Below are 43,130 nucleotides of genomic sequence, written 5' to 3'. Positions count from 1 at the left end.
GTGAAGATCCACAACTACCGGATGGTCAAGATCCTGGACTGACACCGGCGCTTGCGGCCTGCTGTTGAACTGCAGGCCGCCGGCCCGGTCAGATCAGCAGATCAAACATGTGCATCAGGGGCAGCTGCCGCGCGCGCTTGCCAGTGAGGTCAAACAGAGCATTTGCCAGCGCAGGCGCCGCTGGCGGGGTGCCCGGCTCGCCGGCACCGCCCATATGGGCCTGAGTCTCCAGCACTTGGACTTCGGTTTCCGGCATCGTGTGCATGCGCAGGGCGTCATAGTCCGGGAAGTTGCCCTGTTCAGCCGCACCGTCCGAGAAGGTGATCTCGCCAAAACAGGCCGCCGACAGCCCGTAGGCCATGCCGCCGAACATCTGCGCCTTGACGATCTCAGGGTCGACAGCCTGGCCCATATCGCAGGCAATCCAGGCCTTGGCGATGCGGATGGAGCCCTCTTCCTCCACCACTTCGATAACCTCGGCCACCGGCGTGCCGAAGCTGTAGCACATGGCGACGCCGCGGCCGGTGCCCTCCGGCGTTTGACCGGTCCAGCCGGACATCTCCTTGACCGCCTCCAGCACGCCGGCGGCAGGCGCCCATTCCTGCCGTGCAAGGCCCAGACGGAAGTCCATCGGGTCGGTGCTGGCCGCATGGGCCATCTCGTCGATGAAGCTTTCGACAAAGAAGGCGTTGAAGCTGTTGCCGACCGAGCGCCAGAAACCGATCGGGATCTGCACATCCGACAGGTGGCCCGCCATACGGAAGTTCGGGATTGCATAGGGCGGGTTGAAGAAGCCCTCCACATGCACCTTGTCGGGGCCGGAAGGGGTAAAGCCCGCCAGCCGCTGCATGGCCTGATGGGTGGGGGAGGCTGCGGCCACCTTGCCGTCGAGCAGTACTGCCTGGCCGTCCTTCACCGCGCCGCGCATCCGGGCCATGGCTCCGGGGCGGTACATGTCGTGGCGCATGTCCTCCTCGCGGCTCCAGGTGAGCTGCACCGGCACCCCGGGCATTGCCTTTGCCACACGGGTTGCCAGCACTGCATAATCGAACTCCACCCGGCGCCCGAAGCCGCCGCCCAGGTAAGTCGTGCGGATGTCCGCCTGTTCGCTCTCGAGGCCTGCCTCAGCTGCGCATTTTGACTGGGTGAAAGTTGGCATCTGATTACCGCACCAGACGGTCAGCTTGTCCCTTTCCAGCAGCGCCGTGGCGTTCATCGGTTCCATGGTGGCATGGGCCAGATAGGGAACCTGGTACTCTGCTGTGAGTTCGGTTGCGCCTTCGGGCCTCTGATCCGCATTGCCATCGTCGCGCATGACGGAGTTAGGCTCATCATCAAAGGCTTCGGCGATGCGGGCAAAGACCTGATCGGTTTCCGGCGGATAGGGGGCGTCTTCCCATTCCACTTCGATCGCTTCAACCGCCTGCATGGCCAGCCAGGTGTTGCTGGCGACCACGGCGACACCGGCGCCCATATCGATCACTTTCTCCACCCCGGGCATGGCGCTGGCGGCTGAGGCGTCAAAGCCTTTCATGCCGCTGCCTTGGCGCGGGTTCATCCGCAGCGCGGCAAACTTCATCCCCGGCAAGCGCACGTCGATGCCGAATTCTGCGGTGCCGGTGGCCTTTTCCACCATGTCCAGGCGCGGCTGGGATTTACCGATCAGCCGCCACGCGCTCTTGCGGCGCAGATCTGCTTCGACCGGTTCCAGTTTTGCCGCTTCCATGGCCAAATCGGCGTATGGGATTGCGGTGCCGTCCGGTGCTATCACTGCGCCATTGGCGGTGCTGAACTGGCTGCGGCTTAGCCCGAGCCGTTCTGCCGCAGCCTGTTTCAGCGTCTCGCGGGCCGAGGCGCCGGCAAGCCGCATCCGCTTGAACCCGTCCTTCATCGAGGTGGAGCCGCCGGTGCCATGCAGGCTCAGCACCTTGCCAAGATGCCCCAGCGCCTCGCCGATGGAGTGTTTGAAATTGCTGGTGTCGTAGCCTTTGCCCGGCAGCGCATCCGCCATGAAGGCCGAGTTGTAATAGGCCTTGGCAGCAGGCCCGTGCAGGACGCGCACCTGATCCAGCTCGACATCCAGTTCTTCGGCGATCAGTGCTGCCCAGCTGGTCTTCACCCCCTGTCCCATTTCGGCGCGCGGCGCAAACAGGGTGACGCCGTTCTGGTCGATCAGAACGAAAGGATTGAGCGCGGCCTCGCCTTCGCCCGGTTTCAGCGGGTTGGGCGCCGGGCGGCTGACGTAATAGGCGCCAAAGGCCACGCCGCCCACGATGGCGGCAGAACCGATCAGAAACGTGCGGCGGGCGATTTTTGCAATGCTGGCCATGGGTTATGCCTCCTGCAGCGCTTGCGCCGCGGCATGGATTGCGGTGCGGATCCGGGGGTAGGTGCCGCAGCGGCAGAGGTTGCCCTGCATCGCCTCGTCAATCTCGGCATCGGAGGGGGCGGAGTTCTCTGCCAGCAGGCTCGCCGCCTGCATGATCTGGCCGGACTGGCAATAGCCGCATTGGGCCACCTGATGATCGACCCAGGCCTTTTGGATGGCTGCCATGGCTTCCGGCGTGCCGATGCCCTCGATGGTGGTCACGTCTCCCCAGACATCCGACAGCGCCACCTGGCAGGAGCGCACCGCTTCGCCATCGATGTGCACGGTGCAGGCGCCGCAGGCCGCGACGCCGCAGCCGAATTTGGTGCCCGTGAGGCCCACTTCATCGCGCAGCACCCACAACAGGGGCACCTCGTCCGGCAGCTCTACCTGATGGTTCTTTCCGTTGATGCGTAGCGTGGTGGACATGGCTGTGCCTTCCTGGGCTGTGGCGTTGTGACAAAAATAGGCAAATGTGTCAGAGTGTCAATTGACATTTTTTACAACAGGTGTCAGAAGCGGTTTTATGAACATGGCAGGCATAGATCCGAAGCAGCAGGCGGTCCTCACCGCCGCCTGGACGGCGTTTTCCACATATGGATTCCGCAAGACCTCGATGGATGACATTGCCAAGGGGGCGGGCATGTCGCGGCCCGCGGTCTATCTGCATTTCAAGAACAAGGAGGCGATCCTCCGCGCTCTTGTGCAGGGCTATTATGCCCGGGCGCAGGCGGAGATCGCAGCAGCATTGGCTGCGGATGCGGATCTGAAGAGCAAATTGGCAGCGGCATTTGCCGGGCATGGCGGCGAAGCAATGGAAGCCATGATGTCCTCGCCGCACGGGATGGAGCTGCTGGAAACCTCAGTGAGCGTCGCGGGAGAGAGTATCGAGGAAGGCGAAGCTGCATTGAGTTCGCTTTATGCCAACTGGCTGACGGCTGAAGCAGAGGCGGGCCGTGTGAGCCTGCCGGCGCCGCCTGCGGACATGGCGCGGGTGATCTGCGCCTGCCTCAAGGGGATCAAGAAATCGGCTGCTGGATATGCTGCCTACCGGACTGACGTCTCCAGCTATGCCGCCCTGTGTGCTCAGGCTTTGGAGCCCTGACAATCCGGGGGCGGCCTGGTGCCAGGCCCGCCGCGCCCAAGGCGCGGCGCCGGGCCCAACGGGAAGAAAGGGGCTCCGCCCCTTGATGACGGGCGGGAGCCTTTGCTTCTTTTACTGCTGGCTCAGAGTTCGGTGCGCAAATGCCAAAGCTCTGGGAACAGCTCCACCTCCAGCATCCGTTTCAGATAGCTGACGCCGCCGGTGCCGCCGGTGCCGCGCTTGAAGCCGATCACGCGCTCCACCGTGGTGACATGGTTGAACCGCCAGCGGCGGAAGTAGTCTTCGAAATCCACCAGTTTTTCAGCCAGCTCATAGAGCTCCCAATGCTTCTCGGTATCGCGGTAGACTTGGGTCCAGGCCTCGGTCACTGCGGGGTGCGGCTGATAGGCCTCGCTCACATCCCGGTTCAAGACCCCTTCCGGCAGCGCAACGCTTTGCGACAGCACCTGCAGCGCCACGTCATAAAGCGAGGGCTGCGCCAGCTCCGCTTCCAAGAGTGCCAGGACGTCGGGCCGGTGCGCGTGGGGCCGCAGCATTGCCTTGTTGCGGTTACCCAGCATGAATTCGATCTGCCGGTACTGATGCGACTGAAAGCCAGAGCTCTGCCCCAATTCATCGCGAAAAGCGGTGTAGTCCGACGGTGTCATCGTGCGCAGCACGTCCCAGGCGGAGTTCAGCTGCTCGAAAATCCGCGCGACGCGTGCCAGCATCTTGAACGCCTGATGCGCCTTGCCGCTCTGCAGCCGCTCGCGGGCGGCGGTCAGTTCATGAATGGCCAGCCGCATCCACAGCTCGGAGGTCTGATGCTGGATGATGAACAGCATCTCGTCATGAGTATTGGTCCATGTCTTCTGGGCATTCAGCAGCATGTCCAGCGACAGGTAGTCGCCATAGGACATGCGCCCGTCAAAGGACATCTGGGCGCCTTCATCGGCGGGGTCATAGGGTTGGGTCATCGGATCATTCCTTTTCCTGAGTATATCACGGCTTAGGGAAAGGAATGGTTTCTCCGGTTCAGGGTGCCGCATTGGGCCAGGCGGCGCCACAGCGCAACCCAGCCCGCCGGGCGGCAGAGCGGCACATGGTATGAGGAGCGCAGGCGCATCAGGTGACGGCGTGGCGCGTTTTGTATTCGGCGCGGTCCCACAGAGCATTGGCCATGACATCTTCCATGATCGCCACAGCCGCGCGTACATCGCTTTCGTCGATGTAAAGCGGGGTGAAGCCGAACCGCATGATGTCCGGGGCCCGGAAGTCGCCGATCACGCCGCGGTCGATCAGAGCCTGCATGGCGGCATAGCCTTCACGGAACTTGAACGACACTTGGCTGCCGCGCAAAGCGGCGTCGCGCGGGGAGGCCAGTTTCAGCCCCACGCAGCGGTCCTCCACCTCGGCGATGAACAGATCGCACAGCTCCATGGATTTGGCGCGCACGGCATCCATATCCGCCATGTCCCAGATATCCATCGCGGCCTCCAGCGAGGTGAGCTGGATCACCGGCGGGGTGCCGACGCGCATCCGGTCGATGCCGTGGCCAGGGCGGTAGTCAAGGTCGAAGGCAAAAGGCGCCTCGTGGCCCAGCCAGCCGGAGAGCGCCGGGCGGGCAGTCTCCGCATGGCGCGGCGCGACATAGATGAAAGCGGGCGCGCCGGGGCCGCCGTTAAGGTACTTGTAGCTGCAGCCGACTGCAAAATCGGCTTCGCAGCCCGCCAGATCCACCGGCACCGCGCCGGCGGAATGCGCCAGGTCCCAAACCGTCAGCACGCCCATGGCATGCGCCTTGGCGGTCAGCGCCTTCATGTCGTGCTTGCGGCCCGACCGGTAATCCACCTCGGTGATCATTAGCACCGCGATTTCGTCGGTGATGTTCTCTTCGACCGATTCCGGGTCCACCACCCGCAGCTCGTAATCCGGCCCCAGCGATTTCAGCAGCCCGTCCGCGATGTAAAGGTCAGAGGGGAAGTTGCCATTGTCCGACAGCACCACCTTGCGGCCCGGGTTCAGCTCCAGTGCCGAGGCCACCGCCTGGTACACCTTGATCGACAGGGTGTCGCCCATGATCACATGGCCCGGCTCGGCGCCGATCAGGCGGCCGACGCGGTCGCCCAGGTCCTTCGACTTCTGCATCCAGCCAGCCTTGTTCCAGCCGGTGATCAGCATCTGGCCCCATTCGTCCTGCATCATCTTCCCGACGCGTTCGGTGGCAGCGCGGGGCAGGGGGCCCAGCGAGTTGCCGTCCAGATAGATCACCCCTTCGGGCAGGTCGAACATCGCCTTGGTTGCGGCAAAATCGGTCATCGGAGCCTCGCGTCTGATGGGTATTTCAAGCTTAAAGCTTTTAGGTTTGCTATATGATCTGAACCGTTGTGTCCAGTGGCGGCCGGGTTCAGTCCTGCCGGGACGCGGGCTGAGGATCGGGGATGCCGAACTCGGCGCGCTTCTTCTTGGACAGCTTTGCAGTCACCATTTGGTAGGAGAGAGTGATCTGTTCCTTCAGCTCTGCGTCCGACAGCCCGTTGTCATCAAACTGCTGCAGCCACTTAATGCCGCGTGAGGCCAGGTATGGCGCGGGGCGGACGCCGGGGCGTTCCTGCAGGACCTCATAGGCGATTTCGCCTGCCTTGAAGGTAAAGGCGTCCTGGCCATCGGCCCAGCCGCAGACCGCAAAGAGCTTTCCGCCTGCTTTCCAGACGTCGGAATTGCCCCATTGCACCACATGCTCAGCCGCCGGGAAAGTGCCGCAGAAGGTATTGAATTCCTTTCGGTTCATCAGGTTTGCCCTCCAGCGATTTCAATGCATTGGCCGTTCACGGAACCGGACCCGGGGCCGCAAAGCCATAGGGCTGCGGCGGCGACCTCGGCAGGCTCGATCAGCCGCTTGTGCCGGTTTGCGTTGACCATCACATCCAGCGCCTCCACCGCGCTGAGCCCGGCGCGCTGGGCAATCGAGGTGATGTTGCGCTCGACAATCGGCGTGTCCACATAACCGGGGCAAAGCGCATTAAAGGTGAACGGAGTGCCCAGGTAATCCTCGCTGAGCGCGCGGGTCAGGCCGACCAGCCCGTGTTTGCTCGCGGTATAGCAGGCGCCCCCTTTGAGGCCCCGCAGCCCGGCAATCGAGGACACCGTGATCACCCGGCCCCAATCGGTTTGCCGCATCGACTTGAAGGATTCCCGGATAGTCAGAAAAGCGCCGTCCAGGTTGGTCGCCATCATGTCCCGCCAGAACGCCATCGTGGTCTTGTGCAGTGCTGCTCCCTCGGCGATGCCTGCATTGGCAACGCAGATCTGGATGGGCCCGCGGGCCTCTACGGCAGCGTCCGCCTTGGCGGCCACATCGTCTTCGTCGCGCACATCCATGACCAGCGGGTGCAAGCCGTCCGTTGCAACGTCCTCCAGCACCTCCTGCCTGCGTCCGGTGATGGTGACTTGGGCGCCTTCAGCAGCCAGGGCCTGAGCAATCGTCAGCCCGATGCCGGTGCCGCCGCCTGTGACCAGCGCGTGTTTGCCTTGCAAGCTCATGACCTCGCCTCCCTGTTTGCGGATCAGCCTATCCGTGCAGAAGCCTCTGGCAACCCCGCCGTGCCGTCACGCCGCGCATTGAGGCGTTTACAGTTATATTCGCATGTGTGAATGTTGCGGCAGATGATCAGGGAGAGATGTGATGAAAACCCTTGCCGCCTTTGCCTTGCTGCTGCCATTCGCCGCCTTCGCCAGCGAGGACATTGCCGACCAGTACCCGCAATCCGAGCTTTACTCCAAGCCGGTGGAAGTCATTCCCAACGTCTTTTCAGCCATAGGTGCAACGGCGCCGCCGACCTATCAAAACGCGGGCCATAACAATAACTTGTCCTTTGTAGTGACCTCCGAAGGCGTGGTGGTGGTGAACTCCGGCGCGTCGGATGCACTGGCCAAAGCTCTGCATGAGGAAATCAAGAAGGTGACCGATCAGCCGGTGGTGCTGGTGATCAACGAAAACGGCCAGGGCCACGCGATGCTGGGCAATGGCTACTGGCGCGATCAGGGGGTGGATGTGCTGGCCCATGCCGAGGCCATTGCCGAGACGCAGGAAAACAGCGACATGATCCTGCAGCGCATGCGCGGCTACAACAAGGACCGCGCCGGTGAGACGCGTGTCGAGCATGCAAACATGTCGTTTGAGGACCGCTATGATCTGAGCTTAGGCGGGGTGGAGATGCAGGTGCTGCACCTTGGCCCCGCGCATGATCCTGGCGACATCCAGGTCTGGATCCCCGCGTGGGACCTACTGATTGCCGGCGACATCGCCTTTCACGAGCGGATGCTGCCGGTCTTCCCGCACACCTGCACCAAATGCTGGATTGAGACCTGGCAGGAGAAGCTGGAACCCCTCGATCCCGCCTATGTAATCCCCGGCCACGGCCATCCGACCAATTTGCCGCAGGTGCGGCGCTACACGCTCGACTATCTGACCGACCTGCGCGGCAAGATCGGTGCCCATATCGAGGCGGGCGGAGACCTTGCAAACGCATATTATGTTGACCAGGAGCGCTGGAAAGGCCTCGACACATTCGAGGAGCTGGCAACAAAGAACGCAGGCCGCGTTTTTGAGGAAATGGAGTGGGAATAAGCCCCTGCACCCTCAGTACACATAAATATACTTAGGCATTCGGGGGATTTTGTGCAGGATCATGCCGCAAGTCGGGACAGATTCGCCGTTAATGCGGCATCAGGGGCAATTTGTCCTTAATTTTCAGTCCTGGTTGAAGAGGTCTGGACGGCCTGGCTGGATGAGGAAAGACTGCCCGCGATGTGCGTGATTTCAGGACATAATCTGCAAAAGGGCAGGGCGTGATGCGGTGGCTGGATGTGCCGCCCGCCTGGCTGGCGGGCTGTGTTCTGATTGCCTGGCTGCAGGCAAAACATGCTGCATTCGGGCTGTCCTTCGGTGGCGCCTGGGCGGATTTCCTGGGCGGCATTCTGCTGGGCGGCGGCCTGCTGCTGGCACTGCTCGCGATTACCGAGATGCGGCGGCAAAAGACCACCGTGATCCCGCATCAGACCCCCAGCCGGCTGGTGCAAACGGGGATCTTCAGCCGCTCGCGCAATCCGATCTATCTGGGCGACGTGCTGATCCTCGCGGGCCTCATACTGTGGTTCGACGCGGTGCTGTCGCTGCCGCTGATCCCGGTCTTCCTTTGGGTGCTGGAAAAGCGGTTTGTGATCCCGGAAGAGGACCGGATGCGGCGCACGTTCCGGGCCGACTGGGCGCGTTACGAGAAGAAGGTGCGCCGCTGGATGTGATGTCAATGCGGCGTTGCGGCGTAAAATTGCGGCGATGCGGCAAAATCCTTGCGCAATAATGTTGCGCGTTGTAATGGAAATTATTGTGATCCGTACCTGGGCACTGCTGGCACGGGCAAGACGAGGGGGACCTACAGGGTGAAAATAGGAACACCAAAAGAAACATTTGCAGGTGAGAACCGGGTCGGGATGACACCGGATTCCGCCAAGCAGCTGCAGAAACTGGGCTACGATTGCGCGATCGAGACCGGGGCCGGCGCGGCGGCAGGCTTTTCCGATGCGGCCTATGAGGCAGCTGGGGTTGAGATCATCAAGACCCCGGCAGCGCTGTGGAAGGCCTCGGATATCGTCGCCAAGGTGCGGCAGCCGGATGCGACCGAGCTGAAGCGGCTCACCAAGGGCAAGACGCTGATCTCCTTCTTTAACCCGGCAGGGAATGAAGAAGGCATGGAGCTGGCCAAATCCAAGGGCGCCAATGTGATCGCCATGGAAATGGTGCCGCGCATTTCGCGGGCGCAGAAAATGGATGCGCTCAGCTCGATGGCCAATATCGCGGGTTACCGCGCCGTCATCGAGGCAGGCAACAACTTCGGCCGCTTCTTCACCGGCCAGATTACGGCGGCGGGCAAGGTGCCCCCGGCCAAGGTTTTGGTGGTGGGTGCAGGCGTGGCGGGTCTTGCCGCCATCGGCACCTCGACCTCCTTGGGTGCGGTCACCTACGCCTTCGACGTGCGTCCGGAAGTGGCTGAGCAGGTCGAGTCGATGGGCGCCGAATTCGTCTATCTGGATTTTGAGGAAGAGCAGCAGGATGGCGCGGCCACCGGCGGCTATGCCTCGGTCTCCTCTCCGGAATTCCGCGAAGCACAGCTGGCCAAGTTCCGCGAGCTGGCGCCGGAGATGGACATCGTCATCACCACCGCGCTGATCCCCAACCGCGACGCCCCCAAGCTGTGGCTCGCCGACATGATCGCGGCAATGAAGCCGGGTTCGGTGATTGTCGACCTCGCTGCCGAGCGCGGCGGCAATGCCGAAGGCACCGTGGCGGATGAGAAGGTCGTCACCGAGAACGGCGTCACCATCATCGGCTACACCGACTTCCCCAGCCGCATGGCGGCGCAGTCGTCGTCGCTTTATGCCACCAACATCCGCCACATGATGGCTGACCTCACGCCGGAGAAAGACGGTCAGGTCAACCACGACATGGAAGACGACGTGATCCGCGGCGCCACCGTGGCGTTTGAGGGCGAAATCACCTTCCCGCCGCCGCCGCCGAAAGTGCAGGCGATTGCGGCCAAGCCGAAGGAAACGGTGCCGGAACTGACCCCGGAAGAGAAACGGGCGCAGGAAATCGAAGCCTTCAAGGCGCAGACCAAGAGCCAGGTCTCGATGCTGGTGGGCGGCGGCGCGCTGCTCTTGCTGGTGGGCCTCTTTGCGCCCGCCAGCTTCATGCAGCATTTCATCGTCTTTGCGCTGTCTTGCTTTGTCGGCTTCCAGGTGATCTGGGGCGTTGCGCACAGCTTGCATACCCCGCTGATGGCGGTCACCAATGCGATCTCCTCGATCATCATCCTGGGCGCGCTGATGCAGATCGGCTCCGGCTCCTTCCTGGTGATCCTCTTGGCGGCGCTTTCGGTCTTCATGGCCGGGATCAACATCTTCGGCGGCTTCCTCGTCACCCGGCGCATGCTCGCCATGTTCCAGAAATCCTAAAGCGGGGACGGACTTATGATTGGTTTCACCACCGCCGCCTATGTTGTTGCGGCTGTTCTCTTCATCCTGTCCCTCGGCGGGCTGTCCAACCAGGAAAGCGCCAAGCGCGCAGTCTGGTACGGCATTGCCGGCATGGGGCTGGCGGTTTTTGCCACCCTGATCGGCCCCGGCTCCGGCCTGTGGCTGCTGTCGCTGATCCTGATCGCCGGCGGCGGCATCATCGGCACCTATGTCGCCAAGAAGGTCCAGATGACCGAGATGCCGCAGCTGGTTGCCGCGATGCACTCGCTGGTCGGCCTGGCCGCAGTCTTCGTGGGCTTCATCGCCCATTTCGAGATCGGCAACGTGGCGGCGGCTGCCAGCACCGATGACCTCGGATCCTTCGCCAAACTGATCGCCAAAAAGAGCCCGGCGGAAATCGCCTTCCTGCGCGTGGAGCTCTTCCTCGGCATCTTCATCGGCGCCATCACCTTCACCGGTTCGGTCATTGCCTTTGGCAAACTTGCGGGCAAGGTCACCTCTGCGGCGACCAAACTGCCGGGCGGCCATATGCTGAACGCAGGCGCGGCGGGCCTCTCCTTCCTCTGCCTGATCTGGTACTTCAACACCGGCGGCTTCCTGCCGCTGATGCTGATGACCCTGGCGGCGCTGTTCATCGGCTATCACCTGATCATGGGCATCGGCGGTGCCGACATGCCGGTCGTGGTTTCGATGCTGAACAGCTACTCGGGCTGGGCCGCGGCAGCGATCGGCTTCTCCCTGGGCAATGACCTCCTCATCGTGGTTGGCGCGCTGGTCGGCTCTTCCGGTGCGATCCTCAGCTACATCATGTGCAAGGCGATGAACCGCTCCTTCGTCTCGGTGATCCTGGGCGGCTTCGGCGGCACCACCGGTCCGGCAATGGAAGTCGAGGGTGAGCAGATCGCCATCGACGCCGACGGTGTCTCTGCCGCGCTAGAGGACGCTGACTCAGTGATCATCATCCCCGGCTACGGCATGGCGGTGGCCCAGGCGCAGCAGAATGTCGCGGAACTGACCCGCCGCCTGCGCGCCAAGGGCAAGGACGTGCGCTTTGCCATCCACCCCGTCGCAGGCCGCCTGCCGGGCCACATGAACGTGCTGCTGGCCGAGGCCAAGGTGCCCTACGACATCGTGCTGGAAATGGATGAGATCAACGAGGACTTCCCGGAGACGGATGTGGCCATCGTCATCGGCTCCAACGACATCGTGAACCCGGCCGCCCAGGAAGACCCGAACTCGCCGATCGCCGGCATGCCGGTGCTAGAGTGCTGGAAAGCGAAACAGGTGTTTGTCTCCAAGCGCGGCCAGGGCACGGGGTATTCGGGCATCGAGAACCCGCTGTTCTTCAAGGACAACACCCGCATGTTCTACGGCGATGCCAAGGCCAGCCTCGATACGCTGCTCACCATGATCAGCTAAGACGGCCAGGCCAAACGAAAAGAAAAGGCGCTCCAAACCGGGCGCCTTTTTCTTCGCGCTTCTTTCTGGTTGCAAATACCCCGGGGGAGGCCGCAGGCCGGGGGCAGAGCCCCCTCAAACCTTGCCTCTGCATACCGTTGTATCCAGTTAACGTATTGAAATAAAACAATTCTGTACATGTTTTGATCGAGTCTCTATGGTTGCCGGCATTGCCCCGGAGACCGTCATGCCCCCGATCCAGGACCATCCCTTGCGGTATCAGCTCACCAATGAGCTGCACGCGCGCCCTTTTCCCGCCATGTCGAGCCCCTGCACGGTGGTTTACCTTGCAGTGAAGCAGCCTAGCGAGGCCGAGCACCGGGACCGGATGCTGGATCTGGTGCACCTGAAGGATCTGCTCGACCGGCACGGTGCGCCGCATCCGCAGCCTGGCGCCACCCATCACATGGCGCAGATCGGGCGCCACATGCTGAAGTGGGAGCAGCACACCGAATTTGTCAGCTACACCGCCTATTCCAACGGAGTCAGCGCCCGGGCCTTTGACCCGGCGGATTTCGAAGTGTTCCCTGCGGATTGGCTGGAGCAGGCGCCAGGGCAGCGGGTGACCTCGGCGATGGTCCGGGTCCTGCCGCGTCCCGAAGGCGAAGCCCTGAAGCCCATCCTGCAGGACTGGCTGGTGCCGGAGAGCCTGGCGGTGAGCCAGGTGCTGAGCGGCAGCGCCGTCATCGGCGGCGATTTCCGCATCGATCCGGCAGGGCACATGCGCTTTGCCGTCTTCACTTCGCCGGGCACCGGCCATAACCGCATCGGCCGGATTGTGCAGCGGCTGTGCGAGATTGAGACCTACAGGGCGATGGCGATGCTCGGCTTCTCCCGCGCCCGCGGCCTCACGCCGACCATCAGCGCGCTGGATACGCATCTGAGCGAAATGATGGTGGAGATGACCGGCGGCTCTGTCCCGGCCGAACAGACCCTGTCGCAGCTGCTGACAGTCTCGGCAGAACTGGAGGCAATGGCAGCACGCTCTGCCTTCCGCTTCAGCGCTACCGGGGCCTATGACGCGCTGGTTAACCAGCGTGTCAGCCTGCTGCGGGAGGAGCGGCACAAGGGTTTCCAGACGCTGGAGGAGTTCATGCTGCGCCGGTTTGAGCCGGCCATGCGCACGGTGAAATCCACCGAGAAGCGGCTGGAGGCTCTGGCAAACCGGGCGCGCCGGGCAGGGGAGCTGCTCAGAACCCGGGTGGATGTAGAGCGTTCGGCGCAGAACCAGGCGCTGTTGGCCAGCATGGACAGGCGCGCCGATCTGGCACTCCGCCTGCAGCACACGGTTGAGGGGCTGTCGGTGGTGGCGATCAGCTATTACGCAGTTTCGCTGGCAGCTTATGCGCTTTATCCGCTGGCTGCGGCCTTGGACATCAGCAAAGGCACGCTGACGGCGCTGATCACTCTGCCGGTTGTTGGCTTGGTTTGGCTGGGTGTGCGGCGGATCCGGAAGAAGCTGCACTAAGCGCGGCATTCATGCCCAGCCCGCCAAGGGCAATGGCTGCCAGGGCCAGCAGGGCGGCAACGCTGAGCGTTGGAATGCCCGCGAGACCCGCCCCCACGGTGCAGCCGCCTGCCAGCACGCCGCCTACGCCCATCATTACCGCGCCGGTCAGGTAACGGCCGGTCTGGCGCGGGCTTTCAAAGCTCTGCCACTGAAAACCGCCGCTGAGCAGCGCCGCTGCCAGCGCGCCCAGCACCACACCGCCGAACAGCCCGGGGCCAAAGCCTGCCGGGATGGAGGTGGAAGCGATGGAGAAAAACAGCGTGTCCGCCGCCGGGGCAGTGAAGGAGAGGCTCTGCATCGGAATGGGATCGAATTCGTCAAACAGCACGTAGCCGGTCCCAACCCAGGCGAGCGGCACCAGCGCTCCGATCAGCGCACCGCCTGCCAGCATCGCCAGGCTGCTGCCGGAGCGCAGCGCAAGCAGCACGGCGGCCACGGCAATGAGGGTGCTCCACAGCAGCGGGCCACCGGGCAGGGCGGCGAGGGAGATGTTTTCTGCCAGCGGCAGCGTCACCGAGCCAAGCGCTGTGCGGACGGGCGCCAGCACGCCCTTGAGTGTGGCATGGGCCACAATGGCAAAGACCGCTATGACCAGCAGAGCGCGCAGGTTGCCGCTGCCGCTGAGCACCAGCAGGCGCGAGGCGCAGCCGCGGGTCAGGATCATGCCTGCACCAAACATCAGCCCTCCGAGAATGATGGCGAGAACTGGAAGATCGCCAGCCAGCAGGCGGTGGTCTGCAAAGCTGATCCAGCCCATGGCCACAGACGCCTGGGTACCAATGACGGCGGCGGCGAGGGCCATGGCCCAGATACCGGCGGCCTGGCGCCGGTCGTCGCCAACCAGCGCACGGCGGAAGCAGAAGCGCGTGAGCTGCGCCAGCACACCGAACAGAATGCCGATGCCCAGGGCAAACCAGACGGAAACCTCCTGCGGAGTGGTCTCTTCAAAGCCAAATGTTTCGAACATTGCAGTCACCAGGCGGAAAAGCGGAATATTTTCCCGAAATGACGTCTGCCGGTGTTTTGGGCAAGCCCGTACGGCCGCCGGTTGCGTTCCGGGTTGGGGAAGGTGTTCCGCCTTCATGGCTCTTTTCGGGGTTTTGTTTTTGAAACTGTAGTATTGCAAAACAAATTGGCCGCCCGGGACTGGGCGGCCAATAGTCATGTTTTTATTTGAATATGTGCGGGGGTTCCGCCTCAGCGGCCGCGGATCCGCGGGTCCAGCGCGTCGCGCAGGCCATCGCCCAGGTAATTCACGCTTAGCACCGTCAGCGAGATTGCCATGCCGGGCCAGAACACCCGCTCTGGGTGCTGCTGCAGATAGTCGGTGGCATCAAACAGCAGGCGGCCCCAGGTCGGGAAGTCCGGCGGGAAACCGAGGCCGAGGAACGACAGGGACGACTCGGTGATGATCGCAGTGGCGATGCCCAGGGTTGCCGAGACCATGATCGGCGACAGCACGTTGGGCAGGATATGCCGGGTGATCAGGCTGCTGTTGGTGGTGCCGATGGAGCGCGCTGCCATCACAAACTCGCGCTCTTTCAGCGCCAGCACATCGCCGCGCACGATGCGGGCAGTGGGCATCCAGCTGGTCACGCCGATGGAGATCACGATCAGGATGAAGATCCCTTGCTCCGGGCCGAAGGCTGCGTTCAGCGGTTCGCGGAACAAGAGCATCATCACCAGCAGCAGCGGCAGCAGCGGCAGTGCCAGGAACAAGTCCGTCAGGCGCATCAGCGGGCCGTCGAGCTTTTTGAAGAAGCCGGCCATCACCCCGATGAAAGATCCCAGGAACAGCGCCAGCAGCATCGCGGTCAGACCTACGGAAACCGAGGTTGCGCCGCCTGCCATCATCCGGGCCAGCATGTCGCGGCCCAGCTGGTCAGTGCCGAAAGGATGCTCCCAGCTGGGGCCCTGGTTGCGGTGGCGGATGTTGATCTGGGTGGCTTCCAGCTCCCAGAAGAACGGGCCCAGGTAGACCGCCAGGATGATGAACAGGAACAGTGCCCCGCCCATCAGTGCGCCGCGGTGCGACTTGAACTGGTCCCAGACGTCCAGCCACTGGCTGCGCGGCGGCTTGGCGGGTTGCGGATTGCTAAGCTCAGTCATAGCGGATCCTCGGGTCAAGAATGCCGTACAGCACGTCGGCGATCAGGTTGAACAGCACGATCAGCACCGCGAAGATGAAAGTCAGCGTCTGCACCATCGGCAGGTCGTTGGCCTGGATAGCGCCGATCAGCAATTGGCCGATACCGTTCACCTTGAAAACCTGTTCTGTGATGATGGCACCGCCGAAGATCGACGGAATGCCGAGCGCAATCACCGTAACCACCGGGATCATCGAGTTCCTGAGAACATGCACCATCACCACCACGTATTCGCTGAGGCCTTTGGCCCGGGCGGTGCGCACATAGTCCTGATTGAGGTTGTCCAGCATCGAGGCGCGCATGAAGCGGCTGAGCTGCGCGGTGATCTGCAGCGCCAGCACCATCACCGGCATGATCATCTGTTTCAGCTGGTAGACAAAGGCATCCCAGCTGTCGACCACATGGGTGGTGTCATAAATCGATGGGAACCAGCCCAGCTGCACCGAGAAGATCACGATCACCAGCACGCCCGAGAAGAACGGCGGCACCGAGAAGCCGACCATCGACACGAACGTGCCGAGCTGGTCGAACCAGCTGTACTGGCGGTAGGCCGAGTAGATGCCGATCGGCAGCGCGATCAGGATGGCGACCACATAGGCGGTGCCGACAACCCACAGGGTCTGGGGGATTCGCTGGATCACGATGTCCATCACCGGCGAGCGGGTCTGCCAGGAGATCACCCGCAGGTCGCCTGCGGAGAAGGAGGTGCCCAGGTAATGGTCGATCAGCACCTGCGGCTCGATCCAGAAGAATTGCACGATCCACTTCCAGAAGCGGATATGCATGGGCTGGCCGAGGCCAAGCGCCTCGCGCATTTTCTCTTTGACTTCAGGGGGAACGGTCAGGGGAACCTGCGCCATCGGGTCGCCCGGGGCAAGCTCCAGCAGCAGGAAGATCACGAGGCTGATGAACAGCAGTGTCGGAACTGCCAGCACCAGCCGCCGGATTGTAAAGGTCAGCATCAGGTAAGCGCCTTTGCAAGGTGTAGTGAGTTCGGAGCGGGCAAGGGGGCCTCAGATCCAATTCATGCGCGGGCGGTAAAACGTAACCGGACCTGAATGGCAAGAGGCCCCGGCGTAACGCCAGGGCCCCTGTGAGGCAAGCTCAGCTTACTTGATGCGGTGCCAGTCGGCTGCGTTCCACATCTCGCTGTCCCAGACGTTCAGGTTGACGCCGCCCAGGGTGTTGGAGTGTGCCGACAGACGGCCGCGGTGGACCAGCGGGATCATGCCGCCTTTTTCGACCATGATGTCATTCAGGCGTTTGCCGATCTCGGCGCGGGCTTCCAGGCCTGCGGTCTTGGTCAGCTCGGCATGCAGCTCGTCGAACTCCGAGTCGCAGAAGCGCGAGATGTTCTCACCCTGCCACTGGGAGGCCGGGGTCGGAGCCTTGTCGCACAGACCGTTGGCCAGGTAGGATTGCGGGTCGGTGCCGTTGAAGGTGTTGGCGTACATTTCAACGTCGGCATAGAACTTCTGGAAGGTGTCGGGCGAGCCCGGGTCACCGCCGAAGAACACCGAGGCGTTGATGTTGCGCAGCTCGGTCTCGATGCCGATCTGGCTCCACCATTCCTTGATCAGCGCCTGGAAGTCCTGACGCACGGCGTTGGTCGAGGTCTGGTACAGGATCTTCATCGGCTTGCCGTCCGGGGTTTCCCGCACGCCGTCGCCATTGGTGTCCTTGTAGCCCGCCTCTTCCAGCATCGCCTTGGCGGCATCGATGTCCTGAACAGAGCAGTCGAAGGTGTCCGAGTTGAAGGCCGCCGGGGCCGGAACCCAGTTACAGCCGACCTTGCCGGCCTTGCCATAGCCGATTTCCACCAGCAGCGGACGGTCGATGGCCAGCGACATCGCCTTGTAGACGGCCGGATCGTTCAGGAACGGGTGGCCGCGTTTCACGGAACGCTCGTCCGGGCCCAGCTCCGGGCTCGGGTCGGTCTGGTTCAGCATGATGCGCTCGACCAGCGGGCCGAAGCCGGCAACCGGGGTGCCTTTGCCGCCTGCTTCCATCTGGGCGATCACTTCGGGCGCCAGCTGCAGGTTCCAGGCATAGTCGAACTCGCCGGTTTCCATCACTGCGCGGCCGGCTGCGGTCGCGTCACCGCCGCCTTTGAACAGCACCTTGGCAAAGGCAGGCTTGGCCGGGTCGCGGTAGTTCGGGTTCGCCGACATGGTGATCACGTCGTTCGGCTTGAACTCATCCACAGTGAACGGGCCGGTGCCGATCGGGCCAAAGTTGGCCTCGGTGCATTCCGGTGCTTTGGCACCCATGCAGTTCTCGAACTGGGCCTTCTGGATGATCGGGCTTTCGCCGCCGACAAACGGGCCGTAGGGGAAGGGGGTCGGCTTGTCGAAGGTGACCTTGACGGTCAGATCGTCAACAGCTTCGACATTGGTTACGCCTTCGAACTTGGTCACCTGCGCGCAGCCGCCTTCGGGATGCATGCAGTAGTCGGCGGTGAACTTCACATCATGCGCGGTGAAGGCGCTGCCGTCGGACCACTTGAGGCCAGGGGCGATCTTCCAGGTGATCGAGGTCAGATCCTCGGACACGCCGCCGTTTTCGACGGTCGGGATCTCGGTCGCCAGATAGGGCAGCATGTTGCCGTTCGGGTCGTAGCGGGCCAGCGGTTCGATCACCAGCGCAGAGGCGTCGATGTCCTTGGTGCCGCCGGACAGGAACGGGTTCAGGATCGACGGCGCCTGCCAGTAGATGATATTAACCTGGCCGTCCGAGCCGCGCTCGGCGAACGCAGCAGGTGCCAGGGAGGCCGCGGCCACGGCACCCATCAATAGGGTTTTGACTTTCATCACACTCTCCTTGTCGGACACGTTTTGTGCCTTGTTTTCTGTCTTTTTGTCTGCCGGGCTGAGCGGCCCGGAAATTTGCCGCATCGCTGCGGAGTGGTAGATGTTGCGCCTGCAGGCAGCGCGGATAACGTAAAAAACTAAGCAGTCTTAACATTTTGCCGGGCGCACCGGCGCGCGGCGCCATGCAGGAAGCCACTGATGTCATCGAAAACTAGTTCCTTAGAAATTGCAAATTCCAATTTTGGAATCCTTATGCATTATTTGCATGAGCTTTTTTGTGCGAAGTAGAGTTTACTCCTCAAGGCCGGGGCCAGTGCCCTGTGCAATCCTGAGCAAAGACAGATAGGGAAGCCGTCATGCTGGACACCGCAATTGCGTCCATAAGAAACTTGCGCGTGGAGTTTCAGACCAAGGACGGGCCGGTTGTCGGCGTCGAGGATGTCTCGTTTGAGGTAAGTCCGGGCGAGACTGTCTGCATCGTCGGCGAATCCGGGTCGGGCAAGTCGGTCTCCTCGCTGTCGCTGATGCGGCTGGTGGAGTTCGGCGGCGGCGAGATTGCGGGCGGCGAACTTCTGTTCAACCGGCGCGAGGGCGGCGAGACCAATCTGGCGGCCTCTGAACAGGAAATGATGAAGCAGATTCGCGGCAATGAGATCGGCATGATCTTCCAGGAGCCGATGACCGCGCTGAACCCGGTGTTCACTGTGGGCCGCCAGCTGACCGAGGGCCTGCGCATCCACAAGAAAATGTCCCAGTCCAAGGCTGAGGAACGCGCACTGGAACTCTTGCGCCAGGTTCGCATCCCTGAGCCGGAACGGCGCCTGAAGCAGTATCCGCATGAACTGTCGGGCGGCATGCGCCAGCGGGTGGTGATCGCCATGGCGATGGCCTGCGAGCCGCGCCTGCTGATCGCGGATGAGCCCACCACCGCGCTCGACGTGACCATCCAGGCAGAGATCCTGGCGCTGATGGACCGGCTGAAGCGCGAGACCGGCACCGCGGTGATGTTCATCACCCATGACATGGCGGTGGTGGCGCAGATGGCCGACCGCGTGGTGGTCATGTTCCGCGGCAACAAGGTTGAGGAAGGCACTGTCGAAGAGATCTTCGAGAACCCGCAGCACGACTACACCAAGGCGCTGCTGGCAGCGGTGCCGAAACTGGGCGAGATGCGCGGCAAGCATTACCCTGAGCCGATGAAGCTGATGGGTGTCGAAAACCAGAGGATCGAGCCGATCAAAGGCACTGATGAGGTGCTGCTGGACGTGAAGAACCTGACCACCCGCTTCCCGGTGAAAGGCGGTCTGCTGCGCAGGACGATCTCGAATGTTCACGCAGTGGAAGACGTCTCCTTCAAGGTCTTCAAGGGCCAGACCCTGTCGCTGGTGGGCGAATCCGGCTGCGGCAAATCCTCGGCCGGGCGCTCGATCCTGCGGCTGGTGGAGCCGCTGTCCGGTCAGGTCAATTTCGAAGGCCGCAATGTGCTGGATTTCAGTGCCTCCGAAATGCACAAGGCGCGCCAGGACATGCAAATGATCTTCCAGGATCCCTTTGCCTCCCTGAACCCGCAGATGCAGCTGATTGATCAGGTGGCCGAGCCGCTGCGCAACTACGGCCTTGCTTCGGGTTCCGAACTGCAGGACCGCGTCGCCAGCCTGTTCGACCGGGTCCATCTGCCGCGCAGCTTTATGCGCCGCTATCCGCACGAGATGTCCGGCGGCCAGCGCCAGCGCATCGCCATTGCCCGCGCGCTGGCCCTGAACCCCAAACTGATCGTCGCGGATGAGGCTGTTTCGGCTCTGGACGTCTCGGTGCAGGCGCAGGTCCTGAACCTGATGATGGAGCTGCAGGCGGAACTGGGTCTCTCCTTCCTGTTCATCAGCCACGACATGGCGGTGGTGGAGCGGGTCAGCCATCAGGTCGGCGTCATGTACCTGGGCCGCATCGTCGAAATCGGCCCGCGTGAGCGTGTTTTCGAGAACCCGCTGCACGCCTATACGCAAGCGCTGATGAAGGCGGTGCCGATTGCCGACCCACGCCAGCGCAAGTCCGAAAAAGAGCTGAACTTCAAACCGATCCCGTCGCCGATCCATGAGGTGGGCTATCAGCCGGAACCCTCGGAATACCTGGAGCTGGAACCCGGGCATTTCGTCCTGACCACCGACAGCGGATACTGAACATGGCCGCAAAACTGACGCCGCTGGAGATCATGCAAAAGCTGGTCTCCTTTCCGACCGTGAGCCGGGACACCAACCTGCCGCTGGTGGACTGGGTGCAGGAGTACCTTTCCTCCCACGGCATCGAAAGCCACCGCTGGGTGGATCCGGAGCAAACCCATAAGGCGGCGGTCTTTGCCCATGCGGGCCCTTGGGAAGAGGGCGCCGTGGTGCTTTCGGGCCATACCGACGTGGTGCCGGTGGACGGCCAGCCCTGGGACAGTGATCCCTTCACGGTGGTGGAGAAAGACGGCAAATACTTCGGCCGCGGCACTTGCGATATGAAGGGCTACGACGCGCTGGCCATCTGGGCGCTGGTCGAGGCGCATACCCAAGGCGTCAAACGCCCGCTGCAGCTGGCGCTGAGCTTTGACGAGGAAACCGGCTGCACCGGCGCGCCGCCGATGATCGAGGCAATGCAGCCGGTGCTGCCCAAAGGCTCGGCGGTGATTGTGGGCGAGCCTTCCATGATGAAGGCGGTCACAGGCCACAAGGGCGGCACCGGCTATGCCACGCATCTGGAAGGGTTCGAGGTGCATTCCTCGCTCATGCACACCGGTGTCAGTGCCATTATGCAGGGGGCGCGGCTGATTGAGTGGGCCAACCGGAAGAACGCCGAGAACATGGCGCAGGAGCCGGGTGAGGTGCAGGCGATGTTCACGCCGCCCTGGACCACCTGCCACGTCGGCATGATCGAGGGCGGCACGGCCCATAACATCACCGCCAAGGACTGCCGGTTCGTGATGGATTTCCGGGTGGTGCCCGGAGAGGACGCAGCGGACTGGGAAGCGGCCTATTTTGCGAAGGTCCGCGAGGTTGAGGCGGAAATGCAGGCCGTGCATCCCGAGTCCCGCATCCGCATCGAGAAGAGCTTTGACGTTCCCGGCCTGGTGCCGGAACAGGAGGGCGAGGCGGAGGCGCTGGTGCGGCTGCTGACCGGCGACAACGGCTCTCATGTGGTCAGTTACGGCACCGAGGCCGGGCAGTTTCAGCAGGCGGGCTACTCAGCCGTGATCTGCGGCCCGGGCGACATCGCCCAGGCGCATCAGCCGAATGAATACATCACCGTGGCGCAGTTCAACGCGGGCCATGATTTCATGCGCCGCCTGGTGGAGAGGCTGCAGGCCTGACACGCCGCCTTGAAACCTGCGGTTTCATGATCAGATGCTAACACAGAAGGACGCCGCCAAGTTCCGCGGCGTCCGGGCAGCCCGGGGATACTTGCGAAAGCAAGTTTTATCATCGACAGTCTGCCGCAACGGAACCTGCCGGGGAGGGCACCATGCCGATCAAGAACCGTTTGGCCGAGATGCACGGCGAAATCACCACGTGGCGCCGCCATCTGCACGAGAACCCCGAGCTGATGTACGAAGTGCATGAAACCGCGGCCTTTGTGGTCGAGCGGCTGAAGGAGTTCGGTATCACCGATATCACCACCGGCATCGGCAAGACCGGCGTGGTGGCGGTGATCGAGGGCAAGACCAACACCTCGGGCCGCGCCATCGGGCTGCGCGCTGACATGGACGCGCTGCCGATCCCGGAAGCCTCGGGCGTGGACTATGCTTCCAAATCGCCGGGCGTGATGCATGCCTGCGGCCATGACGGCCATACCTCGATGCTGCTGGGCGCTGCCAAGTACCTGGCTGAGACGCGGAATTTCGACGGCAAGGCAGTGCTGATCTTCCAGCCCGCCGAAGAGGGCGGCGCAGGCGGCAAGGCCATGTGCGACGACGGTCTGATGGACCGCTGGGGCATCCAGGAGGTCTATGGCCTGCACAATATGCCCGGCCTGCCGGTGGGCGAGTTTGCCATCCGCCCCGGCGCGCTGATGGCCTCGTCGGATGAGTTCAACGTCACCGTAACCGGCAAAGGCGGCCATGCCGCCGCACCGCATGATGCAATCGACACAACGCTGGTGGCCTCGCAGATTGTGGTGTCGCTGCACTCGATCGTCTCGCGCAATGTCGATCCGATCAAGCGGGTGGTGCTGACCGTTGGCACTTTTGAAACCGACAGTACCGCGTCGAATGTGATTGCCCATACCGCACGTCTGCAGGGCACCGTCCGCACCTTGGACCCGGAATACCGCGCGCAGGCCGAAACCTGGGTGCGCCGGGTGGCTGAGGACACCGCTTCGGCCTTTGGCGCCAAAGCTGAAGTTGAATGGGTGCCGGGCTATCCTGCGACCATCAACGACGAGACCGGCACCGCCCATGCGGTGGAGGCAGCTGAAGCCGTTGCCGCCAAGGTCACTGCCGACACCCCGCCGATCATGCCGTCCGAGGATTTTGCCTATATGCTCGAAGAGCGTCCGGGCGCCTATATCTTCCTGGGCAACGGCGACACCGAGATGTGCCACCACCCGGCCTATGTCTTTGATGACGATGCGATCCCGCTGGGATGCAGCTGGTTTGCCGAGCTGGTGGAACGAAGAATGCCCGCGGCCTGAGGGCGCGGGAGAGACAACCTCGAAGGAGTGAAAGATGCCGGTCAAGAACCGCTTTGCCGAACTGCAGGATGAAATCACCGCCTGGCGCCGGGATATCCACGAAAACCCGGAGATCCTGTTTGAAACCCACCGCACCAGCGCATTGGTGGCCGAGAAACTGCAGGCCTTCGGCTGCGACGAGGTGGTGACCGGCATCGGCCGCACCGGCGTGGTGGGGGTGATCAAGGGCAAGGCGGACAGCTCCGGCAAGGTGATCGGCCTGCGCGCCGACATGGACGCGCTGCCGATCCATGAGCAGACCGGGCTGGACTATGCCTCCAAGACCCCTGGCGCGATGCATGCCTGCGGTCATGACGGCCACACTGCAATGCTTCTGGGCGCCGCTAAGTACCTGTCCGAGACCCGCAATTTCGACGGCACCGTGGTGGTGATCTTCCAGCCCGCCGAAGAGGGCGGCGGCGGCGCCAAGGTGATGTGCGACGACGGGCTGATGGACCGCTGGGGCGTGCAGGAGGTTTACGGTCTGCACAACTGGCCGGGCCAGCCGGTGGGGGCATTCTCGATCCGTCCGGGCTCCTTCTTTGCGGCGACCGACCAGTTTGACATCACTTTCGAAGGCCGCGGCGGCCATGCCGCCAAACCGCATGAGACCGTCGACACCACGGTGCTGGCGGCGCAGGCGGTGCTGGCGCTGCAGACCATTGCGTCGCGCAACGCGGACCCGGTGCATCAGATCGTGGTCTCGGTCACCTCCTTTGAGACTTCGTCCAAAGCCTTCAACGTGATCCCGCAGAAGGTGCAGATCAAAGGCACCGTGCGCACCATGTCCAAGGAGATGCGCGACCTGGCCGAGACCCGCATCAAGGAGGTCTGCAACGGCATCGCGGCGACCTTTGGCGGCAGTGCGGATATCACCTATCACCGCGGCTATCCGGTGATGGCGAACCATGATGAGCAGACTGAGTTTGCGGCCAAGGTTGCGGCCAGCGTCTCAGGGGCCTGCGACGAGGCGCCGCTGGTGATGGGCGGCGAGGATTTTGCCTTCATGCTGGAGGAGCGCCCCGGCGCCTATATCCTGATGGGCAATGGCGATACCGCGATGGTGCATCACCCGGAGTACAACTTCAACGACGATGCTATTCCCGCGGGCTGCAGCTGGTGGGCGGAGATCGTCGAGCAGCGGATGCCGGCTGCCTGAGTTGAGCCGGGGGAGGGGGCTGTCTGCCCCCTCTTGAGCCTGCGGCTCAATTCACACCCGAGGGTATTTTAACCAGAAAGAAGCGGGATTGAGCGGCGTTAATGCTCCAGCAGCTCGCGGTAGATTGAGACAAGCGTTTCCGCCTCTTTTTCAAGGGCGAAGTTGGTCATGGCGTGTTTGCGCGCAGCGGCTGACCAAGATTGCAGGCGGCCCTCGGTTGCAAGCACTTCGTTAATCGCCTCCACCATCTGGGCGGTTTCGCCCGGGTCGATCAGCAGGCCGGTTTCATTTGGGGCAATCAGTTCCTCAAAGGCACCGACGCGGGTGGCCACGGCCGGCACGCCGCAGGACATGGCTTCCAGCGGGGTGAGGCCGAACCCCTCCCAGCGCTGCGGGGCGACGTAGAGGTCCAGGGCCTGGTACCAGCGGGACACCTCCCAGACCGGTACTTCGGGCGGGAACAGCAGGCGGTCGGAGAGTCCTGCAGCCTCCACCTTGGCACGCAGGTCCTTTTCGAACGCCACGTGTTTTTCGGTGGCGCGGCCCATCACCAGGCCGACTGCCTTGGGGTGCGCCTTCAGCACCTCCAGCATGGCATCCACAAAGACGTCGGTGCCTTTCTGCGCCCGGATCCGGCCATAGCAGCCGATCAGGATGGCGTCTTCGGGCAGGCCCAGATCCCGGCGCAAGGCGGCTTTGTCGGCGGGCGGCGAGAATTCTTCAGTGTTGATGCCGTGATGCACAACTTGCACCGGCTTATCGAGATAGGCCGCGCCTTTGGCAGAGGTGGCGATCACCCGGTCCATCCTGGAGATCAGCCATTTGGTGTAGCCGGAGTGATGGCGCTGCGAGGCGGAGGTGAACAGAAGTTTCAGCCGCTTGCCGAGGAGGTACTTCAGCGCCAGCCCGCCCAGCATCTCGACATTGCGGCGTGCGTGCCAGACCCGGACGCCGGCAGGGCCGCTGCGGGGCATGGAGATCAATTGGGCGGCTGACAGATGCGGCATATCCCCGGGCAGGCCGCTGCCTGCGGTGGCAATGGCAATCTGCTGCCGCTGCAGCGGCACCAGCCGCACGATGGTCGAGGTGACGCCGGAGAGACGGCGTTTAAAGTTCGGTGCGATGACCTCGATTGTGCCGGCGTCAACCTTGGCCATCACGGCCTCCTTTTGCGGGAAGAAGGGCCAGCAGAGCGTTCACTGTCTTGTCCAGCTGGTCCGACTGCCGGGACATGAATTGCGCGGCGGCTGTGCGGGCAGCGTCGAATGCCTTGGGCTGGTCCAGCCACTTTGCAACCTGATCCGCCAGTTCACTGGCAGAGCGGACCTCTCTTGCAGCGCCAAGCGCGGTCAGTTCGCCGTAGGTTTCGGCGAAATTGTAGTGGCCGGTTCCGGTGATGACGGCTGCGCCGGCCTGCATCGGCTCAAACGGGTTGTGGCCGCCGATCTCGCGCAGAGAGCCGCCCAGGAACACCAGCGGGCTGAGCGCATACCAGGTGCCGACCTCGCCCAGGGTGTCCGCCAAATAGACCTGCGTCGTGGTGCCGGGCATCACACCCTTGCTGCGCCGGGCGCAGCTGAGGCCCGCCTTCCTGATCAGGCTTTCCACGGCATCTCCGCGCTCCGGGTGGCGGGGCGCAAGCAGCAGGCAGAGGTCCGGGTGCTGCTGAAGCAAGGCCTTGTGTGCCTCAAGAACAATCTCCTCCTCGCCCTCATGGGTGGAAGAGGCGATCCAGGCGGCACGGCCTCCGATATCGTCTCGGACTTTGGAAAGCGTGTCCTGATCGACCGGAAGCGGTGCTGACACGGCTTTGAGGTTGCTGCCGGGCTGGATGCGGCCGGCTGCAGCGCCCATTGCCTGAAGGTTGGTGGCTGTCTTCTGGTTTTGGGTGACCAAAAGATCAAACTGATCCAGGATATAGCGCGCGGTGCCGGGGCGTTTTTTCCAGCCCGCTACCGAGCGGTCCGACAGCCGCGCGTTCAGCAGCACCAGCGAGCAGCCCGCCTTGCGGGCGCGCACCAGCATCTGCGGCCACAGCTCGCTTTCGACAAACACGCCCAGATCGGGCTGCCAATGTTGCAGAAACCGGTCCACCGCGGCAGTGGTATCCAGCGGCGGAAACTGGTGGCGGCAGCGCGGCGGCATGCGTTTGGCAATCAGCTCAGCCGAGGTGGGCGTGCCGGAGGTGATCAGGAATTCCGCGTCCGGCGCCTGCTCTCCCATCCGCTGGATCAGGGTCAGCACCGAGAGGCTTTCGCCGACCGAGGCTGCGTGGAACCAGATCAGCCGCCCGGCGGGGCGGGGCAGGGAAGCATGGCCCAGGCGCTCGCGCACGCGCTCCTCGGGCAGGCCGTAGTCGCGCAGCTTGGCTGCAACCTTGCGCCAGGCAAAGGGCGCAATCAGGGCGCTGGCCCCGCAGTAAAGGGAATAGAGCAGCGTCGGGCGCGCAGGGGTGCTGGACATGGTCAGCCGCCGGTGTGGCTCATGTGGCGGCTCATCTGGCCGCCGACTTCCTGCCGGGAGTAATCGAAGTCATGGCCGCGCGGCTTGTCGCCAATGGCGGCGCGGATGGCAGCCTCCAGCACGCCGGTGCCCTCTTCGTTGGCGCGCAAGGGCGCGCGCAGGTCGGCTTTGCCTTCCTGGCCGAGGCAGGTGTAGATTTCGCCGGTGCAGGTGACCCGCACCCGGTTGCAGCTTTCGCAGAAGTTATGGGAGAGCGGCGTGATGAAGCCGATCTTCTGGCCTGTCTCCTCCAGCCGCACATAGCGGGCCGGGCCGCCGGTGCGTTCGGCCAGATCGGTGACGGTATAGTGGTTTTCGTATTCCGCCCGTACCTCTTCCAGCGACCAGTACTGGCCGATGCGTTCCATGGCATCAAAGTCCTCGCCCATCGGCATCACTTCGATCCAGGTGAGGTCGAGGCCGCGTTCGGCGCACCAGGCGGTGATTTTCGGCAGCTCTTCCTCGTTGAAGCCCTTGAGGGCCACCGCGTTGATCTTGACGCGCAGGCCGGCTTTCTGCGCTGCATCGATGCCTTTCATCACCTGCGGCAGGCGGCCCCAGCGGGTGACATCCGCAAACTTCTGCTCGTCCAGCGTATCGAGCGAGATATTCACCCGGCGCACCCCGGCGGCATAGAGGTCATCGGCGTATTTCACCAGCTGCGAGCCATTGGTGGTCAGCGTCAGCTCTTTCAGGGCGCCGCTTTCCAGATGACGGCTCATCGCCTGGAAGAAACTGATGATGCCGCGGCGCACCAGCGGTTCGCCGCCGGTGATCCTGAGCTTCTCCACGCCAAGCCGGATGAAGGTGGAGCAGAGCCGGTCCAGCTCCTCCAGCGTCAGGAGGTCCTTTTTAGGCAGAAAGGTCATATTCTCCGACATGCAATAAACGCAGCGGAAGTCGCAGCGGTCGGTGACCGAGAGGCGCAAATAGGTGATTGCGCGGGCGAAGGGATCAATAAGCGGAGCCGTCATGCCTCCTAGGTAAAGCCGGCTGCCGCCCGCGGCAAGGGGGGCGGGGCTTTTACGTCTGGCAAAGCGCATCAGGCACGGCTAGGGTCGCGGCATGCGTATGACAGTCTTTTCCCTTGCTTCGATTTCCCTGCTGGCGGCGTGCAACGGCATCCAGCTCAATTCCGCAATTCTTGGCGGCAAGAGCACCGATGGTGCGGCGGCGCCGCAGGAGCCGATCCTGGAACCGGTTTCCGGCGTGGATACAGTTGAGGCGGAGCCGTTGGCGCCGTCGTCGCCCTCCGCGCCGTCCTTCCGCGGGTCGGCCACCACGGTGGCCTCGCTGGGCGACCCGTCGCTGCCGGGCTTGTGGATGGAGACGCCTCTGGTGGCGGCCGAGCAGCAGGCGCTGATCCGCACCAGCCGCAATACGCAGGTGGTGCTGACACTGAAGCCGATCCCGGGTGCCGAGTCCGGCGGCAGCCGCCTGTCGATCGGTGCTATGCGGGCGCTGGGCTTGCCGCTGACCGAGCTGGCCGAGGTGCAGGTGCTGCCTGCGGGGTGATGGCTGGTGCCTTCAACGCAAGGCCAACCCGTCTAACGGCGATGCACTGCGCTAAGGGCATCGCCCTCCCGTGGGGGAGGTTGGGCGCTGCCCGGCTGGCAGCCGGGCGGGACGGCAACAGGGTTAGGCGTCTTTCAGGTACTTAGCCGCCTCTTTGCGGGCAAAACCCTTCATGTTTTCGCCGTGTTCCGCCAGAAAAGCGCGGGTGCGCTCCGCGTCATGCTTGCTGAGGTCGCGCAGCCACCAAGCGATGGCTTTCTGGATGAACCAGTCCCGGTCCGGCACATAAGAGGCAGCCCAGCCCAGAATGCGTTCACGGCTCGCCTGATCCGCCGGTTTCAGATTGTTCATCTTGGCCCAGGGCAGAGTGGCGACCAGTGCCGCCCGGCGCGACCACATGTGGTCCGATTGGGTCCAGGCCTCAACCGTGTCCAGCCTTTCAGGCGCCGCCAGCAGCCGTTTTGAGATGGCCGAGCAGGCGTGATCCGCAATGGCCCAGCTGTCAAAATCCGGCACCCAGGACTGCAGAAGGTCCCAGACCGCCGCGTCCTCTTTGATCCGCGCCTGGGTCAGCAGCTTGGCGGCGGCAATGCGGGCCTCAAAGATATCCGTGTCCCAAAGGGCGCGGGCCAGAGCCACGCGCTGCTCAACATCCAGCGACTGGCGCCAGGACTTGGTCAGATCATTGGTGGCCGGGTTGGGGACGCCCAGAACTTCGCGGCTTTGTTTGTGATAGGCTGCCATGCCCTCGGCCCGGCCGGGTTCGGCCTGGGCCTTCAATTCATCAAGATAGGGATCCAGCATGTCTGTCCTTGCAGGCCGCTACACCGGCACGCCGGTGGGTTTGCCGTCGATGGTGGCCTGGTTCTTCTCTTCCCAATATGCGCGGATGTCGCCGTCCGACTTGCCGTCGACCCATTTCTGCATGGTGTCGCGGTCGGATTGGAATTCCATGAACGGCACCGCATAGCCGCAAGAGGTCTGCACCATGTCCACTGAAACATCGAAGATCTGCCGGGCACTGCGGTGAGCAGGGAACAGGGCTGCCAGTTCGTCCCAGCCTTCATCACCCACGTGCAGCACCTTGGCAGTGCCGTAGGTGCGCAGGATCATCGGGCGGGTGGTGAAGGAGCACCACATCAGGGTGATCCGGTTCACTTCCAGCAGATGGCCCGCGGTTTCGTTCCCGCTGCCGGTGAGGTTCATCCAGGCAATCCGGTCCGGCCCCAGCACCCGCAGCGAATCCATGCCTTTGGGCGAGATGTTCACCCGGCCTTCAGGACCTGCGGAGCCAGTGAAGAACATGTGCTGTTCTTCAATGAACTTCCGGTGCGCCTCTTCGATCTGCGGAAACTGCTTTGCCATAAATCACTCCACTGTAACGGATTTCGCCAAATTTCTGGGCTGGTCCACATCGGTGCCCTTGGCCACCGCGGTGTGATAGGCCAAAAGCTGCGCCGGGATTGCGTAAAGGATCGGTGTCAGCGCTTCCTTCACCCGCGGCATACGGATGGCGCACCAGACATCGTCGCCGGCCTCGTCGATGCCGTCCTGATCCGAGATCATCAGCACCTTGCCCTTGCGTGCCAGCACCTCCTGCATGTTGGAGACCGACTTGTCGAACAGCGAGTCCCGCGGCGACATCACCACCACCGGCATGTGCTTGTCGATCAGCGCGATGGGGCCGTGCTTCAGCTCTCCGCTCGCATAAGCCTCGGCGTGGATATAGCTGATTTCCTTGAGCTTCAGCGCGCCTTCCAGCGCCAGCGGGAACATCAGCCCGCGGCCCAGGAACAGCACGTCGCGTGCCTCGCTGACCTTCTGGGCCGCCTGACGGATTGGCTCGTTCTGCTCCAGCGCAGAGGAGAGCACGTTGGGCAGGCCGCGGATCGCGGTGGCGTATTCCGCCATCTCATCCGGGCTGAGATGGCCGCGGTCGCAGGCGGCCTTGAGCGCCAGCGCCAGCAGCACCGTCAGTTGGCAGGTGAAGGCCTTGGTCGAGGCGACGCCGATTTCCGGTCCGGCGAAGATCGGCAGCGCCAGATCGCTTTCCCGCGCGATGGAGCTTTCGGAGACATTGACCACCGACAGGATCTTGTCTGCCTTTTCGTGGCAATAGCGCAGGGCCGCCAGGGTGTCGGCGGTCTCGCCCGATTGCGAGACAAACAGGGCCAGCGTGTTGCCGGGGATCGGCGGTTCGCGGTAGCGGAACTCGGAGGCGATATCGACCTCGACCGGCAGGCGGGCGATCTGCTCGAACCAGTACTTGGCGGTGACGCAGGCGTAATAGGCGGTGCCGCAGGCGACCATGGTCAGGCGTTCGATGCCGGAGAAATCCACCCCTTCGCCGGGCAGGCGCACGGCATCTTCCTCGACCGGCAGGTAGTGGCGGATGGCTTCGGCAATCACATGCGGCTGCTCGGCGATTTCCTTGGCCATGAAATGCTTGTGGCCGCCCTTGTCGACCTGGGTCGCATCAATTTGGATGGTCTTGGTTTCGCGGTTGACCAGCGCGCCTGCCGAGCTGCGGATCTCGGCGCCCTGGCGGGTGACGACGGCGCGGTCGCCTTCCTCCAGATAGGTGATCCGGTCGGTGAGCGGTGCCAGCGCGATGGCATCCGAGCCTACGAACATTTCGCCGTCGCCATGGCCGATCGCCAGCGGAGAACCTTTGCGGGCCGCGACGATCAGGTCTTCCTGGCCGTCAAACAGGAAGGCCAAAGCAAAAGCGCCTTCCAGCTGATCCAGCGTTTTGAAGGCGGCCTCAACTGGGGAAAGACCCTCCTGCAGGTAGCGCTCGGTCATCAGGGCGACGGTTTCGGTGTCGGTCTCGGTGCGGAACTCAAGCCCGCAGTCCAGTAGTTCGGCGCGCAGTTCCTTGTAGTTCTCGATGATGCCGTTGTGAACAACCGCAACGGCACCGGCGCGGTGCGGGTGGGCATTGCTGACCGAGGGCGCGCCATGGGTGGCCCAGCGGGTGTGGCCGATGCCTGATTTGCCCGCCAGCGGCTCATGCACCAGGAGGTCGGAGAGGTTCACCAGCTTGCCTACCGCGCGGCGGCGGCGCAGCTCGCCTTTGTTCACTGTGGCAATGCCTGCGCTGTCATAGCCGCGGTATTCCAGCCGCTTCAGCGCCTCGACCAGGATTGGAGCAGCCTCGTGATTGCCCAGTACGCCGACAATTCCGCACATCACTTGGCTCCCTTCTGCAGGCGGGCTTTCTTGGCGCGCAGCATGTCCATCAGCTTGCGCGCGCGGCCCGGTTTGTTGCTTTGCTCGGCGCGGGCAATGGCCAGATCGCCGTCATCGACATTTTTGGTGACCACTGCACCGGTGGCCGTCATTGCCTCATGGCCGACCCGGACCGGTGCCACCAGCATGGTGTTGGAGCCGATAAAGGCCCGTGCGCCGATCTCGGTGCGGTGCTTCATCACGCCGTCATAGTTGCAGGTAATTGTCCCTGCGCCAATATTGGTTGCTTCGCCCACCGAGGCGTCGCCGATGTAGCTGAGGTGGTTGACCTTGGCGCCCTCGGCGATCTCGGCGTTCTTGATCTCGACAAAGTTGCCGATGTGGGTGTTTTCGGCCAGCTCGGCACCTGGGCGCAGGCGGGCGTAGGGGCCGACTTTGGCACCCTGGCTTACGTGGCAGCCCTCGAGATGCGAGAATGCCCGGATCAGCGCGCCGCTTTCCACTGTGACGCCGGGGCCGAAGACCACGTTCGGCTCGATTACGGTGTCGCGGCCGACAATGGTGTCAAAGGCGAGATACACGGTTTCGGGCGCCATCAGTGTGACCCCCAGATCCAGCAGTTCCGCCCGGGAGCGGGCCTGGAACAGCGCATCCGCCTGCGCCAGTTCGGCGCGGGAGTTGATGCCCAGCGTTTCAGCCTCGTCGCAGGAGACAGCCGTGACGGATTTGCCTTCCTTGCGGGCCAGCTCCACCAGATCGGTCAGGTAATACTCGCCCGAGGCATTTTCATTGCCGACCTTGGCAATCAGATCGAACATCGCCTGGGCATCACAGGCCATCAGCCCGGAATTGCAGAAGGAAATGGCGCGCTCGGCCTCAGAAGCGTCCTTGAACTCGACAATCCGCTCCAGGCTGTCGCCGTCCATCACCAAACGGCCATAGCGGCCCGGATCGGCGGCCTCAAACCCCAGGATCACCAGATCGGCGCGCTGGCGGGCCTCGACCATCCGCTCCAGCGTGTCAGCGCTGACAAAGGGCGTGTCGCCGTACAAAACCACCGCATCGCCGGAAAAGCCTTCCAGCGCCGTCCGCGCCTGGTCCACCGCATGTGCTGTGCCAAGCTGCTCCTCCTGGAGTACCACCTCAGCCGTCTCGTCAATGCCGGCAACCGCCTTCTGCACTGCCTCGGCTCCATGACCGGCCACCACGATCGTGCGTTCCGGCTCCAGCGCCCGGCCTGCGGCCATGGCGTGCTCCAGCATAGGCGCCTGTGCGATCGGATGCAGGACTTTGGGAAGGTCGGAGTTCATCCGCGTGCCTTTTCCGGCCGCCAGGATGACAAGGGCAATGCTCATAATCGCTTTTCTCTTTGTCTTTTTAGCGCTCCCGTTTTATCCGCTGAGGGGCGGGGCGCAAGAGACAGCGCCATCAAACAAGGTTGCGGGCTGCAACATGCAGCGGCGGAAATTCGCCGGGAAGGGCCAGAAATGCGAACAGTGATCTTCGATCTGGACGGAACTTTGGCCGATACATCCGGCGACCTGCTGGCCGCGGCCAATGCCTGTTTCCGCCAGATGGGGCTGGGCGATGTGCTGACGCCTGCCGAAGATGCCGCGGTTGCTTTGCGCGGCGGGCGGATGATGCTGACCGCGGGCTTGAAGCGGGTTGGGCAGTTTGATCCGGCGGTGGTGGATGAGTTTTACCCGGTGCTGCTGGAGGCTTACCGCGATGCCATCGACCATCACACCGTGATGTACCCTGGCGCAATGGAGGCCGTGGAGGCATTGAAATCCGCAGGTTATGGTGTCGGCATCTGCACCAACAAGCCCGAAGCGCTGGCGGAACAGCTGATGCAGAGCCTTGGCGTGCGCGATGCCTTTGCCTCGCTGATCGGGGCAGACACGCTGCCAGTGCGCAAGCCCGATCCGGAACCGCTGTTCGAAGCGGCGCGGCGGGCAGGCGGTGATCCGGCGCGCACGCTGCTGGTGGGCGACAGCGATACAGACCGCAACACGTCGGCGGCTGCCGGTGTGCCGTCCGTACTGGTGACCTTTGGCCCGTCGGGGGCTGACATGGCGGCGCTGAAGCCCGAGGCATTGATCGACCGGTTCGAAGACCTGCTGGAGGTCGCTGACCGGCTGATTGCGTGATTTCGCAACTTAGCTTCGAGATTTCCGGCCTTGCAGCTTGCCTCTTGACCCTTGCCGGGCGGCGGCTCACAAACGGCGCATGAGCGAGACATTTACCGGGTCTTTCACCCAGCAGGAACCCATTCCCGAAGACGCCATCGAGGCCGCACTGGCGGTGCTCCGCCACGGACGGCTGCACCGCTACAATGTGGCCGAGGGCGAAGCGGGCGAAACCGCATTGCTGGAGCAGGAATTCGCGGCTCAGATGGGCGCGAAATACTGTTTGGCGGTGGCCTCCGGCGGCTATGCGCTGGCAACTTCTCTGCGGGCTGTGGGCGTGAAACCCGGCGACAAGGTTCTGACCAACGCCTTCACGCTGGCGCCGGTGCCGGGGTCGATTGCCTCGGTCGGGGCAGAGCCGGTGTTTGTCGAGGTGACCGAGGATCTAACAATCGATCTGGACGACCTGGCGGCCAAGGCGGATCAGGCCAAGGTGCTGATGCTGTCCCACATGCGCGGGCATCTGTGCGACATGGACCGGCTGATGGAGATCTGCGACGGTGCCGGCATCACCGTGATCGAGGATTGCGCCCATACCATGGGGGCATCCTGGAGCGGCGTGCTCTCGGGCAAGCATGGCGCGGTGGGCTGCTATTCCTGCCAGACCTACAAGCACGTTAATTCGGGCGAGGGCGGGCTGCTAATCACCGATGACGAAGAGATTGCCGCCCGCGCCATCATGATGTCCGGCTCTTACATGCTGTATGGCCGCCATCTGGCGGCGCCAGGCCCGGAAGTGTTTGAGCGGGTGAAGTACGAGACCCCCAATATCTCTGGCCGTATGGACAACCTGCGGGCCGCTATCCTGCGGCCGCAGCTGCGCGACCTGGACACCCAAGCGGAGCGCTGGAACGAGCGTTACCGCACCGTAGAAGAAGGCCTGCGGGGTACGCCGGGCCTCACCGTTGTGGAGCGCCCGGAACAAGAGGTCTACGTCGGTTCTTCCATTCAGTTTCTGCTGCTGGACTGGAGCGAAGAGGCTGTGCAGGAGGCTGTCCGGCGCTGCGCCGCCCGCGGGGTGGAGCTCAAATGGTTCGGCACGCCGGAGCCTGTGGCCTTCACCTCCCGCTATGACAGCTGGCGCTATGCCGACACACCGCGCCTGCCGAAAAGCGACCGGGTGCTGGCAGGTATCATCGACATGCGGGTGCCGCTGACCTTCAGCCTGGAAGATTGCACCCAGATCGCCCGGATTATCCGCGCCGAAGTGAGCGCTGTGTATCAGGGCGCCTGAACCGCGGCTGCTTGTCCGTTTTACGGAAAAAAGATCTGGCTCGTCTCTCAGAAGGGAGGCGGGCTTTTTTGTGTCGGCGTGCGGGAGTGAACCTCACGTCACGGCTGTCGGTGCTGCGCTGCAGTTGACGCGAATCGTGGGCTCGTTTATTGAATTGAACAAGTGTTCATATAATCGCTGTTCCCGGGAGGATTTGCGGGATGTTCAATGCAAGCATGACTTTTGATCTGGGCGAAGACGTCAACGCTCTGCGCGACGCGGTCCACCGCTGGGCGCAGGAGCGCGTCAAGCCGATGGCGCAGGAGATCGACCAGAACAACGAATTCCCGGCTGAGCTGTGGAAGGAGATGGGGGAGCTGGGCCTCCTGGGGATCACCGTGCCGGAAGAGTTCGGCGGCGCCGGCATGTCCTACCTGGCGCATACGGTGGCTATTGAAGAGATCGCCCGCGCCAGCGCCTCTGTCTCGCTGTCCTATGGCGCGCATTCCAACCTCTGCGTCAATCAGATCAAGCTGAACGGCAACGCGGAGCAGAAGAAGAAATACCTGCCGCGGCTGCTCTCCGGCGAGCATGTCGGCGCGCTGGCGATGTCCGAAGCGGGCGCAGGGTCGGATGTGGTGTCAATGTCGCTGCGCGCGGAGAAGCGCAACGACCACTACCGGCTGAACGGCAACAAGTACTGGATCACCAATGGTCCTGACGCCGATACCCTGGTGGTCTACGCAAAGACAGATCCGGAGGCGGGCTCCAAAGGTATCACTGCTTTCCTGATCGAAAAGGAAATGACGGGTTTCTCCACCTCCAAGCATTTCGACAAGCTGGGCATGCGCGGCTCCAACACGGCTGAGCTGATCTTTGAAGATGTCGAAGTTCCTTTCGAGAACGTTCTTGGGGAAGAGGGCAAGGGTGTGCGGGTGCTGATGTCCGGCCTGGACTATGAGCGCGTGGTGCTGGCTGGGATCGGCACCGGCATCATGGCTTCCTGCATGGATGAGATGATGCCCTACATGGCGGAGCGCAAGCAGTTCGGCCAGCCGATCGGAAACTTCCAGCTGATGCAGGCCAAGATCGCTGACATGTACACGGCGATGAATTCGGCGCGGGCCTATGTCTATGAGGTCGCCAAATCCTGCGACAAAGGCACGGTGACCCGCCAGGACGCCGCAGCCTGCTGCCTTTATGCTTCCGAGGTGGCGATGACTCAGGCGCATCAGGCGGTGCAGGCTTTTGGCGGAGCGGGCTATCTCTCCGACAACCCGGTGGGGCGCATCTTCCGCGATGCCAAGCTGATGGAAATCGGTGCCGGCACCAGCGAAATCCGCCGTATGCTGATCGGCCGCGAGCTGATGGGGACAATGTAATGCGTCCGGTCCTGCTGGCAGCTGCTATCCTGGCGGGGCCCGCGGCCGCGCAGGAGGTCCGGTTTTCTCCTGCTGCCACGGACGCCTGTGTTGCGCAGGCGGCTGCGCCGGAAGCCAAGCGCAGCTGCCTGGGACTGTCTGCGCAGCAGTGCATGGGCGAGACTTCCGGCGGGTCCACGACCATCGGGATGATGGACTGCCTGGATCAGGAACGCGATTACTGGGATGCCCGTCTGAATGCCGCCTACAAGATCCTGCGGGCCAAGGCGAAGGCGTCGGACGCGGATTTGGCGGAATGGGGCTCGTCAGCGCCCAGAACCGAACCCGCTCTGAAACAGATGCAGCGGGCCTGGATCACCTACCGTGATACCACCTGCGAGTTCGAGAGAGCGCAATGGGGCGGCGGCAGCGGCGGCGGGCCGGCGGTGCTGAGCTGCCTGATGCGGCTGACAGGGGAGCAGGCGCTCTACCTGGAATCCGCCTGGCTCGGCGAGTAACGGCAATTGGTTTGCCGGCAGGCATCAAGCGGCCTGCCAGCGTATTTCAACTGAAGGATCAGAAGCGGTGCACGTAAGCGACGTTCACGACAACCGGATCGATTTCGGCAGTGCCGATGCCGGCCCCGTTCAGGGTGGCGTCGGTGTCGATGTCCATCCAGCGGAGGTTGAAGCGCAGCGCTCCGTTGTCGGAGATCTGGTAATCGGCGCCGGCGTTGACGGCGATGCCAAAGCTGTCGTCCAGCTCAAGGGTGCCAAGCGCGGTCTCTTCCTCGAAGAAGGTGGTGTAGTTCAGGCCGAGGCCGAGGAACGGCTTGATCTTGCCTTGGGTCGGGAAGTGGTAGTTGACCGAGATGGTCGGCGGCAGCTGCTTGGCCTTGGCGGCAAAAGCGCCGTTCAGGCTGATGTCATGGGAGAACGGCGAGGCGGCCAGCAGTTCAACACCCCAGTTGTCGCGGAAGAAATACTCGAACGTCAGCGACAGCGCGGTGCCGTCGTCAATGTCCGCCGCAGCACCGGCCAGGGTGCCGTTGCCGGACTTGGGGTTCACATTGGCGATGCCGACGCCGACGGTCCAGTCGCCCTGCTGCTGCGCCAGAGCGGGGGCCGCCAGGGCGGCAAGGGCGGAAGTCAGTGCCAGAGCGGAAACCATGCGTTTCATGGGGTGCGTCCCTTTTCTTTTGTTTGCCCGGCAGTGGTGCACCCGCAAGCCGCCGGGCACTCTGATCTGAATCAAGAATCCAGCCGCCTACCCATTGAAAAGGCGGCGAAAAATAGCATAGCTGCTATGCGTTTCGGGAATGTCTAAAGATGCATGAATTCCGTAACATTCCGGGGCTGCGCGCCGATGGCAGCTGGGACTTGCCAAAGCGGCTGAACATGGCGGCGCAGTGTCTGGCGCAGCCGCCGGAGGCCGTGGCCCTGATCGATATGACAGGCCCGGGGCGGCAGGACATCACCTATGGCGCGCTGACGGAGATGACGGACGGACTCGCCCGCTACCTGCTCGGCCGTATCCAGCCGGGCGACCGGGTTGGGGTGCTGCTCAGCCAGTCTACCTGGTGCGCGGCGGCGCATCTGGCGATCTGGAAGGCGGGCGGCATTTCAGTGCCTCTGTTCAAACTTTTCAAGCGCGATGCGCTGGCCTCCCGCGCCGGCGATGCGGGGGTTCGCTTTGTCTTCACCGATGCGGAAGGGGCAGGGCTGCTGGGCGATCTTGCCGAAGCGGTAATGGCGGACAGCGCCGGGATCGGAGGCGGCCCGGTGCCCATTGCCGAAACCACGCCGGGGACGCCAGCGGTGCTGATCTATACCTCCGGCACCACCGGCAGCCCCAAGGGCGCGCTGCACGGCCATCGGTTGCTGACCGGCCATCTGCCGGGCGTGTCCATCAGCCACGATCACTTGGGGCAGGAAGGCGACTGCCTCTGGACCCCGGCGGACTGGGCCTGGATCGGCGGGCTGTTCGACGTGCTGATGCCGGGCCTGGCGCTGGGCGTGCCGGTGGTGGCGGCGCGGCTGGACAAGTTCACGCCGGAAGCCTGCGCGGAGCTGATCGAACAGGCTGGCGTGCGCAACATTTTCTTCCCGCCAACCGCACTCAGGATGCTGAAGGCAGCGGGGCAGGGGCTTCGGGCGTTGCGCTCTGTTGCCAGCGGTGGAGAGCCCCTGGGCGCCGAGATGCTCGCCTGGGGCCGACGGCAGCTGGGGGTGACCATCAACGAATTCTACGGCCAGACCGAGTGCAACATGGTGGCCTCTTCCTGTGCTGCCGATTTCGATCCGCGCCCTGGCTGTATCGGCAAGGCGGTGCCGGGGCATGCGCTGGCGGTGATCGATGAGGCCGGCAATCCCACGACGGGCGAAGGCGACGTTGCCATCCGCCGCGGGTCCGCCTCGATGCTGCTGGAATACTGGAACCGGCCCGAAGAAACCGCTGCCAAGTTCCGCGGCGACTGGCTGGTAACCGGTGACCGGGGGATCTGGGAAGGCGATTACCTGCGCTTTGTCGGCCGCGAGGATGATGTGATCACCTCGGGCGGCTACCGCATTGGCCCGGCGGAGATCGAGGATTGCCTGCTGACTCATCCGGCGGTGGCGACGGTGGGCGTGGTCGGCAAACCCGATCCCCTGCGCACAGAAATCGTCAAGGCCTATGTGGTGCTGAAAGCCGGTTCAGAGGCATCGGAAAAGGAACTGCAGGACTACGTCAAAGATCGCCTCGCCCATTATTCCTACCCGCGTGAGGTGGCGTTCCTGGACGCGCTGCCGATGACCGTGACCGGCAAGGTAATCCGCAAGGAATTGAAGGCGCTGGCTGCAGGGGGAATGGAACGATGAATTCCCCCCGCATAACGTCAGTTTTTCAGGTGTTTGCTCGCGACAACTTGAAACTCGTCTTCCCAAAGAATGCGGCCGGGCGACTTGTGCCGGAGTTCTTCAACGGGGGTGCCAAGATCACTTACCAGCCAAGCCAGATAGCGTGCTTGAGAAACGTGGTCTTTGGCGCTGTCCCGAAACCAGCAAACCCCGCTGATCTCAGATTTGGAACCGGGGCGGTAAAAAAAGCGCTGCGGTGTACTGAGGTGGTCATTGAACCAGTCAAGCACACGGCGCAACTCGTCCATCTGCCAATACTTGGCAAGATCGGAACGGTCATAAAACAGATCATAGGCAGCGGTGAATACACCGGTGCTGCTGCGCGCATCAACGTCGACGCAACGCGTTGTAAAGCGGACATACATGAAGGGCACCCGTACAGCGTACGGACCTTTCTTTGCTCAGGTTCTCAGAAGAATTGCTGCAAGTTTCCAAACCGACGGTTCGGAGGACGTGTCAGATTTTTTGAACGGCAAAGAAAAACATGGGATGATCCAAGGGAAGTCAGAAGACGCACGGCATCTAGCAAAATTGCCTGCTTGAGTCTCTGCTGTTCTCGGCAAAAAGATCACTTTAAAGGGGAATGTGTGGCATGAAACTCACATCCAAGGCGATGCCCTCCTCGGACGGCTTCAAGCAGAACCGCGAGGCGCATTTGGACGCCCTGGCGCAGATCAGTGAGGCGGCGGAGGCCGCGCGCATGGGCGGCGGTGAGAAATCCCGCGCCCGCCATGAAAGCCGCGGCAAGATGCTGCCGCGCCGCCGGGTGGCGAACCTCTTGGACCCCGGCTCTCCGTTCCTGGAGATCGGCGCTACGGCGGCGCATGCCATGTATGACGGTGCCGCTCCGTCTGCGGGCGTCATTGCGGGCATCGGCCGGGTGCATGGTCAGGAAGTCATGGTGGTCTGCAACGACGCCACCGTGAAAGGCGGCACCTATTATCCGATGACGGTGAAGAAACACTTGCGGGCGCAGGAGATTGCCGAAGAAAACCGCCTTCCTTGCATCTATCTGGTGGACTCGGGCGGCGCCAACCTGCCGAACCAGGATGAGGTTTTCCCGGACCGCGATCACTTTGGCCGCATCTTCTACAATCAGGCGCGGATGTCGGCCAAGGGCATCCCGCAGATCGCGGTAGTGATGGGCTCCTGCACCGCGGGCGGGGCTTATGTGCCTGCGATGTCGGACGTGACTATTATCGTGAAGGAGCAGGGAACGATCTTCCTGGCCGGTCCGCCGCTGGTGAAGGCTGCAACGGGCGAGGTTGTCAGCGCCGAAGACCTGGGCGGCGGCGACGTGCATACGCGTCTCTCCGGTGTGGCGGATTATCTGGCAGAGGACGACGCCCACGCGCTGGCGCTGGCACGGCGTGCAGTGCAGTCGCTGAACATCACCAAGCCGCTGACGGTGAACTGGGCCAGCCCGGAAGAGCCGGCCTATGACCCGGAAGAGATCCTCGGCGTGGTGCCCGGCGATCTGCGCACGCCGTATGATATCCGCGAGGTGATTGCGCGGCTGGTCGACGGCTCCCGCTTTGACGAGTTCAAGCCGCGGTTCGGTGAAACCCTGGTGACCGGCTTTGCCCACCTCAAGGGCTGCCCGATCGGCATCATTGCCAACAACGGCGTGCTGTTCTCGGAGGCCGCCCAAAAGGGGGCGCATTTCGTGGAGCTGTGCAGCCAGCGCAAGATCCCGCTGGTGTTCCTGCAGAACATCACCGGCTTCATGGTGGGACGGAAGTATGAAAACGAGGGCATTGCCCGCCATGGCGCCAAGATGGTGACGGCGGTGGCGACCACCAATGTGCCCAAGATCACCATGCTGGTTGGCGGCTCCTTTGGCGCCGGCAACTACGGCATGTCGGGCCGTGCCTACAGCCCGCGGTTCCTGTGGACCTGGCCGAACTCCCGCATCTCTGTGATGGGCGGCGAGCAGGCGGCAGGGGTGCTGGCAACGGTGAAGCGCGATGCCATTGAACGCCAGGGCGGCAGCTGGAGCGACGAGGAAGAGGCGGCCTTCAAGCAGCCGACCATCGACATGTTCGAAGAGCAGAGCCACCCGCTTTATGCCTCGGCCCGCCTGTGGGATGACGGCATTATCGACCCGCGCAAGAGCCGCGACGTGCTGGCGCTGTCGCTGAGCGCCGCCTTGAATGCCCCGATTGAAGAGACGCGCTTTGGCGTGTTCCGGATGTGAGGACCTCCGATGTTTGACAAGATCCTGATTGCCAACCGCGGAGAGATTGCCTGCCGCGTGATGGAAACCGCCCGCGCCATGGGGGTGCGGACGGTAGCGGTTTACTCCGATGCCGATGCGGCTTCGAAACATGTGGCGCTGGCGGATGAGGCGGTGCACATCGGCGGCGCGGCCCCGGCACAGTCGTATCTGCTGGGCGACCGTATCATCGGGGCCGCGCAGGCAACCGGAGCGCAGGCCATCCACCCGGGTTATGGCTTTCTGTCCGAGAACCCGGAGTTTGTGGAAGCGGTGGAGGCGGCAGGGCTCACCTTTATTGGGCCCTCGGCAGACGCGATCCGCAAGATGGGTCTGAAGGACGCCGCCAAGGCGCTGATGGAGGAGGCCGGGGTGCCGGTTGTGCCGGGGTATCACGGTGCCAAGCAGGATCCGGGATTTCTGGCTGGCGAGGCAGAAAAGATCGGCTACCCGGTGCTGATCAAAGCGGTTGCCGGCGGCGGCGGCAAGGGCATGCGGCTGGTCGAGACGCATGATGATTTTGCTGACGCATTGAAAAGCGCGCAGGGCGAGGCGACCACGGCCTTTGGCAACCCGGATGTGCTGATCGAGAAATACATCCAGCAGCCGCGGCATATTGAGGTGCAGGTGTTTGGCGACGGGATGCATGCGGTGCATCTGTTCGAGCGCGACTGCTCCCTGCAGAGGCGCCATCAGAAGGTGATCGAGGAAGCGCCTGCGCCGGGCATGACGGCGGAAATGCGCGAGGCGATGGGCCGGGCCGGTGTGCGTGCCGCGGAGGCAATCGGCTACAAGGGGGCAGGGACGGTTGAGTTCATCGTTGATGGCTCAGACGGGCTGCGGCCTGACGGGTTTTGGTTCATGGAAATGAACACCCGGCTGCAGGTGGAGCATCCGGTCACGGAGCTGATCACCGGCGTCGATCTGGTGGAATGGCAGCTGCGCGTTGCCTCGGGCGAAAGCCTGCCTGCGAAGCAGGAAGACCTCACCATCACCGGCCATGCGTTTGAGGCGCGGCTTTACGCGGAGGATGTGCCCAAGGGGTTCCTGCCTGCGACCGGCACGCTGACGCATCTGTCCTTCCCGGCGGAATGCCGCGCCGACAGCGGTGTGCGGGCGGGCGACACCATCAGTCCCTGGTACGATCCGATGATTGCCAAGGTGATCGTGCATGGCTCCACCCGCAAGGTGGCGCTGTCGCGGCTGGCACGCGCGCTGGAGGATACACAGGTAGGCGGCACCGTCACCAACCTGGCCTTTCTTGGTGCTTTGGCGGCGCATGAGGGGTTTGCGGCCGGCGATGTGGACACCGGCCTGATTGCCCGGGACCTGGATTCGCTTACCGCAGCGCCGGAAGCGGAGCTGCGCCACAAGGCTGCGGCCGGCATGGCGGCGCTCGGCCTGACGGAGGCCGCGCCGGAGACAGGGTTTACGCTTTGGGGACCGTTGCACCGGGCGGTCACCCTGTCCCACGCAGGAGAAGTGTTCACTGCTGATGTGCAGGTGGACGGGCCGGACCGGCAGCTGTGGAGTGTTGACGGCAAAACTGTTGTGGCCGAGCGCAGCCAGGAGCAATGGCGCATTGATGAGCGCCGGATGCCGGCGGTTTCTCAGTCGGGATCTCTGATTACCGTGCATGATGCCTACGGGCTGGAGTTCACAGCACTTGATCCGCTGGACCGCGACGCGGCTGCGGGCGGCGACAGCAATGTGATCGAGGCGCCGATGCCGGGGCTGGTCAAGGCGGTGTTTGCTGAAGCGGGCCAGAAAG

The 43,130-nt window shown here is 63.2% G+C and carries 37 protein-coding genes; 18 read left to right on the top strand and 19 right to left on the bottom strand.

From position 1 onward, the window contains the following. Positions 1–88 precede the first annotated feature (88 nt). Both RA20_RS13765 and RA20_RS13760 read right to left on the bottom strand, forming a co-directional pair. On the bottom strand, positions 89–2,329 hold the full coding sequence (locus RA20_RS13765; RefSeq protein ID WP_039129767.1) for a xanthine dehydrogenase family protein molybdopterin-binding subunit: 2,241 nt from the start codon (positions 2,327–2,329) through the stop codon (positions 89–91). Positions 2,330–2,332: 3 nt separating this feature from the next. Continuing rightward, positions 2,333–2,797, bottom strand: coding sequence for a (2Fe-2S)-binding protein (locus RA20_RS13760; RefSeq protein WP_039129765.1), 465 nt, complete (start codon positions 2,795–2,797; stop codon positions 2,333–2,335). A gap of 97 nt (positions 2,798–2,894) precedes the next feature. On the opposite strand from RA20_RS13760, the gene RA20_RS13755 reads away from it, so the two are divergent. After that, positions 2,895–3,473 (top strand): TetR/AcrR family transcriptional regulator, encoded by a 579-nt coding sequence (locus RA20_RS13755; RefSeq protein ID WP_039129762.1) that lies wholly within the window; start codon positions 2,895–2,897, stop codon positions 3,471–3,473. A gap of 122 nt (positions 3,474–3,595) precedes the next feature. Here the strand turns inward: RA20_RS13755 and kynA are convergent, their stop codons facing one another. From kynA to RA20_RS13735, 4 genes are all read right to left on the bottom strand, one after another. Next, on the bottom strand, positions 3,596–4,429 hold the full coding sequence (kynA, locus tag RA20_RS13750; RefSeq protein ID WP_039129760.1) for a tryptophan 2,3-dioxygenase: 834 nt from the start codon (positions 4,427–4,429) through the stop codon (positions 3,596–3,598). A 148-nt stretch (positions 4,430–4,577) separates the two neighbouring features. After that, positions 4,578–5,771, bottom strand: a complete 1,194-nt coding sequence (kynU, locus tag RA20_RS13745; RefSeq protein WP_039129758.1) for a kynureninase — start codon at positions 5,769–5,771, stop codon at positions 4,578–4,580. An 88-nt stretch (positions 5,772–5,859) separates the two neighbouring features. Continuing rightward, the gene (locus RA20_RS13740) at positions 5,860–6,243 is read right to left on the bottom strand and encodes an MmcQ/YjbR family DNA-binding protein (protein WP_039129755.1); all 384 of its coding nucleotides are present in this window, start codon (positions 6,241–6,243) and stop codon (positions 5,860–5,862) included. Beyond that, positions 6,243–6,995 (bottom strand): SDR family NAD(P)-dependent oxidoreductase, encoded by a 753-nt coding sequence (locus RA20_RS13735; protein WP_039129753.1) that lies wholly within the window; start codon positions 6,993–6,995, stop codon positions 6,243–6,245. Before RA20_RS13735 ends, RA20_RS13740 begins: the two co-directional genes overlap by 1 nt. A gap of 142 nt (positions 6,996–7,137) precedes the next feature. On the opposite strand from RA20_RS13735, the gene RA20_RS13730 reads away from it, so the two are divergent. The 5 genes from RA20_RS13730 (at position 7,138) to RA20_RS13710 (ending at position 13,413) form a co-directional block, all read left to right on the top strand. Then, positions 7,138–8,082 carry an MBL fold metallo-hydrolase gene (locus RA20_RS13730; protein ID WP_039129749.1) on the top strand — a complete coding sequence of 315 codons (945 nt, stop codon included), beginning with the start codon at positions 7,138–7,140 and terminating at the stop codon, positions 8,080–8,082. A 224-nt stretch (positions 8,083–8,306) separates the two neighbouring features. Further along, positions 8,307–8,756 carry a methyltransferase family protein gene (locus tag RA20_RS13725; protein WP_039129748.1) on the top strand — a complete coding sequence of 150 codons (450 nt, stop codon included), beginning with the start codon at positions 8,307–8,309 and terminating at the stop codon, positions 8,754–8,756. Between the two features lie 138 nt (positions 8,757–8,894). After that, positions 8,895–10,466, top strand: a complete 1,572-nt coding sequence (locus tag RA20_RS13720) for a Re/Si-specific NAD(P)(+) transhydrogenase subunit alpha (RefSeq protein WP_039129746.1) — start codon at positions 8,895–8,897, stop codon at positions 10,464–10,466. A gap of 15 nt (positions 10,467–10,481) precedes the next feature. Then, positions 10,482–11,906: an NAD(P)(+) transhydrogenase (Re/Si-specific) subunit beta gene (locus RA20_RS13715; RefSeq protein ID WP_039129743.1), complete on the top strand. Its 1,425-nt coding sequence runs from the start codon at positions 10,482–10,484 to the stop codon at positions 11,904–11,906. Positions 11,907–12,132: 226 nt separating this feature from the next. After that, on the top strand, positions 12,133–13,413 hold the full coding sequence (locus RA20_RS13710) for a DUF3422 family protein (protein WP_039129772.1): 1,281 nt from the start codon (positions 12,133–12,135) through the stop codon (positions 13,411–13,413). On the opposite strand, the gene RA20_RS13705 is transcribed toward RA20_RS13710, so the two are convergent. The 4 genes from RA20_RS13705 to RA20_RS13690 all read right to left on the bottom strand — a co-directional run bounded on the left by RA20_RS13705 (position 13,349) and on the right by RA20_RS13690 (position 18,412). Then, a complete protein-coding gene (locus RA20_RS13705) occupies positions 13,349–14,422 on the bottom strand; it encodes a YeeE/YedE family protein (protein WP_039129741.1) in 1,074 nt (357 codons plus the stop codon). The genes RA20_RS13710 and RA20_RS13705 overlap by 65 nt on opposite strands. A 230-nt stretch (positions 14,423–14,652) precedes the next feature. Continuing rightward, positions 14,653–15,564 (bottom strand): ABC transporter permease, encoded by a 912-nt coding sequence (locus RA20_RS13700; RefSeq protein WP_039129739.1) that lies wholly within the window; start codon positions 15,562–15,564, stop codon positions 14,653–14,655. Then, positions 15,557–16,564, bottom strand: coding sequence for an ABC transporter permease (locus RA20_RS13695; protein ID WP_039129736.1), 1,008 nt, complete (start codon positions 16,562–16,564; stop codon positions 15,557–15,559). The genes RA20_RS13700 and RA20_RS13695 overlap by 8 nt, the downstream gene beginning before the upstream one ends. 147 nt (positions 16,565–16,711) lie before the next feature. Next, positions 16,712–18,412, bottom strand: a complete 1,701-nt coding sequence (locus RA20_RS13690; RefSeq protein WP_039129769.1) for a peptide ABC transporter substrate-binding protein — start codon at positions 18,410–18,412, stop codon at positions 16,712–16,714. A 356-nt stretch (positions 18,413–18,768) separates the two neighbouring features. Here RA20_RS13690 and RA20_RS13685 point away from each other — a divergent pair, with 356 nt between their 5' ends. The 4 genes from RA20_RS13685 to RA20_RS13670 all read left to right on the top strand — a co-directional run bounded on the left by RA20_RS13685 (position 18,769) and on the right by RA20_RS13670 (position 24,275). Then, a complete protein-coding gene (locus RA20_RS13685; protein ID WP_039129733.1) occupies positions 18,769–20,589 on the top strand; it encodes an ABC transporter ATP-binding protein in 1,821 nt (606 codons plus the stop codon). A gap of 2 nt (positions 20,590–20,591) precedes the next feature. Then, on the top strand, positions 20,592–21,758 hold the full coding sequence (gene argE / locus RA20_RS13680) for an acetylornithine deacetylase (protein ID WP_039129731.1): 1,167 nt from the start codon (positions 20,592–20,594) through the stop codon (positions 21,756–21,758). A 152-nt stretch (positions 21,759–21,910) separates the two neighbouring features. After that, the gene (locus tag RA20_RS13675) at positions 21,911–23,077 is read left to right on the top strand and encodes a M20 aminoacylase family protein (RefSeq protein ID WP_039129729.1); all 1,167 of its coding nucleotides are present in this window, start codon (positions 21,911–21,913) and stop codon (positions 23,075–23,077) included. A gap of 34 nt (positions 23,078–23,111) precedes the next feature. Continuing rightward, entirely contained in the window at positions 23,112–24,275 is a 1,164-nt protein-coding gene (locus RA20_RS13670) for a M20 aminoacylase family protein (RefSeq protein ID WP_039129726.1), read from the top strand. A 98-nt stretch (positions 24,276–24,373) separates the two neighbouring features. On the opposite strand, the gene RA20_RS13665 is transcribed toward RA20_RS13670, so the two are convergent. From RA20_RS13665 to moaA, 3 genes are read right to left on the bottom strand one after another with little or no spacing between them, the layout of a single operon-like run. After that, the gene (locus RA20_RS13665) at positions 24,374–25,432 is read right to left on the bottom strand and encodes a glycosyltransferase family 4 protein (RefSeq protein ID WP_039129724.1); all 1,059 of its coding nucleotides are present in this window, start codon (positions 25,430–25,432) and stop codon (positions 24,374–24,376) included. After that, positions 25,419–26,738: a 3-deoxy-D-manno-octulosonic acid transferase gene (locus tag RA20_RS13660; RefSeq protein ID WP_193748839.1), complete on the bottom strand. Its 1,320-nt coding sequence runs from the start codon at positions 26,736–26,738 to the stop codon at positions 25,419–25,421. Before RA20_RS13660 ends, RA20_RS13665 begins: the two co-directional genes overlap by 14 nt. Before the next feature lie 2 nt (positions 26,739–26,740). Continuing rightward, positions 26,741–27,751: a GTP 3',8-cyclase MoaA gene (gene moaA, locus RA20_RS13655; RefSeq protein WP_039129718.1), complete on the bottom strand. Its 1,011-nt coding sequence runs from the start codon at positions 27,749–27,751 to the stop codon at positions 26,741–26,743. 91 nt (positions 27,752–27,842) lie between these two features. Here moaA and RA20_RS13650 point away from each other — a divergent pair, with 91 nt between their 5' ends. Beyond that, complete coding sequence (locus RA20_RS13650) at positions 27,843–28,292, top strand: hypothetical protein (RefSeq protein ID WP_039129716.1); 450 nt, start codon at positions 27,843–27,845, stop codon at positions 28,290–28,292. A gap of 123 nt (positions 28,293–28,415) precedes the next feature. Here RA20_RS13650 and RA20_RS13645 read toward each other — a convergent pair whose 3' ends face one another. From RA20_RS13645 to glmU, 4 genes are read right to left on the bottom strand one after another with little or no spacing between them, the layout of a single operon-like run. Next, entirely contained in the window at positions 28,416–29,096 is a 681-nt protein-coding gene (locus RA20_RS13645; protein WP_039129713.1) for a DNA alkylation repair protein, read from the bottom strand. 18 nt (positions 29,097–29,114) lie between these two features. Next, a complete protein-coding gene (locus tag RA20_RS13640) occupies positions 29,115–29,657 on the bottom strand; it encodes a pyridoxamine 5'-phosphate oxidase family protein (RefSeq protein ID WP_039129711.1) in 543 nt (180 codons plus the stop codon). A gap of 3 nt (positions 29,658–29,660) precedes the next feature. After that, a complete protein-coding gene (gene glmS, locus RA20_RS13635; protein ID WP_039129709.1) occupies positions 29,661–31,484 on the bottom strand; it encodes a glutamine--fructose-6-phosphate transaminase (isomerizing) in 1,824 nt (607 codons plus the stop codon). Then, on the bottom strand, positions 31,484–32,839 hold the full coding sequence (gene glmU / locus RA20_RS13630) for a bifunctional UDP-N-acetylglucosamine diphosphorylase/glucosamine-1-phosphate N-acetyltransferase GlmU (protein WP_039129706.1): 1,356 nt from the start codon (positions 32,837–32,839) through the stop codon (positions 31,484–31,486). Before glmU ends, glmS begins: the two co-directional genes overlap by 1 nt. A gap of 132 nt (positions 32,840–32,971) precedes the next feature. On the opposite strand from glmU, the gene RA20_RS13625 reads away from it, so the two are divergent. The 4 genes from RA20_RS13625 (at position 32,972) to RA20_RS13610 (ending at position 36,765) form a co-directional block, all read left to right on the top strand. Next, positions 32,972–33,634: an HAD-IA family hydrolase gene (locus RA20_RS13625; protein WP_039129704.1), complete on the top strand. Its 663-nt coding sequence runs from the start codon at positions 32,972–32,974 to the stop codon at positions 33,632–33,634. Positions 33,635–33,713: 79 nt separating this feature from the next. Then, a complete protein-coding gene (locus tag RA20_RS13620) occupies positions 33,714–34,907 on the top strand; it encodes a DegT/DnrJ/EryC1/StrS family aminotransferase (RefSeq protein ID WP_039129701.1) in 1,194 nt (397 codons plus the stop codon). Positions 34,908–35,107: 200 nt separating this feature from the next. Continuing rightward, positions 35,108–36,268, top strand: a complete 1,161-nt coding sequence (locus RA20_RS13615) for an isovaleryl-CoA dehydrogenase (RefSeq protein ID WP_039129699.1) — start codon at positions 35,108–35,110, stop codon at positions 36,266–36,268. Then, on the top strand, positions 36,268–36,765 hold the full coding sequence (locus tag RA20_RS13610; RefSeq protein ID WP_039129696.1) for a lysozyme inhibitor LprI family protein: 498 nt from the start codon (positions 36,268–36,270) through the stop codon (positions 36,763–36,765). Before RA20_RS13615 ends, RA20_RS13610 begins: the two co-directional genes overlap by 1 nt. A gap of 58 nt (positions 36,766–36,823) precedes the next feature. Here RA20_RS13610 and RA20_RS13605 read toward each other — a convergent pair whose 3' ends face one another. Further along, a complete protein-coding gene (locus RA20_RS13605) occupies positions 36,824–37,426 on the bottom strand; it encodes an OmpW/AlkL family protein (protein WP_039129693.1) in 603 nt (200 codons plus the stop codon). Between the two features lie 149 nt (positions 37,427–37,575). On the opposite strand from RA20_RS13605, the gene RA20_RS13600 reads away from it, so the two are divergent. Beyond that, complete coding sequence (locus tag RA20_RS13600; RefSeq protein ID WP_039129691.1) at positions 37,576–39,105, top strand: AMP-binding protein; 1,530 nt, start codon at positions 37,576–37,578, stop codon at positions 39,103–39,105. A 17-nt stretch (positions 39,106–39,122) separates the two neighbouring features. On the opposite strand, the gene RA20_RS13595 is transcribed toward RA20_RS13600, so the two are convergent. Beyond that, a complete protein-coding gene (locus RA20_RS13595) occupies positions 39,123–39,509 on the bottom strand; it encodes a hypothetical protein (RefSeq protein WP_039129689.1) in 387 nt (128 codons plus the stop codon). A gap of 227 nt (positions 39,510–39,736) precedes the next feature. Between RA20_RS13595 and RA20_RS13590 the strand changes: the two genes are divergently transcribed. Beyond that, positions 39,737–41,341 carry a carboxyl transferase domain-containing protein gene (locus RA20_RS13590; RefSeq protein ID WP_039129686.1) on the top strand — a complete coding sequence of 535 codons (1,605 nt, stop codon included), beginning with the start codon at positions 39,737–39,739 and terminating at the stop codon, positions 41,339–41,341. Between the two features lie 9 nt (positions 41,342–41,350). Continuing rightward, positions 41,351–43,130 (top strand): acetyl-CoA carboxylase biotin carboxylase subunit (locus tag RA20_RS13585; protein ID WP_039129684.1); only part of this gene is annotated, 1,780 nt, incomplete at its 3' end.

Origin of the sequence: Leisingera sp. ANG-Vp (assembly GCF_000813725.1) — a bacterium.
In the GTDB taxonomy this organism is placed as follows: Bacteria; Pseudomonadota; Alphaproteobacteria; order Rhodobacterales; family Rhodobacteraceae; genus Leisingera.
Note: the sequence above shows the minus strand (reverse complement) of the source record. Positions and strands in the feature narration are given on the sequence as shown.

What these genes read in the sequence shown, in the direction of transcription:
- RA20_RS13725 (WP_039129748.1), top strand. Translation starts at nt 8,307, where the DNA reads ATGCGGTGGCTGGATGTGCCGCCCGCCTGGCTGGCGGGCTGTGTTCTG.
- moaA (WP_039129718.1), bottom strand. Translation starts at nt 27,751, where the DNA reads ATGACGGCTCCGCTTATTGATCCCTTCGCCCGCGCAATCACCTATTTG.
- RA20_RS13735 (WP_039129753.1), bottom strand. Translation starts at nt 6,995, where the DNA reads ATGAGCTTGCAAGGCAAACACGCGCTGGTCACAGGCGGCGGCACCGGC.
- RA20_RS13595 (WP_039129689.1), bottom strand. Translation starts at nt 39,509, where the DNA reads ATGTATGTCCGCTTTACAACGCGTTGCGTCGACGTTGATGCGCGCAGC.
- RA20_RS13615 (WP_039129699.1), top strand. Translation starts at nt 35,108, where the DNA reads ATGTTCAATGCAAGCATGACTTTTGATCTGGGCGAAGACGTCAACGCT.
- RA20_RS13760 (WP_039129765.1), bottom strand. Translation starts at nt 2,797, where the DNA reads ATGTCCACCACGCTACGCATCAACGGAAAGAACCATCAGGTAGAGCTG.
- glmS (WP_039129709.1), bottom strand. Translation starts at nt 31,484, where the DNA reads ATGTGCGGAATTGTCGGCGTACTGGGCAATCACGAGGCTGCTCCAATC.
- RA20_RS13605 (WP_039129693.1), bottom strand. Translation starts at nt 37,426, where the DNA reads ATGAAACGCATGGTTTCCGCTCTGGCACTGACTTCCGCCCTTGCCGCC.
- RA20_RS13765 (WP_039129767.1), bottom strand. Translation starts at nt 2,329, where the DNA reads ATGGCCAGCATTGCAAAAATCGCCCGCCGCACGTTTCTGATCGGTTCT.
- RA20_RS13620 (WP_039129701.1), top strand. Translation starts at nt 33,714, where the DNA reads ATGAGCGAGACATTTACCGGGTCTTTCACCCAGCAGGAACCCATTCCC.
- RA20_RS13700 (WP_039129739.1), bottom strand. Translation starts at nt 15,564, where the DNA reads ATGACTGAGCTTAGCAATCCGCAACCCGCCAAGCCGCCGCGCAGCCAG.
- RA20_RS13625 (WP_039129704.1), top strand. Translation starts at nt 32,972, where the DNA reads ATGCGAACAGTGATCTTCGATCTGGACGGAACTTTGGCCGATACATCC.
- RA20_RS13665 (WP_039129724.1), bottom strand. Translation starts at nt 25,432, where the DNA reads ATGGCCAAGGTTGACGCCGGCACAATCGAGGTCATCGCACCGAACTTT.
- RA20_RS13645 (WP_039129713.1), bottom strand. Translation starts at nt 29,096, where the DNA reads ATGCTGGATCCCTATCTTGATGAATTGAAGGCCCAGGCCGAACCCGGC.
- RA20_RS13730 (WP_039129749.1), top strand. Translation starts at nt 7,138, where the DNA reads ATGAAAACCCTTGCCGCCTTTGCCTTGCTGCTGCCATTCGCCGCCTTC.
- RA20_RS13710 (WP_039129772.1), top strand. Translation starts at nt 12,133, where the DNA reads ATGCCCCCGATCCAGGACCATCCCTTGCGGTATCAGCTCACCAATGAG.
- RA20_RS13610 (WP_039129696.1), top strand. Translation starts at nt 36,268, where the DNA reads ATGCGTCCGGTCCTGCTGGCAGCTGCTATCCTGGCGGGGCCCGCGGCC.
- RA20_RS13675 (WP_039129729.1), top strand. Translation starts at nt 21,911, where the DNA reads ATGCCGATCAAGAACCGTTTGGCCGAGATGCACGGCGAAATCACCACG.
- RA20_RS13650 (WP_039129716.1), top strand. Translation starts at nt 27,843, where the DNA reads ATGCGTATGACAGTCTTTTCCCTTGCTTCGATTTCCCTGCTGGCGGCG.
- argE (WP_039129731.1), top strand. Translation starts at nt 20,592, where the DNA reads ATGGCCGCAAAACTGACGCCGCTGGAGATCATGCAAAAGCTGGTCTCC.
- RA20_RS13755 (WP_039129762.1), top strand. Translation starts at nt 2,895, where the DNA reads ATGAACATGGCAGGCATAGATCCGAAGCAGCAGGCGGTCCTCACCGCC.
- glmU (WP_039129706.1), bottom strand. Translation starts at nt 32,839, where the DNA reads ATGAGCATTGCCCTTGTCATCCTGGCGGCCGGAAAAGGCACGCGGATG.
- RA20_RS13590 (WP_039129686.1), top strand. Translation starts at nt 39,737, where the DNA reads ATGAAACTCACATCCAAGGCGATGCCCTCCTCGGACGGCTTCAAGCAG.
- kynA (WP_039129760.1), bottom strand. Translation starts at nt 4,429, where the DNA reads ATGACCCAACCCTATGACCCCGCCGATGAAGGCGCCCAGATGTCCTTT.
- RA20_RS13740 (WP_039129755.1), bottom strand. Translation starts at nt 6,243, where the DNA reads ATGAACCGAAAGGAATTCAATACCTTCTGCGGCACTTTCCCGGCGGCT.
- RA20_RS13690 (WP_039129769.1), bottom strand. Translation starts at nt 18,412, where the DNA reads ATGAAAGTCAAAACCCTATTGATGGGTGCCGTGGCCGCGGCCTCCCTG.
- RA20_RS13660 (WP_193748839.1), bottom strand. Translation starts at nt 26,738, where the DNA reads ATGTCCAGCACCCCTGCGCGCCCGACGCTGCTCTATTCCCTTTACTGC.
- RA20_RS13640 (WP_039129711.1), bottom strand. Translation starts at nt 29,657, where the DNA reads ATGGCAAAGCAGTTTCCGCAGATCGAAGAGGCGCACCGGAAGTTCATT.
- RA20_RS13715 (WP_039129743.1), top strand. Translation starts at nt 10,482, where the DNA reads ATGATTGGTTTCACCACCGCCGCCTATGTTGTTGCGGCTGTTCTCTTC.
- RA20_RS13695 (WP_039129736.1), bottom strand. Translation starts at nt 16,564, where the DNA reads ATGCTGACCTTTACAATCCGGCGGCTGGTGCTGGCAGTTCCGACACTG.
- RA20_RS13705 (WP_039129741.1), bottom strand. Translation starts at nt 14,422, where the DNA reads ATGTTCGAAACATTTGGCTTTGAAGAGACCACTCCGCAGGAGGTTTCC.
- RA20_RS13685 (WP_039129733.1), top strand. Translation starts at nt 18,769, where the DNA reads ATGCTGGACACCGCAATTGCGTCCATAAGAAACTTGCGCGTGGAGTTT.
- kynU (WP_039129758.1), bottom strand. Translation starts at nt 5,771, where the DNA reads ATGACCGATTTTGCCGCAACCAAGGCGATGTTCGACCTGCCCGAAGGG.
- RA20_RS13600 (WP_039129691.1), top strand. Translation starts at nt 37,576, where the DNA reads ATGCATGAATTCCGTAACATTCCGGGGCTGCGCGCCGATGGCAGCTGG.
- RA20_RS13670 (WP_039129726.1), top strand. Translation starts at nt 23,112, where the DNA reads ATGCCGGTCAAGAACCGCTTTGCCGAACTGCAGGATGAAATCACCGCC.